At 64.6% G+C, this 56,278-nt stretch carries 49 protein-coding genes (2 of these 49 cut by a window edge); 27 read left to right on the forward strand and 22 right to left on the reverse strand.

All coding sequences use genetic code 11. The annotated features are described in order from the left end of the window. On the forward strand, positions 1-874 hold the 3' portion of the coding sequence (locus tag ACNFH5_RS14455) for a hypothetical protein (RefSeq protein WP_416746957.1). 419 nt of this gene lie to the left of the window's left edge; only the last 874 of its 1,293 coding nucleotides appear in the window; the start codon falls outside the window, past its left edge; its stop codon occupies positions 872-874. Between the two features lie 84 nt (positions 875-958). Here the strand turns inward: ACNFH5_RS14455 and xthA are convergent, their stop codons facing one another. After that, positions 959-1,771 carry an exodeoxyribonuclease III gene (gene xthA / locus ACNFH5_RS14460; RefSeq protein WP_416746959.1) on the reverse strand — a complete coding sequence of 271 codons (813 nt, stop codon included), beginning with the start codon at positions 1,769-1,771 and terminating at the stop codon, positions 959-961. A 129-nt stretch (positions 1,772-1,900) separates the two neighbouring features. On the opposite strand from xthA, the gene ACNFH5_RS14465 reads away from it, so the two are divergent. The 5 genes from ACNFH5_RS14465 to ACNFH5_RS14485 all read left to right on the forward strand — a co-directional run bounded on the left by ACNFH5_RS14465 (position 1,901) and on the right by ACNFH5_RS14485 (position 11,790). After that, entirely contained in the window at positions 1,901-2,548 is a 648-nt protein-coding gene (locus ACNFH5_RS14465; protein WP_416746961.1) for a GNAT family N-acetyltransferase, read from the forward strand. A gap of 80 nt (positions 2,549-2,628) precedes the next feature. Then, positions 2,629-4,356, forward strand: a complete 1,728-nt coding sequence (locus ACNFH5_RS14470; protein WP_416746963.1) for an autotransporter assembly complex protein TamA — start codon at positions 2,629-2,631, stop codon at positions 4,354-4,356. Between the two features lie 14 nt (positions 4,357-4,370). Beyond that, the gene (locus ACNFH5_RS14475; RefSeq protein ID WP_416747328.1) at positions 4,371-8,036 is read left to right on the forward strand and encodes a translocation/assembly module TamB domain-containing protein; all 3,666 of its coding nucleotides are present in this window, start codon (positions 4,371-4,373) and stop codon (positions 8,034-8,036) included. Positions 8,037-8,171: 135 nt separating this feature from the next. Further along, a complete protein-coding gene (mgtA, locus tag ACNFH5_RS14480; protein WP_416746965.1) occupies positions 8,172-10,889 on the forward strand; it encodes a magnesium-translocating P-type ATPase in 2,718 nt (905 codons plus the stop codon). Between the two features lie 100 nt (positions 10,890-10,989). Further along, positions 10,990-11,790 carry a substrate-binding periplasmic protein gene (locus ACNFH5_RS14485; protein WP_416746967.1) on the forward strand — a complete coding sequence of 267 codons (801 nt, stop codon included), beginning with the start codon at positions 10,990-10,992 and terminating at the stop codon, positions 11,788-11,790. Between the two features lie 12 nt (positions 11,791-11,802). Here ACNFH5_RS14485 and ACNFH5_RS14490 read toward each other — a convergent pair whose 3' ends face one another. Together ACNFH5_RS14490 and ACNFH5_RS14495 are read right to left on the reverse strand one after the other, a co-directional pair. Continuing rightward, positions 11,803-12,270 (reverse strand): thermonuclease family protein, encoded by a 468-nt coding sequence (locus tag ACNFH5_RS14490; RefSeq protein ID WP_416746969.1) that lies wholly within the window; start codon positions 12,268-12,270, stop codon positions 11,803-11,805. Between the two features lie 67 nt (positions 12,271-12,337). After that, the gene (locus tag ACNFH5_RS14495; RefSeq protein ID WP_416746971.1) at positions 12,338-13,330 is read right to left on the reverse strand and encodes an aldo/keto reductase; all 993 of its coding nucleotides are present in this window, start codon (positions 13,328-13,330) and stop codon (positions 12,338-12,340) included. A gap of 116 nt (positions 13,331-13,446) precedes the next feature. Between ACNFH5_RS14495 and ACNFH5_RS14500 the strand changes: the two genes are divergently transcribed. After that, positions 13,447-14,346 (forward strand): LysR substrate-binding domain-containing protein, encoded by a 900-nt coding sequence (locus tag ACNFH5_RS14500; RefSeq protein ID WP_416746973.1) that lies wholly within the window; start codon positions 13,447-13,449, stop codon positions 14,344-14,346. Positions 14,347-14,485: 139 nt separating this feature from the next. Beyond that, the gene (locus ACNFH5_RS14505) at positions 14,486-15,307 is read left to right on the forward strand and encodes an alpha/beta fold hydrolase (protein WP_416746975.1); all 822 of its coding nucleotides are present in this window, start codon (positions 14,486-14,488) and stop codon (positions 15,305-15,307) included. Positions 15,308-15,387: 80 nt separating this feature from the next. Here the strand turns inward: ACNFH5_RS14505 and ACNFH5_RS14510 are convergent, their stop codons facing one another. From ACNFH5_RS14510 to ACNFH5_RS14575, 14 genes are all read right to left on the reverse strand, one after another. Next, a complete protein-coding gene (locus ACNFH5_RS14510; protein WP_416746977.1) occupies positions 15,388-15,741 on the reverse strand; it encodes a VOC family protein in 354 nt (117 codons plus the stop codon). A gap of 38 nt (positions 15,742-15,779) precedes the next feature. Continuing rightward, positions 15,780-16,289, reverse strand: a complete 510-nt coding sequence (locus tag ACNFH5_RS14515; RefSeq protein ID WP_416746979.1) for a hypothetical protein — start codon at positions 16,287-16,289, stop codon at positions 15,780-15,782. A 135-nt stretch (positions 16,290-16,424) separates the two neighbouring features. After that, positions 16,425-17,069, reverse strand: coding sequence for a methionine ABC transporter permease (locus tag ACNFH5_RS14520; protein WP_416746981.1), 645 nt, complete (start codon positions 17,067-17,069; stop codon positions 16,425-16,427). Continuing rightward, entirely contained in the window at positions 17,062-18,123 is a 1,062-nt protein-coding gene (locus ACNFH5_RS14525) for a methionine ABC transporter ATP-binding protein (protein WP_416746983.1), read from the reverse strand. Before ACNFH5_RS14525 ends, ACNFH5_RS14520 begins: the two co-directional genes overlap by 8 nt. A gap of 213 nt (positions 18,124-18,336) precedes the next feature. After that, positions 18,337-19,134 (reverse strand): MetQ/NlpA family ABC transporter substrate-binding protein, encoded by a 798-nt coding sequence (locus ACNFH5_RS14530; protein ID WP_416746985.1) that lies wholly within the window; start codon positions 19,132-19,134, stop codon positions 18,337-18,339. Between the two features lie 24 nt (positions 19,135-19,158). Further along, positions 19,159-20,556 carry an LLM class flavin-dependent oxidoreductase gene (locus ACNFH5_RS14535; RefSeq protein WP_416746987.1) on the reverse strand — a complete coding sequence of 466 codons (1,398 nt, stop codon included), beginning with the start codon at positions 20,554-20,556 and terminating at the stop codon, positions 19,159-19,161. Between the two features lie 745 nt (positions 20,557-21,301). Next, entirely contained in the window at positions 21,302-22,519 is a 1,218-nt protein-coding gene (locus ACNFH5_RS14540; RefSeq protein WP_416746989.1) for an SfnB family sulfur acquisition oxidoreductase, read from the reverse strand. Between the two features lie 9 nt (positions 22,520-22,528). Next, the gene (locus tag ACNFH5_RS14545) at positions 22,529-23,764 is read right to left on the reverse strand and encodes an SfnB family sulfur acquisition oxidoreductase (protein WP_416746991.1); all 1,236 of its coding nucleotides are present in this window, start codon (positions 23,762-23,764) and stop codon (positions 22,529-22,531) included. Between the two features lie 157 nt (positions 23,765-23,921). Beyond that, a complete protein-coding gene (locus ACNFH5_RS14550) occupies positions 23,922-24,692 on the reverse strand; it encodes a MetQ/NlpA family ABC transporter substrate-binding protein (protein WP_416746993.1) in 771 nt (256 codons plus the stop codon). Between the two features lie 126 nt (positions 24,693-24,818). Next, positions 24,819-25,484, reverse strand: a complete 666-nt coding sequence (locus tag ACNFH5_RS14555) for a methionine ABC transporter permease (protein ID WP_081516688.1) — start codon at positions 25,482-25,484, stop codon at positions 24,819-24,821. After that, the gene (locus tag ACNFH5_RS14560; RefSeq protein ID WP_416746995.1) at positions 25,484-26,857 is read right to left on the reverse strand and encodes an LLM class flavin-dependent oxidoreductase; all 1,374 of its coding nucleotides are present in this window, start codon (positions 26,855-26,857) and stop codon (positions 25,484-25,486) included. The genes ACNFH5_RS14555 and ACNFH5_RS14560 overlap by 1 nt, the downstream gene beginning before the upstream one ends. Positions 26,858-26,866: 9 nt before the next feature. Then, entirely contained in the window at positions 26,867-28,090 is a 1,224-nt protein-coding gene (locus ACNFH5_RS14565; protein ID WP_416746997.1) for an SfnB family sulfur acquisition oxidoreductase, read from the reverse strand. A 354-nt stretch (positions 28,091-28,444) separates the two neighbouring features. Next, positions 28,445-28,912 carry a YbaK/EbsC family protein gene (locus ACNFH5_RS14570; RefSeq protein ID WP_416746999.1) on the reverse strand — a complete coding sequence of 156 codons (468 nt, stop codon included), beginning with the start codon at positions 28,910-28,912 and terminating at the stop codon, positions 28,445-28,447. A gap of 73 nt (positions 28,913-28,985) precedes the next feature. After that, entirely contained in the window at positions 28,986-29,636 is a 651-nt protein-coding gene (locus ACNFH5_RS14575; protein ID WP_416747001.1) for a hypothetical protein, read from the reverse strand. A gap of 248 nt (positions 29,637-29,884) precedes the next feature. Between ACNFH5_RS14575 and ACNFH5_RS14580 the strand changes: the two genes are divergently transcribed. Together ACNFH5_RS14580 and ACNFH5_RS14585 are read left to right on the forward strand one after the other, a co-directional pair. Beyond that, positions 29,885-30,310, forward strand: a complete 426-nt coding sequence (locus ACNFH5_RS14580) for a YciI family protein (RefSeq protein WP_416747003.1) — start codon at positions 29,885-29,887, stop codon at positions 30,308-30,310. A gap of 17 nt (positions 30,311-30,327) precedes the next feature. Next, positions 30,328-30,744 (forward strand): VOC family protein, encoded by a 417-nt coding sequence (locus ACNFH5_RS14585; RefSeq protein WP_416747005.1) that lies wholly within the window; start codon positions 30,328-30,330, stop codon positions 30,742-30,744. Positions 30,745-30,868: 124 nt separating this feature from the next. Here ACNFH5_RS14585 and ACNFH5_RS14590 read toward each other — a convergent pair whose 3' ends face one another. Then, positions 30,869-31,939, reverse strand: coding sequence for an AraC family transcriptional regulator ligand-binding domain-containing protein (locus ACNFH5_RS14590; protein WP_416747007.1), 1,071 nt, complete (start codon positions 31,937-31,939; stop codon positions 30,869-30,871). A 111-nt stretch (positions 31,940-32,050) separates the two neighbouring features. Here ACNFH5_RS14590 and ACNFH5_RS14595 point away from each other — a divergent pair, with 111 nt between their 5' ends. Both ACNFH5_RS14595 and ACNFH5_RS14600 read left to right on the forward strand, forming a co-directional pair. Beyond that, entirely contained in the window at positions 32,051-33,799 is a 1,749-nt protein-coding gene (locus tag ACNFH5_RS14595) for an amidohydrolase (RefSeq protein ID WP_416747008.1), read from the forward strand. Beyond that, entirely contained in the window at positions 33,796-34,713 is a 918-nt protein-coding gene (locus ACNFH5_RS14600) for a CobW family GTP-binding protein (protein WP_416747010.1), read from the forward strand. Before ACNFH5_RS14595 ends, ACNFH5_RS14600 begins: the two co-directional genes overlap by 4 nt. A 146-nt stretch (positions 34,714-34,859) precedes the next feature. Here the strand turns inward: ACNFH5_RS14600 and ACNFH5_RS14605 are convergent, their stop codons facing one another. Beyond that, on the reverse strand, positions 34,860-35,141 hold the full coding sequence (locus ACNFH5_RS14605; protein ID WP_088417293.1) for a pyrimidine/purine nucleoside phosphorylase: 282 nt from the start codon (positions 35,139-35,141) through the stop codon (positions 34,860-34,862). A 111-nt stretch (positions 35,142-35,252) separates the two neighbouring features. Then, the gene (locus ACNFH5_RS14610; protein ID WP_416747012.1) at positions 35,253-35,804 is read right to left on the reverse strand and encodes an exonuclease domain-containing protein; all 552 of its coding nucleotides are present in this window, start codon (positions 35,802-35,804) and stop codon (positions 35,253-35,255) included. A gap of 116 nt (positions 35,805-35,920) precedes the next feature. Between ACNFH5_RS14610 and ACNFH5_RS14615 the strand changes: the two genes are divergently transcribed. Then, the gene (locus ACNFH5_RS14615) at positions 35,921-36,799 is read left to right on the forward strand and encodes an NAD(P)-dependent oxidoreductase (protein ID WP_416747014.1); all 879 of its coding nucleotides are present in this window, start codon (positions 35,921-35,923) and stop codon (positions 36,797-36,799) included. A 66-nt stretch (positions 36,800-36,865) separates the two neighbouring features. Here ACNFH5_RS14615 and ACNFH5_RS14620 read toward each other — a convergent pair whose 3' ends face one another. Next, positions 36,866-37,207 carry a DMT family protein gene (locus tag ACNFH5_RS14620; protein ID WP_045208042.1) on the reverse strand — a complete coding sequence of 114 codons (342 nt, stop codon included), beginning with the start codon at positions 37,205-37,207 and terminating at the stop codon, positions 36,866-36,868. A 71-nt stretch (positions 37,208-37,278) separates the two neighbouring features. Here ACNFH5_RS14620 and ACNFH5_RS14625 point away from each other — a divergent pair, with 71 nt between their 5' ends. The 3 genes from ACNFH5_RS14625 to ACNFH5_RS14635 all read left to right on the forward strand — a co-directional run bounded on the left by ACNFH5_RS14625 (position 37,279) and on the right by ACNFH5_RS14635 (position 40,531). Further along, on the forward strand, positions 37,279-39,525 hold the full coding sequence (locus ACNFH5_RS14625) for an alpha-glucosidase (RefSeq protein ID WP_416747016.1): 2,247 nt from the start codon (positions 37,279-37,281) through the stop codon (positions 39,523-39,525). Between the two features lie 21 nt (positions 39,526-39,546). Continuing rightward, a complete protein-coding gene (locus ACNFH5_RS14630) occupies positions 39,547-39,801 on the forward strand; it encodes a YkgJ family cysteine cluster protein (protein ID WP_416747018.1) in 255 nt (84 codons plus the stop codon). 124 nt (positions 39,802-39,925) lie between these two features. Beyond that, a complete protein-coding gene (locus ACNFH5_RS14635; RefSeq protein WP_045208037.1) occupies positions 39,926-40,531 on the forward strand; it encodes an START domain-containing protein in 606 nt (201 codons plus the stop codon). A gap of 230 nt (positions 40,532-40,761) precedes the next feature. Here ACNFH5_RS14635 and gltA read toward each other — a convergent pair whose 3' ends face one another. After that, complete coding sequence (gltA, locus tag ACNFH5_RS14640) at positions 40,762-42,045, reverse strand: citrate synthase (RefSeq protein ID WP_045208034.1); 1,284 nt, start codon at positions 42,043-42,045, stop codon at positions 40,762-40,764. Positions 42,046-42,399: 354 nt separating this feature from the next. On the opposite strand from gltA, the gene sdhC reads away from it, so the two are divergent. The 11 genes from sdhC to ACNFH5_RS14695 all read left to right on the forward strand — a co-directional run. After that, a complete protein-coding gene (gene sdhC / locus ACNFH5_RS14645) occupies positions 42,400-42,786 on the forward strand; it encodes a succinate dehydrogenase, cytochrome b556 subunit (protein WP_162483999.1) in 387 nt (128 codons plus the stop codon). Beyond that, complete coding sequence (sdhD, locus tag ACNFH5_RS14650) at positions 42,780-43,148, forward strand: succinate dehydrogenase, hydrophobic membrane anchor protein (protein WP_024765472.1); 369 nt, start codon at positions 42,780-42,782, stop codon at positions 43,146-43,148. The genes sdhC and sdhD overlap by 7 nt, the downstream gene beginning before the upstream one ends. Positions 43,149-43,151: 3 nt before the next feature. Continuing rightward, the gene (gene sdhA, locus ACNFH5_RS14655; protein WP_054907941.1) at positions 43,152-44,924 is read left to right on the forward strand and encodes a succinate dehydrogenase flavoprotein subunit; all 1,773 of its coding nucleotides are present in this window, start codon (positions 43,152-43,154) and stop codon (positions 44,922-44,924) included. Between the two features lie 11 nt (positions 44,925-44,935). Further along, complete coding sequence (locus tag ACNFH5_RS14660; protein ID WP_024765470.1) at positions 44,936-45,643, forward strand: succinate dehydrogenase iron-sulfur subunit; 708 nt, start codon at positions 44,936-44,938, stop codon at positions 45,641-45,643. Between the two features lie 249 nt (positions 45,644-45,892). Next, positions 45,893-48,724 (forward strand): 2-oxoglutarate dehydrogenase E1 component, encoded by a 2,832-nt coding sequence (locus tag ACNFH5_RS14665; RefSeq protein ID WP_416747024.1) that lies wholly within the window; start codon positions 45,893-45,895, stop codon positions 48,722-48,724. A 42-nt stretch (positions 48,725-48,766) separates the two neighbouring features. Then, positions 48,767-49,996: a 2-oxoglutarate dehydrogenase complex dihydrolipoyllysine-residue succinyltransferase gene (gene odhB / locus ACNFH5_RS14670; RefSeq protein ID WP_045208023.1), complete on the forward strand. Its 1,230-nt coding sequence runs from the start codon at positions 48,767-48,769 to the stop codon at positions 49,994-49,996. Positions 49,997-50,077: 81 nt separating this feature from the next. Further along, on the forward strand, positions 50,078-51,514 hold the full coding sequence (lpdA, locus tag ACNFH5_RS14675; protein WP_416747026.1) for a dihydrolipoyl dehydrogenase: 1,437 nt from the start codon (positions 50,078-50,080) through the stop codon (positions 51,512-51,514). Positions 51,515-51,674: 160 nt separating this feature from the next. After that, complete coding sequence (gene sucC, locus ACNFH5_RS14680; RefSeq protein ID WP_015477516.1) at positions 51,675-52,841, forward strand: ADP-forming succinate--CoA ligase subunit beta; 1,167 nt, start codon at positions 51,675-51,677, stop codon at positions 52,839-52,841. Next, entirely contained in the window at positions 52,841-53,722 is an 882-nt protein-coding gene (gene sucD, locus ACNFH5_RS14685; protein WP_207883052.1) for a succinate--CoA ligase subunit alpha, read from the forward strand. The genes sucC and sucD overlap by 1 nt, the downstream gene beginning before the upstream one ends. Before the next feature lie 473 nt (positions 53,723-54,195). Beyond that, positions 54,196-55,509, forward strand: coding sequence for a branched-chain amino acid transport system II carrier protein (brnQ, locus tag ACNFH5_RS14690; RefSeq protein WP_416747029.1), 1,314 nt, complete (start codon positions 54,196-54,198; stop codon positions 55,507-55,509). A 217-nt stretch (positions 55,510-55,726) separates the two neighbouring features. Next, positions 55,727-56,278 carry the 5' portion of a DUF599 domain-containing protein gene (locus ACNFH5_RS14695; RefSeq protein WP_416747031.1) on the forward strand. The gene runs 210 nt beyond the window's last position, so only the first 552 of its 762 coding nucleotides appear in the window; it begins with the start codon at positions 55,727-55,729; its stop codon lies beyond the right edge, outside the window.

Below are 56,278 nucleotides of genomic sequence, written 5' to 3' on the forward strand. Positions count from 1 at the left end.
AGACCTGGCCGAGCTGGCATCGGCTTGTTCCAGCATGGGGTCTGCCGCTGAACAGTCCCATGAATGCGCCGGCGCGGAGCGCGAATTGAGCGAGCCCCCGGCTCCGCTGAGCGCCGAGGCAGTTCTGCCGCAGATCAACTCGGTCGGCGCCCTCGATGTGATGGCGTCGGGCTTCGCAGTGGCCGGCAGTGCAGACCAATCGCTTTCTCCCCAGTCTGAATATTCCCACGAGGAACTCTCCACCATGAACGCACAAGCTCAACTCCAGCCTTCCGGGACCTCCTTCCAGTCCCCCGCCATGGAGACCGATGGTGTGCTGCTCGACGTACAGTCCACCCTCGACTCGCTGGCTGGCATGGCTCAGGGCCTGTCGCAGCAGAAGCTGGAAAACGTGAAGATGCGTGAGGCGCTCGAGGAACGTCGCCTGGCTACCGTTGAGCGTGAGCGCCAACTGGTCGAACGCGAAGACCGTCTGGCCCAGCTGGAGCAGCGTCTGCAGGATGAGAAGTACGAAATCGAGCGAATTGCCGAACAGAATGCCGCCGTGCTTGCCGAGCGCAGCAGTGCGCTGCAATCCCTGGCTGAAACCGTGGATAGCCGTGACCGCGCCACCAACAAGCGCGCCGAGGTTCTGAATCAGGAGCAGCAGAACATCGAGCGCCAACTGAGCCAGGTACGCGCCCGCACCCAGGAGCTGGACGAGCGTGAAGTCGGCCTGCAGCGGCAGGGGGCCGAGTTGGCCGATCGCTTCAAGCAACTGCTCGACGCCAAGGAGCGCTTCGGTGTCATCGTCAGGGGCTTCAACGAGACCGTACGCTTCAACACCACCTACAGTGCGATCAGCCAGTCGGTTGCCACTGGCGACGAAGCCTGACATGGCGGCCTTCTGCTGTCGGTTCGACGGCAACGGAGACGAAAAGAAAGCCCGGCACAGGCCGGGCTTTTCCATTCGCAGGTGTTACTTGAGTTGCAACCAGATCGGCGCGTGATCCGAGGGCTTTTCCATACCGCGGATGTCGTAGTCCACGCCGGTTTCGGCGATGCGCCCGCGCAGGGCCTCGGAGGCGAGGATCACGTCGATGCGCAGACCGCGCTTGGGGGTGTCCTCGAAGCCGCGGCTGCGGTAGTCGAACCAGCTGAAACGGTCGTCAACGCTCGGGTTCTGCAGGCGGAAGCTATCCACCAGGCCCCAGCCCTTGAGGCGGGCGAGCCATTCGCGTTCTTCCGGCAGGAAGCTGCACTTGCCGGTCTTCAGCCAGCGCTTGCGGTTCTCCTCGCCGATGCCGATGTCGCAGTCTTCCGGGGAGATATTGATGTCGCCCATCACGATCAGTTGTTGGTCGGGCTGGAAACGGGTTTCCAGCAGGTCCTGCAGGTCGGCGTAGAAGCGTTGCTTGGCGGGGAACTTCACCGGATGGTCGCGGCTTTCACCTTGCGGGAAGTAGCCGTTCATCACGGTAATGAGCTGGCCTTCGGCGTCCTTGAAGGTACCCCAGATGAAGCGCCGCTGGGATTCCTCGCCGTCGTTGGGGAAGCCGCGCTGCAGCTCCAGCGGTTCCTGGCGGGACAGCAGGGCGACCCCGTAGTGGCCTTTCTGCCCGTGGTAGTGCACGTGGTAGCCGAGGGCTTCGATCTCCTCGCGGGGGAACTGCTCGTCGGCGACCTTGGTTTCCTGCAGGCCGATCACGTCCGGCTGGTGGCGCTCGATGATCGCCTGGAGCTGGTGGGGACGTGCGCGCAAACCGTTGATATTGAAGGAGACGATTTTCATCCTGGGCGCCCTGGCAAAAGCACGATGCTAGCCCAGGTTGGCCGACCCTGGCGACCCCGGCTAGGCGCTGCTAGGGTTTTGTGGCTGGACTCATAACCATAAGAAGAACTCACACGAAGAGGCGTCCGCATGCCTGATACCCTCGCCGAAGTCCGTCTGCTGGACGGCAACTACAGCCGTGAAGTCCGCTCGCTGCTGTACCACGCCTACCGACACGAACCCACTTTCGCCTACCTGTTCGAGTCCGACCGCACCGGATTTGACCAGCGCGTGCGTGCGACCGTCCGCGAGCTGGTCAACCAGCACTTCCTCGAGGAGCTGCCGGCGATCGGCCTGCTGATCGACGACCGCCTGGTGGGGGTGGCGTTGGTGGTTCCGCCGCAACGTCGCCTGGACGTCACCGAGAGCTGGTTCTGGCGCATGCGCATGCTGCTCACCACCGGGTTGGGTTGCACCCGGCGCTACCTGGACTACCACGCGGCCGTGCTCGGCTGCCTGCCACCCGGGCCTTATCACATCCTGCCGCTGATCGGCGTGCACCCTGAGTTCCAGGGCAAGCACCTGGGCGAACAGTTGCTGGACGCGCTGCATGCCTGGTGCGCCGAGGACGGCGGTTCCCAGGGGCTGGTGCTGGATACGGGCAATGCGCGCTACCTGGAGTTCTACCGACGCCACGGTTACGAGGAGCTGGGCGAGGTGGCGCTGGGGCCGATCCGCGAGCATGTGCTGTTCCATCCCACCCATGGGCACGAGGCGGTGAAAGCGTCTGCGGGATAGCCGGCGCTGTGAATCCTCAGACACCTCCTACGGATTGAAGGAAGGCAATACGGGGAAAACCCGTGCTAGCATTTCGCGCCATGAGAGTTGTCCAAGGATTGCTTGGGCTGCTGCTGGTAATGGCCTTCTGCTTGCAGAGGGCCCTGGCGGCCGAAGCCCATCTCGACGTTCGTATCACCCCCGCCAACGCTGCGCTCAAGGCCAATATCGAGGCCTACTTGGGCAGCCTTGGCGAGCGTGATCAGGCGGCCCTGCAAAGATTCCGGCGCAACGCCGTAGAGCAGGCGCAGAAGGCCGCCCAGGCTTTGGGTTACTACCAGGCGCGCATCCGCGGACGGGTGACCGATGACAAGGTGCCCACGCTGCGGATCAATGTCCGACCCGGTGAGCCTATTCACTTGCGCAACGTGACTGTGCGCGTCGAAGGTCCCGCCGCCAAGCTCAAGAGCTTTCGGGTTCCCGGCGGTGATGCCCTGAAACCGGGCGCACAGCTCAATCACGGCGCCTATGAGGACGCCAAGCGGCTGATCCAGAACCAGGCGTCGCGCTTCGGTTTCTTCCGTGGGCAATTCACCCAGCAGCAGTTGCGCGTCGATCCCGAGGCCGGCGTAGCGGACATCGAACTGGTATACGCCAGTGGGCCGCGCTACCGCTTGGGCAAGGTCGACTTCGCCGGCGACTTCCCCTTCGACGAGGACCTGCTGCAGCGCATGGTGCCGTTCAAGGAAGGCGCTGACTACGACTCCGAGCAGATCGCCGATCTCAACCAGGCCTTGCAGTCCAGCGGCTACTTCGACGGCGTGCGGGTCGATGCCGCGCCGACCAATGCCGATGCCGAGGTGGTCCCGGTGCACGTTCACCTGGAGGCGCGCAAGCCGCGCACCATGGGCCTCGGACTGGGCTTCTCGACTGACGTGGGCCCCCGCGCCCGGGCCACCTGGACCCGTCACTGGGTCAATCCGCAGGGCCACAGCCTGGGCTTCGAGGCGGAGGTCTCCGCGCCCCGGCAGAACGTCGGCGCCTGGTACGAGATTCCGCTGGACCCGCCGCTCACCGACAAGCTGCGCTTCACCAGCGGCTACCAGTACGAAGACCTGGTGGACACCGAGAGCAAGCTGCTGACCCTTGGCGGTGAGTGGCACCACAAGCTCGACAGCGGCTGGCAGCGGGTGGTCTCGCTGAACTGGCAGCGCGAAGAGTACAAGCTGGGCGACGATTCGGGCCTGAGCAGCTTCCTGATGCCGGGCATCGGCTACTCGATCCTCGAAGCCGACAACAAGATCGACCCCGGCAAGGGCTACCGCCTGCAGTTCGAGGTGAAAGGTGCCAAGGAAGGACTGCTGGCGGATGCCGACGTTGCCCACATCAATGCCATGGCCAAGGGCGTGACCAGTTTCTGGGGTGGGCAGCGCTTGCTCGGACGTATCCAGGTCGGCGGCATCGCCACCAACGACTACAGCGCGATCCCACCGTCGCTGCGCTTCTTCGCCGGCGGCGACCAGAGTGTGCGTGGTTATGACTACCAGACGCTGTCGCCGAAGAACTCCGATGGTGACCGCATCGGTGGCCGCTACATGGTCGCCGGCAGCGTCGAGTACCAGTACCCCATCGCCGAGCGCTGGCGTGTTGCGGCCTTCGTCGACCAGGGCAATTCGTTCAACTCGCTGGACTTCCCCTCGATCAAGACCGGCGTCGGTATCGGTATCCGCTGGATTTCCCCGGTCGGCCCGCTGCGCCTGGACCTCGCCGACGGCCTGGACGAGGACGGCGGCATCCGCCTGCACTTCTCCATGGGGCCTGAACTATGAGTCGCGCCGGCTGGATGCGCACCCTGCGCTGGAGCTTGGGTGGCCTACTCGGGCTGATCCTGCTGTTGGTGATCGCCGTCGCGGCATTGACCGGCACGCCCGCCGGCAGCCGAGCGGTGCTGAGTTGGGTGCCGGGCCTGAGCGTCGATGCATTCGATGGCCGCCTTGCCGGTGGCTTCAGCGCCAAGCGCCTGGAATGGACCGACGGCGCCAGCCACCTGGTGCTCGATCAGCCGCAGATCGACTGGTCGCCTGCCTGCCTGCTGCGCATGACCCTGTGCCTGCACAAGGTCGTGGCCAAAGAAGTGCTGTTGACCCTGCCGCCGAGCGAACCGAGCGAATCGTCCGGCCCCATCGAACTGCCCGACCTGAGCCTGCCGCTGTCGCTGGAGCTGGGTGACATCCGCATCGGCCGCTTCCTGCTCGATGGCCAGGAGCAGCTGCGCGACGCCGAGTTGGCGGCGCATTGGGACCATGAAGGCTTGCACATCGACTCGGTGAAACTCGCGCGCGATGGTCTGGACTTGTCGCTCAAGGGCTTGCTGAAACCGACCCAGGGCTGGCCGCTGGAGGCGGAGGGCACTCTTGGGCTGCCGGCGCCGGGTGAGAAGCCCTGGACCTTGCAACTGCAGGCCAAGGGCGAGCTGATGGGGCACCTCAAATTGCAGGCGCAGAGCAGTGGTTACCTGAACGGCAACCTGGACGGCGACCTGCAGCCGCTGGCCGAGAACCTGCCGGCCACTGCACTGGTGACCGCCGACGGCTTCAAGGCGGATGCCTCGCTGCCCGACACCCTGACGCTGAACCAGCTGCGCCTGAATGCCAGCGGCAACCTCAAGGATGGTTACCAACTGGCCGGTGCCGCCGTGCTGCCTGCCGAGGAAAGTCCGGTGGTGCTGACCCTGAGCGGACGCGTCGATGCAGAGGGCGCAGACATCGCCGCGCTCGACCTGAGCGCCGCCAAGGACCAGCGCGTGGCGCTGACCGGCCGCCTCGACTGGAAGGACGCCTTCGCCGCCAACGCCCAGCTCGACTGGCTGGACTTCCCCTGGCGTCGCCTGTACCCGGCCATCGACGAGCCTCCGGTGAGCGTGCATACCTTCAAGGCCGAAGTGAGCTATAGCGACGGTGCTTACCTGGGCAACTTCGACGGTGCCTTCAAGGGGCCGGCCGGCGACTTCACTTTGGCCAGCCCGGTGTCGGGCAACCTCGCGGAAGTCTTCCTGCCGTCGCTGAAACTGGTGGCAGGGCAGGGCAAGGCCGAAGGACACCTGAAGGTCGGTTTCGCCGATGCGGTGACCTGGGATGCCGCCCTTGATCTGGCCGATCTCGATCCGGCCTACTGGCTCGAAGAAATGCCCGGCCGACTCGGCGGGCCGCTGCGCAGCAAGGGCTCGCTCAAGGGCGAGACGCTGAACCTCGACGCCAACCTCGACCTTCAGGGCCGTCTGCGCGGCCAGCCGGCCACCTTCAAGGCGAACGCCACGGCGGCGGGGCAGGCGTGGAAGGTCGATGGCCTGGCGTTGCAGCTGGGCGACAACCGCATCAGCGGGCAAGCTGCGCTGGACCAGCGGCTCTCCGGTCGGCTCGACATCGCCTTGAATCGCCTCGGCCAGTTGTGGCCGCAACTGTTCGGCCAGATCAGCGGCCGCCTTGATCTGGCTGGCACGTTGCAGGCACCGCAAGGGCAGCTGAAGCTCGACGGCCAGCGCGTCGTCTACGCCGACCAGGGCCTGCGCGCGCTGGATCTGACCGCCTCCCTGGATGGTGCCCAGCGTGGCCGGATAAACCTGACGGCCCAGGGGCTGCACAGCGGTGATACGGATTTCGGCGTGCTCAAACTGGACGGCAGCGGCGACCTCAAGCGCCAGCAGCTGGCGCTTAACCTGCAGGGCAAGCCGGTCGTGCTCGACCTCGGCCTGGACGGCGACTGGAACGGCAAGGATTGGCGCGGGCGCCTTGCCAGGGGGGAGATCCAGAGCGGTGGCCAGGACTGGCGCCTGCAACAGCCGGCGCGCCTGGAGCGCCTGGCGGACGGGCGCATCAACCTCGGCGCCCACTGCTGGGCTTCCGGACCCGCCAGCCTGTGCATGGAAGACCAGCGGTTGATGCCGGACCCGCGCCTGCGCATGCACCTGCGTGAGTTCCCGCTGGACAGCCTGGCTCGCTGGCTGCCCGAAGACTTCGCCTGGAAGGGCAAGCTCGACGGCGATGTGCAGCTCGATCTGCCCGCCAGCGGCCCCAACGGCTCCATCCTGATCAATGCCAACAACGGTACCCTGCGTATCAAGGAGCAGGAAGACTGGGTGGACTTCCCTTACCAGCGACTGCAACTGGAGAGCCGCCTGACGCCTCGTCGCATCGACACCAGCCTGCAGTTCCTCGGCGACAAACTCGGCAGCCTGCAGGCGCAGGTCCAGCTCGACCCGCGGCCGAAAGCCAAGCCGGTGAGCGGCACCTTCAGCCTCAACGGGCTGGACATTTCCGTGGCCCGGCCGTTCGCGCCCATGGTGGAAACCCTCAAGGGCCACCTCAATGGCAGCGGGCAGATTTCCGGTGGCCTGCTGGCGCCGCGGATAGACGGCGAACTGCGCCTGAACGACGGCGAAATCTCCGGCGGCGACCTGCCGACCCGTTTCGAGCAGTTGCAGGTCACCGCGCGTATCGCCGGCGAGCAGGTGGATCTGAGCGGTGACTGGAAGGCAGGAGAGAACGGCAATGGCAGCCTGTCCGGCCGCATCGCCTGGGCCAGCGGCCTGGATGTCGATGTGAAGCTGCGCGGCAGCCGCCTGCCGGTAACCGTCGAGCCTTACGCCAACCTCGAAGTCGAGCCGGATCTCACCGTGCAGATGGCGGGTGAAAGGCTCGCCGTTTCCGGTTCGGTGCAGGTGCCGCGTGGCGCCATCACCATCCGCCAGTTGCCGCCGTCCACGGTCAAGGTCTCCGACGACACCGTGATCGTCGGCGCGAAGCAGGAACCCAAAAGCGCCCTGGCGCTGAACATGGACATCGACGTCAAGGTCGGCAGTGACAAGCTGACCTTCAGTGGCTTCGGTCTGAATGCCGAGTTGGCCGGACAGGTGCACATCGGCGACAACATGGACACCCGTGGCGAGCTGCGCCTGAACAATGGCCGCTACCGTGCCTATGGCCAGAAGCTGACCATTCGCCGCGCCCGCCTGCTGTTCGCCGGGCCCATCGACCAACCGTTCCTCGATGTCGAGGCGGTCCGCAAGGTCGACGACGTGGTTGCCGGCCTTCGCCTGACCGGCAATGCCGAGCAGCCGCGCAGCGAGGTGTTCTCTGAGCCCGCCATGAGCCAGCAGCAGGCGCTGTCCTACCTGGTGCTGGGCCGGCCGATGTCCAGCGGCGAGGATAGCAACATGCTCGGTGAAGCCGCCTTGGCGCTCGGGCTCGCAGGCAGCGCACCGCTGACCGGCGAAGTGGCGCAGAAGCTGGGCATCCAGGACTTCCAGCTAGACACCGAGGGAACCGGCAACAGCACCAGCGTGGTCGCCAGCGGCCAGCTCTCCGACAAGCTCAGCCTGCGCTATGGGGTGGGCGTGTTCGAACCGGCCAACACCATCGCGCTGCGCTACCTGCTCAGCAAGAAGGTCTACCTGGAGGCTGCCAGCGGCCTGGCCAGCTCGCTGGACATCTTCTACAAACGCGATTTCTGAGTGCGATCGGCAGCGCTGACCCACGCTGCCGATTCGCTTCCCCTTGGCACTGCGCCAACCTTCATGGCCCCTTAAGGTAGCCAGCACAGACTGCCCCCGCCGCCGGACGATGTGGCGCACAAGGGGAGAGTCATCATGCGCCTGGACCTGATCAGGACCCACCTGCTCGAATTCATCAACAAGGGCTTCCCGGCCCGTCAGCTGCGCCGTCTGGCCGCACGCGACCTGTTGCGCGGCGCTGCCGCCGGAAGGCTGGCGCCCAATGCGCTGACCGCGGCCTTGCTGGAGTGGTCCGCACTGGAGCCGGCCTCGGTGCTGGATCGCCTGGAAAGCCGGCGCGACGGGTTGAACGAGACAGAGGCAGGCGAGCGTCGGCAGCGCGATGGGCTCAACGAGGTCGACCAGGACCGCCCCATCGGCGCCTGGATGCACCTGTGGTACTGCTACTGCAATCCTTTCAACCTGCTGCTCACCGTACTGGCGACCATTTCCTGGTTCACCGAGGACGTCGAGGCCGCCGTGGTGATCGGCAGCATGGTGGGTATTTCCACGCTGCTGCGTTTCATCCAGGAGAAGCGCTCCAACCGCGCCGCCGAGAAGCTCAAGGCAATGGTCAGCAACACCGCCACGGTGTTCCGCAGCGCCGAGGGCGACGGCTCCGCGCAGCGGGTGGAGGTGCCGATCCGTGAGCTGGTGCCGGGCGATGTGTTGTGGCTGTCAGCCGGCGACATGGTGCCGGCGGATGTACGTCTGCTCAGCGCCAAGGACCTGTTCGTCGGCCAGGCCGCGCTTACCGGCGAGTCCCTGCCGGTGGAGAAATTCGCCCAACTGCGCGACGCCCGCCAGGGCAACCCGCTGGAGCGTGACAGCCTGTGCTTCATGGGCACCACGGTGGTCAGCGGCTCCGCCCTGGCGGTGGTCATCGGCACCGGTACGCGCACCTACTTCGGCTCCCTTGCCGAGCGGGTGATTGCCAGCGATCCCACGCCGACAGCCTTTCAGACCGGTGTCAATCGCGTCAGCTGGCTGCTGATCCGCTTCATGCTGGTGATGGCGCCGGTAGTCCTGCTGATCAACGGTTTCACCAAGGGCGACTGGCTGGAGGCCGCGCTGTTCGCGCTGTCCATCGCGGTTGGGCTGACCCCGGAAATGCTCCCGATGATCGTCACCTCGACCCTGGCCAAGGGCGCGGTGGTACTCAGCCGGCGCAAGGTGATCGTCAAGCGCCTGGACGCCATCCAGAACTTCGGCGCCATGGACATCCTCTGCACCGACAAGACCGGCACGCTGACCCAGGACCGCATCGTTCTCGAGCGCCACACCGACGCCTTCGGCCAGGTGCAGGACCGCGTGCTGCAACTGGCCTTCCTCAACAGCCATTACCAGACCGGGCTGAAGAACCTGCTGGACGTCGCCGTGCTCGAACACGTCGAGCTGCGCCATGCGCTGAAGGTGGACAGTCGCTTCCGCAAGCTCGACGAGATTCCCTTCGATTTCGCGCGCCGACGGATGTCGGTTGTGGTCAGCGAACGCGAGGACAATCACCTGCTGATCTGCAAGGGTGCGCTGGAGGAGGTGCTGTCGGTCTGCGTCACCGTGGAAACCGCCGATGGCGTCGAGCCGCTCACCGGGGCGCGCCTGGAAAACATCCGCGCGGTCGCCGATGGGCTCAACCAGGAAGGTCTGCGGGTGGTCGCCGTGGCCACCCGCGAGCTGCCGCCCACCCGTGATACCTATGGCGTGGCCGACGAGAGCGAGTTGTGCCTGGCTGGCTACATCGCCTTCCTCGATCCGCCCAAGGAAACCACCGCGCCCGCGCTGCGGGCATTGGCCGAGAACGGCGTGGCCGTGAAGGTGCTGACCGGCGACAACGACCGGGTGAGTCTGAAGGTCTGCCGTGATGTGGGGCTGGTGGTCGAGGGCGTCCTCCTCGGACCGCAGCTGGACGAACTGGATGATGCCGCGCTGGGCGAAGTGGCCGAATGCACCACGCTGTTCGCCAAGCTCACCCCCAGCCACAAGGAGCGCCTGGTGCGCGTGCTGCGTGAGCGCGGCCACGTGGTCGGTTTCCTCGGGGACGGCATCAACGACGCCCCGGCGCTGCGCACGGCGGACATCGGTATCTCGGTGGATTCGGCGGTGGACATCGCCAAGGAAGCTGCCGACCTGATCCTCCTGGAGAAGAGCCTGATGGTCCTGGAGGAGGGCGTGATCGAAGGGCGCCGCACCTTCGCCAACATGCTCAAGTACATCCGCATGACGGCCAGCTCCAACTTCGGCAACGTGTTCAGCGTGCTGGTGGCCAGCGCCTTCATTCCCTTCCTGCCGATGCTGCCGCTGCAACTGCTGGTGCAGAACCTGCTCTACGACCTGTCGCAGATCGCCATTCCCTTCGACCATGTCGACGACGAACTGCTGCGCAAGCCGCAGCAATGGAACCCGGACGGGCTGGGGCGCTTCATGGTGTTCTTCGGGCCGATCAGCTCGATCTTCGACATCGCTACCTTCCTCGTGCTCTGGCATGTGTTCGGCGCCAACGCGCCGGAACACCAGACGCTGTTCCAGTCCGGCTGGTTCGTCGAGGGGCTGATCTCGCAACTGCTGGTGGTGCATATGATCCGCACCCGGCGCATTCCCTTCCTGCAGAGCCGCGCCGCCTGGCCGTTGCTGGGCATGACCCTGGTGATCATCGCGGTTGCGATCTTCCTGCCCATGGGGCCGCTGGCGCACTCCTTCCGCCTGCAGGCGCTGCCGCTGGGCTACTGGCCATGGCTGGTGGCGATTCTCCTGGGCTACATGGCGCTGACCCAGACGGTGAAGGGCTGGTTCGCCCGGCGCTATGGCTGGCAGTAGGGAAAGCGGAACCAACGTGCGAACCCGATCACCACTGGTCACGCGGGCATCGGGTTCAATACACTGAGGTATCCGTCTTCTCCTGCTGTGAGTCGTGAACTTGCCGTTGCAAGCCCTTCGCCTGCCGTTGCTCCTGCGTGTGCGCCTCAAATGCCTGGTCCTTCTGGGCCTGGCGCTGGCCAGCGTGCCGCTGGCCGCCTGCGAGAAGACCTTGCGCTGGGACGACGATCCACCCTTCAGCATGCAACTGCCGGACGGCAGCGTCGGCGGCCTTTACGTCGAGCTGAACCGTGCCGTACTGGAGCGCCTGGGATGCCAGGTGCGGATGGTCAAGTTGCCCTGGGCACGGGCGCTCAAGGAGCTCGAGTTGGGCCGCCTCGACGTACTGCCCGGCGCCTTCCGCAAGCCGGAGCGCGAGGTCTATGCCTGGTTCTCCGGGGCCGTATTGCCGCCTTCGCGGAACATCCTCTTCGTCCGTCATGGGTTGCCCCAGCGTGACAGCCTGCAGCAACTCTCTGACCTGCCCGGCAGCGGCTTCCGCCTCGGCGCGCAGATCGACGTGTCCTACGGCGAACCCTACCGCCAACTGATGGCCGACCCGGACTTCGCCGCGCGGGTGTTCTTCAACCCCAGCCGCAGCAACCTCTGGCACATGGTCGATAGAGGTCGCATCGACGGCATCATCGCCGACGAACACAGTGGCCAGTACGAACTGCAGCAGCTGGGGCTGGCCAAGCGCATCGAGCCCACGGGCGTAGTGGTGTCAGCGGAGTCGGCGGAAGTCGCGTTCAGCAAACGCACCCAGGATGAGGAGTTCGTTCGCCGCTACGCGCAGGTACTCAGGCTGCTGATCGACGCGGGCGAAGACCGGCGCATCCTGCAGCACTACGTCAGTCACTGACGGCTCTTGAGCTCAGGGCTTGCGCCAGAGATTGGTGCGGCGTGCCTTGGCCTCGTGTTCCTCGAACTGGTATTGGCCAACTTCCTCGGGCGTCTGCGCGTCGCTTTGCCGCCAGCGCGCGAGGCCGATACTCAGCTGCGCGCGGCCAATGTCCAGGGTGTGACCGCAGTTCGGGCATTCCGCCGGGGTGACCCACACTGCAGCGCGCAGGCTGCCGTCGGGTAGCTGCTCGGCGTGCTTGAGGGTGGCGCTCTTGCCCAGCGCGAGTTGCACCAGGGCCGCACGGGAACGCTGGCCGAAGGGTTGTTCCAGTTCCGGGGCGGTGATGCCGCGCAGGTGAATAGTGGTGTCGCTGCCATTCGCGCGCTGGCAGGTCAGCTGGTCGCCGCTGAACACGGCCGTCACCTGGCATTCCTCATCCGCGTGGGCGGCGAGGGGAAGGAAGGAAAGTACGAACAGTGCGGCGGGAACGAATCGCATGGAGCCTCCGGTGGACCCCGTCAGCATAACCGCTGCGAGCATCCATCGGAGCCCCGTTGCAGAGCTTTTACTGGATCAGCGCCATCACCTGTTCGCTGTAGCGCCCGCCAGCGGCTGCCCCGGCCGGGAAGATCGCGTCCAGCTCCAGCAGTTCAGCCTGTGTCAGCGCCAGGTCCACGGCGGCGACATTTTCCTCCAGGTACTTGCGCTGCTTGGTGCCGGGGATCGGCACCAGGTGCTCGCCCTGGGCCAGCACCCAGGCCAGTGCCAGTTGCGAGGGCTTGACCCCGCGAGCAGCGGCCAGCTCGGCGACCTTGTCCACCAGTTGCAGGTTCTTTGAGAAGTTCTCGCCAGTGAAGCGCGGGCTGGAGCGGCGGTAGTCGTCCGGCGCGAAATCCTCGGGGCTCTTCAGCGCACCGGTGAGGAAGCCGCGACCGAGCGGGCTGTAGGGGACGAAACCAACACCCAGGCGTTGGCAGGCGGCCAGTACGCCACTTTCCTCTGGGTCGCGGGTCCACAGCGAGTACTCGCTCTGCAGCGCGGTGATCGGGTGGACCTTGTGCGCGCGCTCCAGTGTTTCTGCCGAGGCTTCGCTCAGGCCGAGGAAGCGTACCTTGCCGGCTTTCACCAGTTCGGCCATGGCGCCGACGGTTTCCTCGATCGGCACCTTGGGGTCGACGCGGTGCTGGTAGTAGAGGTCGATGTGGTCGGTGCCCAGGCGCTTCAGGCTGCCTTCCACGGCCTGGCGGATGTACGCCGGGCTGCCATTGGCGCCGCGTACCTGCGGTTGGTCCGGGGTGCGCACGATGCCGAACTTGGTGGCGAGGAAGACCTGCTCGCGCTTGCCTTTCAGGGCGCGGCCGAGCAGTTCCTCGTTAGTGTGTGGGCCATAGATGTCGGCGGTGTCGAGCAGAGTAATGCCCAGCTCCAGCGCGCGGTGCAGGGTGGCGATGGATTCGGCCTCATCGCTGCCGGTGGTGTAGAAGTCGGACATGCCCATGCAGCCGAGGCCGATGGCGGAGACGACGGGGCCTTGCGAGCCCAGGCGACGGGTCTTCATGCGGGATTCTCCGAGGTGAGGAAAGGGGCAGGGCCATTCTTGTTGTTTGTCAGTCATGGATAAACCGGCAGATTGCGGTTTAACTATTTGGCCTGGATGAATAATCGGAGTGCGCCATGGACCGCTTGCAGGCCATGCAGGTCTACACCCGCATCGTTGAACTCAAGGCCTTCGGCAAGGCGGCGGACAGCCTGCAGATGCCGCGCGCCAGCGTGACCCAGCTGATCCAGCAACTGGAGATGCACCTGGGCGTGCAACTGCTGCGCCGCACCACGCGGCAGGTCAGCGTCACCGCCGACGGCCAGGCCTACTACGAGCGCTGCGTGCGCCTGCTGGAGGACCTGGAGGAGGCGGAGAACTGCTTTTCCGACTCGCCCGACAACCCGCGCGGCAAGCTGCGTATCGATCTGCCCAGTTCGCTGGGGCGGCTGGTGGTGATCCCGGCGCTGCCGGAGTTCTGCCGGCGCTACCCGCAGATCGAGTTGGAACTGAGCCTGAATGACCGTCAGGTGGACCTGGTGCGCGAGGGCGTGGACTGCGTGCTGCGCGCAGGCGAATTGCCGGATTCCAGCCTGGTCGGTCGGCGCATCGCCGAGCTGGAGCAATTGACCTGCGTGAGCCGCGCCTACGTGCAGGAGTTTGGCTTGCCCGAGCATCCGGATCGGCTCGAAGGGCATCTCGCGGTCAATTACCAGTCGGCCTCCAGCGGACGCATCTTCGACCTGGAGTTCCGCTTCGACGGCCAACTGCGCACTCAGCGGCTGCCCAGCCGGATCTCGGTGAACAACGCCGACGCCTACATTGCCGCCTGCCGCGCCGGTTTCGGTGTGATCCAGGCACCGCGCTACCACCTGCGCGAAGGACTTGCCAGCGGTGAGCTGGTAGAAGTGCTGCGCGCCTGGCAGCCGCCACCGCTGCCGGTGAGCGTGCTGTACCCGGTACGCAGGCAGATGTCACGGCGCCTGCGGGTGTTCTCCGATTGGCTGGGCGGAGTGTTTGCGGCGGGCATCGGCTGAGCCGTCGCTCGTCGGAAAGCCGCCGGGAGCGGGTGCCGACGTCACCGTGCTGGCTATGCTAAAGGCCGCCGTAGAGCGGTCCGCAGTCGCTGAAGTTGCGGCGTTTCTTTTCAACCACTCCCTGAAGGAAACGACCTAAATGAGCTTCGTCAAAGCGAAAGATGGCACTGAGATCTTCTACAAGGATTGGGGCAGCGGGCAGCCGGTGGTGTTCTCCCACGGCTGGCCGCTCAACGCCGATGCCTGGGATGCGCAGATGCTGTTCCTGGTGCAGAAGGGCTACCGGGTCATCGCCCATGACCGGCGCGGCCACGGCCGCTCTGGCCAACCGGCCAAGGGCAATGACATGGACACCTATGCCGACGACCTGGCGGCGGTGATCGACGCGCTCGACCTCAAGGGCGCGACCCTGGTGGGGCACTCCACCGGAGGCGGCGAGGTGGCGCACTACATCGGCCGCCATGGCACCAAGCGCCTTTCCGGCGCGGTGCTGATCGGCGCGGTGCCGCCGCTGATGCTCAAGACTGCGGCCAACCCCGGTGGCTTGCCGATCGATGTGTTCGACGGCATTCGCAAGGGTGTGAAGGAAGACCGCTCACAGTTCTACAAGGACCTCGCGCTGCCGTTCTACGGGTACAACCGGCCGAATGCGAAGAAGTCCCAGGGCGTGATCGACAACTTCTGGCTGCAGGGCATGACCGGCGGGCACCTGGGGCACTACCTGTGCATCCATGAGTTCTCCGAGGTGGATTACACCGAAGACCTGAAGAAGATCGACGTACCGGCACTGATTCTCCACGGCGATGATGACCAGATCGTGCCCATCGGCGCCGCCGGCCAGCGCTCGGTGGAACTGGTGCAGAAGGGCGAGTTGAAGGTCTACAAGGGCGGCCCGCATGGCATGTGCACCACCCTGGCCGATCAGGTGAACGAGGATTTGCTGGCCTTCCTCAATCGCTGAAGCCATTCGCGATCAAACTCGCTCCTACAGGTGCCAGGGTGCTCTTCCTGTAGGAGCGAGCTTGCTCGCGAACCCTCTGCTCAATGAACGTGCTGCAACACGTTCACCAGCGTTCCCCGCGGATCGCGCACGAAGAAGCGCCGCACGCCCCAGGGTTCCAGGGTCAGCGTGTAGGCGATCTCATGGCCGCCGGCCTGGGCACGCTCATACACCTCGTCGAGATTGTCCACCTCGATGGAAAGGTCTGGCACCGGCGCGCCGGAGCCCCCTTCGCTGGCAAGGCTCATCTGTGCCAGGGCGCTGTCACCGCTGGCGAGAGTGATCAGCCAGCCGTGGTCCATCACGATTTCCAGGTCGAACAGTTCGCGATAGAAACGTGCGACTTCGGCAGGCTTGCCGGTGGCGAGGTTGGCGACGATGCGGCGGACAGTCATGGCGGCGCTCCAAATGGGGACGCCGCCAGCATAGACCGTCAGTGTGCCGGACGCGCCGGTGGCATGCGGCGGCGGTGGATGCGGTAGAACTGGTAGAGCACGCCGATGACAAAGAGCAGCAGCGCGATCATCACCGCCGTCTGTACCGGTGGCGAATCCGGACCGTGGCCGATGGGGTTGGACGGCGGCAGGCGCGACAGGGATTCGTTGAGCGTGGGGATCATCATCAGGAAGAAGCTGAAGCTCATCGCTGCCGTTTCCAGGTATTCGCCCAGACCGCCCAGCGCGCCGATCCGTTGCGCATAGCTGCCCACCGCAATGGCGATGAGGCAGAGGATGCCGATGGCATGTCCGGCATTGAAGCCGCCGGTACTGGATAGACCGAAGGCGGTGAGCACCCCGAGGATCATGCCGTACACATACCAGCGCCCGACCGGGCTGCGCGGATCGATGCGCCCCGCCTGGTAGAAGGCCCAGATGCCCGCAACCAGCGGCACCAGGCTGATGGCGGTATGCACGATACCCAGGGTGGAAAGGGGATTGGCCATGACGAACGCCTCCGCAGTGGGCACAGGGACGCCACGCATCCACGAGCTGTGCCTGGGCACGGAGGGGCGGGTGTGTTGTCAGGTTAGACGCAACCCGTGTGGGCGCGGGGCCTGGCCGGATTCAGCCGACGAACGTCACAGGCGCTTGTTGAGCCAGCGCGCCAGACGGTCGCCACCGAACTGGATCAGGGTCACCAGCGCTACCAGCAGGATGATCACGGTAAGCATTACCTGGGTGTCGAAGCGCTGGTAGCCGTAGCGGTAGGCCAGGTCGCCCAGGCCACCGGCACCGATGGCGCCAGCCATGGCCGAGGAGTTGATCATGGTCACCAGGGTGATGGTAAAGCCGGCGACGATGCCCGGCCGCGCCTCGGGCAGCAGCACGTTCCAGATGATGTGCCGGGGCTGGCAGCCCATCGCCTGCGCGGCCTCGATCAGGCCGTGGTCGACCTCGCGCAGGCTGACCTCGGCGATGCGTGCGAAGAACGGCTTGGCGGCGATGGTCAGCGGCACCACCGCCGCCCACACGCCATAGCTGGTGCCGACGATCAGGCGGGTGAAGGGAATCAGCGCGACCATCAGGATCAGGAACGGAATCGAGCGCAGCACATTGACCACGCTGCCCAGGCCCTGGTTGACCAGGCGCGCCTGGAAAATTCCGCCGGGGCCGGTGGTGACCAGTACCAGGGCCAGCGGAATGCCCACCAGCAGGACGATGGCCGAGGATGCGCCGATCATCAGCAGCGTATCGAGCAGACCTTGCAGCAGGCGATCAGGCATGGGTGAGCACCTCCAGGCGATCGGCAACGTCGCGGGCACGTTCGAGCAGTTGCGGGGCGCTGCTGGCTGGGGTGGCGACGCTCAGCAGCAGACGGCCGAGGGCGCGGCCCTGGATACGCTCGATGCCGCCATGCAGCAGGCTGATGCGGCCGCCCAGGGCTTGGGCGATGGCCAGCAGGTCGGGCTCCTGCTCGCGCACGCCGGTGTAGTGCAGGTCGAGGATGACTTCGTTGTCCGAAGGGTGTTCCAGCCGTGCCAGCAGGTCCGGCGGCAGGTGTTGCTGCAGCGAGCCGAGCAGGGTGCGGCTGACTTCATGCTGCGGGTTGCCGAAGACTTCCCAGACGTCGCCTTGCTCAACGATGCGCCCGCGTTCGAGTACCACCACGCGGTCGCAGATTTCGCGGATCACCGCCATCTCGTGGGTGATCAGCACGATGGTCAGGCCCAGACGGCGGTTGATGTCGCGCAGCAGTGCGAGGATGGCCTGGGTGCTCTCCGGGTCCAGCGCCGAGGTGGCCTCGTCGCAGAGCAGGATTTCCGGCTGGTGCACCAGCGCGCGGGCGATGCCGACACGCTGCTTCTGCCCGCCGGAGAGTTGCGCCGGGTAGGCGTGGCGCTTGTCTTCCAGCCCCACGAGCTGCAGCAGTTCGTCGACCCGCTCGGCGATGCGCGCCTTCGGCACGCCAGCCACGCGCAGGGGCAGGGCGATGTTCTGCGCCACCGTCTTGGCCGACATCAGGTTGAAGTGCTGGAAGATCATGCCGACGCGACGGCGCAGGCCGACCAGTTGCTGGGCGTCGAAGGTGCCGATGTCCTCGCCGTCGATCAGCACCTGGCCGACGCTGGGGTTTTCCAGGCGGTTGAGGGTGCGGATCAGCGAGCTCTTGCCGGCGCCGCTGCGGCCGATGATGCCGAACACTTCGCCACGGCGGACGGAGAGTTCGATGTCGCTCAGCGCCTCCACCGGGCCGTGGTGGCCGGCGTAGGTCTTGCCCAGCCCGCGCAGGGCAATGTGCTGGGTGGCGAGTTCGAGATTGCGGTTGAAGCTGACCATGGTGGGGGCCTATTGTTTGAGTCTGGAGCAGGGCTGTTTCCCTCTCCCTAGCCCTCTCCCTGAAGGGAGAGGGGACTGGTTCGGTGTGTTCGGGAATCTCAGCTTTTGCCCGATATGCCGGCCTGGCGCGGGAAGCTTTTTGTAGGAGCGAGCTTGCTCGCGAACAAACCTCGCTGTGAGGCCTGGTTCGCGAGCAAGCTCGCTCCTACAGGGTCAATTCCAGCCCGGCTGGTAGAGCGAGCCGTGGGCCTTGTCCAGCGCGGCGCGGACCTGCGGTGAATGCTGGTAGAGATCGACGAACTGCTTGAGCTTGCCGTCCGGGTCCTTGTAGTCATCGCGGGTGACGAACTGGATGACGTACTCCTTGTTCTCGATACCGTCGAACAGCAGCGCGCTGTTCGGGTCGATCGTCCCGGCCAGGCGGATGTAGTGCGGGTAGCCCTGGGCGAGGTCGACGTCATCCAGCGCGCGCACCAGCTGCACGGCTTCCAGTTCGATGATCTGGATGTGCTTCGGGTTGGCCACGATATCGTCCAGCGTTGCCTTGTAGCCCACGCCATCCTTGAGCTTGAGCAGCCCGGCCTTCTGCAGCAGTTGCAAGCCGCGGCCGCCATTGATCGGGTCGTTGGCGATGGCAACCTTGGCGCCATCGGGCAGGTCGGCGATGGCCTTGAACTTGGCCGAGTACAGGCCGACGTTGTTGATAATCCCCGGCGCGAACGCCTTCAGGTGCAGGCCGCCCTCGCGGTTGGCGTTCTCCAGGAAGGGCGTGTGCTGGAAGTAGTTGGCGTCGATATCGCCGTGGTCGAGGGTGATGTTCGGCGCGTTCCAGTCGGTGAACTCCACCAGTTCGACTTTCAGGCCCTGCTGGGCGGCTTCCTTCACTGCCACTTCCAGCGGCGGTGCGAAGGCCGCGGTGGTGCCCAGGCGCAGGGTGTCGGCGGCCTGTGCGAGGCCGGCGGCGAGGAGGCTCAGCGAAAGGCCGAGGGAAAGCTTGAAGCGTGCATGCATGGCAACGAATCCTTTTTGATCTGCTTATAGAGAGAGGGCCGGAGTCGCTCCAGTGGCGGATTGCGCGCGGTAGCTCGCGCCGACATGCCGCGCGGGCAGCCGGGCGCGGCCGGCGCCGAAGAGTTTTTCCCGCAGGGTGCCGTCTGCGTAGGCGGTCTTGTAGGCGCCGCGGTTCTGCAATTCGGGCACCACCAACTCGATGAAATCGGCGTAGCTTTCCGGCTCCACGGTGCGGGTCAGGTTGAAGCCGTCCAGGCCTGCGTCGTTGATCCAGCCCAGCAGCTCATCGGCGACCTGCTGCGGGTTGCCCACCAGCGTGGTGTAGCGGCCGCCGAGGGCCAGTTGCTCCAGCAACTGGCGCACCGTGGCGTCGGTGCGGGCGACGGTCAGCGCCTTGGTGGCGGACTCGATGGCGTTGGTCTTCTCGTAGCGGATAGGCTCGTCCAGCGCATAGCGTGAAAAGTCGATGCCGGTGGTGCTGGCGAAGTGCGCAAGCCCGGCCTCGGCGCTGGCGAAACGGCGGTACTCGGCGAGCTTGTCGCGGGCCTCGGCCTCGGTCGGTGCGACGATGACGTTGATACCCATGAATACCTTGATGTCGTCCGCCCGGCGTCCGGCATCGACCGCTGCCTGGCGGATGCGATCCACCAGCACGCGGGTGGCTTCGCGGGTCTGCGCCGAGACGAAGACGCACTCGGCGTGGCGCGCGGCGAAGGCCAGCCCGCGATTGGACGCGCCGGCCTGGAACAGCAGCGGCGTGCGCTGGGGCGAGGGTTGGCTGAGGTGGTAGCCCTCGACGTCGAAGAACTCGCCGTGATGGCGGACCTTGTGCACCTTGCCCGGCTGCGCATAGAGACGGCGCTGGCGGTCGGCGAGCACCGCGTCGTCTTCCCAGCTGCCTTCCCAGAGCTTGTAGAGCACTTCCAGGTATTCATCGGCGCGGTCGTAGCGGCGGTCGTGGTCGATCTGCCGCTCCTGGCCCATGGCGCGGGCGGTGCTTTCCAGGTAGCCGGTGACGATGTTCCAGCCGACGCGGCCGTCGCTCAGGTGATCCAGTGTCGAGAGCCTGCGGGCGAACGGGTAGGGCGCCTCGTAGGTGAGGTTGGCGGTGACGCCGAAGCCCAGGTGCCGGGTAGCGCCGGCCATGGCCGAGACCAGCATCAGCGGATCATTCACCGGCAGCTGGATGGCTTCTTTCGCAGTGAGGTCGATGCCGTTCTGGTAGACGTCGTAGACACCAAGGATGTCGGCGAGGAACAGGCCGTCGAACAGACCCTTTTCCAGCAGGCGGGCGAGGTCGGTCCAGTGGCTGAGCTTGTTGAAGTCGGTGGAGCGGTCGCGTGGGTGGGTCCACAGACCGTGGTTGATGTGGCCGACGCAATTCATGCTGAAGGCGTTGAGGAGAATCTGCTTCTGGCTCATGGGAAATCCCTGCTGACGGTGCCCTTGTAGGAGCGAGATTGCTCGCGAACCGATGGATGCTCGGGCTGTTCGCGAGCAAGCTCGCTCCTACAAAAAACAGCTGCCATGGCGGATAACGCCGTAGGCGTTATGTGCCCTACATCGCTGGCCGGGTGCCTGTAGGAGCGAGCTCGCTCGCGAACCGATGGATGCTCGGGCTGCTCGCGAGCAAGCTCGCTCCTACAAAAAACAGCTGCCATGGCGGATAACGCCGTAGGCGTTATGCGCCCTACATCGCTGGCCGGGTGCCTGTAGGAGCGAGCTCGCTCGCGAACCGATGGATGCTCGGGCTGTTCGCGAGCAAGCTCGCTCCTACAAAAAACAGCTGCCATGGCGCATAACGCCGTAGTCGTTATGCGCCCTACGTCGCTGGCCGGGTGCCTGTAGAAGCGAGCTCGCTCGCGAACCGATGGATGCTCGGGCTGTTCGCGAGCAAGCTCGCTCCTACAAAAAACAGCTGCCATGGCGGATAACGCCGTAGGCGTTATGCGCCCTACATCGCTGGCCGGGTGCCTGTAGAAGCGAGCTCGCTCGCGAACCGATGGATGCTCGGGCTGTTCGCGAGCAAGCTCGCTCCTACGAAGAGCCGGCACGGTGCGAGGCAGAGCACTCCTGTAGGAGCGGACTTCGTCCGCGATGGGGCGCAGTGCCGGGGCTGATCGCGGGTGGAGTCCGCTCCTGCGACAAGCGTGTTCGGCACGACGCATCAGATCGTCCCCCGGCGTGGCGGCAGCTTGCCGTTGAGGTAGTAGTTGCCCACCGCGAAGTACTTCCAGCGCGCCGGGTCGTGCAGGGTGTGCACGCGGGCATTGCGCCAGTGGCGGTCCAGGCCCAGTTCGGCGAGGCTGGCGCGGCTGCCGCCCAGTTCGATCAGCTTGCTGCCGGCCAGCAGCGAGACCTCGGTGGTGATCGCCCGCGCCTCCGCTACCGCGATGGAGGCGGCAGCGACGCTCTCGGCGGTCGGTTCAGCGGTGGCGACGTCGAGGACTCGGCCGGAGCGATCCAGCAGCGCTTCGGCGGCATGCAGGCGGATCGCCAGGCGGCCCACCTCGTTGATCGCCAGCGGATCGTCGCTGGCCTTGTCGACGCCGGAATCGATCCACGGCCGTGCCTTCTCGCGCAGGAAGGTCAGCGTGTCTTCATAGGCGCCGCGAGCGATGCCGACATCGATGGCCGCGTGCAGAATCTGCGCATACGGGCCAACGGTGGTCGGGCGCTCGAAGGCAGCCTGGAACGAGACGATGTCGTCCTCACTGACCTGCGCGCCATCGAACACCACGCTGCCGCTGCCGGTGGTGCGCTGGCCGAAGCCGGACCAGTCGTCGATGATCTCGACGCCTGGAGTGTCGCGCGGGATGAAAGCGAACTGCTGCAGGCCATCGTCATCGATCACCAGTGTGGGAATGCGTTGCGCGTAGAGCGCGCCGGTGCAGTAGAACTTGCGGCCGTGAATGCGCAGTCGGCCGTCCTCGCGCTTGAGGCGCGTGGTGCGGTCATGGGCGGTACGGGTGCCGATCTCTGCCAGCGCGTTGCCGAAGCGCACGCCGGCCAGCACCTCGGCAAACAGGCGGGCTTTCTGCTCGTCGTTACCATTCACCCGCAACAGTTCGACAGCGTAGAAATGATTCTGCGGAATCTGCCCCAGCGAGCCGTCGGCGGCGGAGATGATGGCGATCACCCGCGCCACGGTCACGCGGGAGACGCCCGCACCGCCATACTCGCGCGGCACGGTGATGCCCCACAGGCCGGAGAGGCTGAAACGCTCCAGTTCGTCGATGGGCAAGCGCCGCTCGCGGTCACGGACGATAGCGCCCTCGCGGAAGTCGGCAGCCAGGGCGCGGGCGACGTCCAGGGCTTCGTCGTCGCTGCGGATGATGTGGACGGGGTTTGCCAGTTCTGGTTTGGTCAATACGAGACTGTTCATCGGCGCTCCTCAGATCCAGGAATGACGCGCGGGGCGGGCGCCGTTGAGGTGGTAGGCACCGACTGCCTGGACCTTCCAGCGCACCGGGTCGTGCAGGGTGTGCACGCGGGCGTTGCGCCAATGGCGGTCGAGGTTGAATTCGGCGAGGGTGGCGCGGCTGCCGGCCAGCTCGAAGAGCTTTTCGCTGGCGGCCAGGCTGATCTCGGTGGTCAGCACCTTGGCCTCGGCCACGGCGATGGAGGCGCGGGCGGCGGAGTCGTCGTCGATGGGCCGCGCGCTGACTTCGTCGAGCACGTGGCCGGCACGCTCCAGCAGCGCTTCTGCGGCGTGCAGTTCGACTTGCAGGCGGCCGATCTCTAAGAGGGTGAAGGGCTCTTCGCTGGCGTGCTCGACGTTGGCATCGATGAACGGACGGGTGCGCGTGCGGATGAAGTCGATGGCATCTTCCAGGGCGTTCGCCGCGATGCCCGCATCGATGGCGGCCTGGATCAGTTGCGAAACGGCACCCTGAATGTTGGGCACGTCGGCCAGGCGACCGTTGTGGATCACCAAGGAGCCTGCGACGGGGACATTGTCCAGCAGCACGGTGCCGCTGGCGGTGGTGCGCTGACCGAAGCCGGACCAGTCGTCCACAATGCGCAGACCTTCCACGCCGCGCTCAACGAAGCCCATGACTGCGCGACCTTCCTCGTCGATAGCCTTCACCGCGACCCAGTGGGCGAACAGCGCGCCGGTGGAATAGAACTTCTCGCCGCTGACGCGGAAGTGTTCGCCGTTGCGAACCAGACGTGCCTTGAGTTCGAGGGTGTTTCTGGTATTACGCTCGGGCCCGGCATTGCCGATGCGCCGGCCGTTGAGCACGCCGCCGAATAGCACGCGCTTCTGCGCGTCGTTGGCGACGTTGTCGATCACGTTGAGCAGGCCGAACTGGTTCTGCGGAATCTGCCCCAGTGCCGGGTCGGCGGCGCAGATTACGCGAAAGACTTCGGCCACGGTGGCGTAGGAGACCTGCGCACCGCCGTACTCGCGGGGGATGCTGATGCCGCCCAGGCCCAGGGCGGTGAAATGTTCCAGCTCGCGCCAGGGCAGCGCGCGCTCGCGGTCGCGGGCGGCGGCGCCGGGTTTCGCCAGGCGGGCCACTTCGTGGGCGGCTTCGATGGCCTGGGCGTCGTTGTCGATGCGGCGCGCCGGGAGTTGCCGGGGCGCCTGGTCACGAAGGTCCTTGGGTGCGGATTCGTTGGTCATGCATTGCCTTCTTGTGGCTGAAGTTACGACGTGGGTGGTCCCTCACCGCACGGGCTTTTCGTAGGACCGAGGGGGGCGCCTCAGCCCTTGCTCGCGAACGAACCCCGCTGCGGGGCGAAAGGTTCGCGAGCAAGCTCGCTCCTACAGGGGGCGGCGCTTAGAACGCCGGCGCAATCTCGCCCTTGTAGCGGGTCAGGATGAACTGGCGGACTTCCGGCGAATTCAGCACCTTGGCCAGCTTCTGGATGCCCGGGTCCTGGATGTTGTCCGGGCGGGCGACGAGGAACTCGGCGTAGAGGTCCTTGCCCTTCTCCACGATCAGCGCGCTCTTGGTGTCGATGCCGGCTTCCAGCGCGTAGTTGGCGAAGATGAAGGCCAGGTCCACCTGCTTCACCGCGCGGGCCAGCAGGGCGCCTTCCAGCTCACGGATCTTCAGGTGCTTGGGGTTATCGGTGATGTCGTGCTGGGTGGACTGCGGATTGCTCGGGTCCTTGAGCTTGATCAGGCCGCTCTCGGCCAGCAGCACCAGGGCGCGGCCGGTGTTCACCGGGTCGTTGGGGATGGCCACGCTGGCGCCATCGGGCAGCTCGGCGAGGGACTTGTACTTGGTGGAGTAGGCACCGAACGGCTCGATGTGGATGCCCACCACCGGCACCAGGTCGGTGTGGCGGGTCTTGTTGAAGTCATCGAGGAACGGACGGTACTGGTAGTAGTTGGCGTCGAGGTTCTTCTGCGCGAGTTGCAGGTTGGGCTGGATGAAGTCGGTGAAGACCTTGATGTCCAGGTCGACGCCTTCCTTGGCCAGTTCCGGTTTGACGAATTCGAGGATCTCGGCGTGGGGCACCGGGGTGGCGCCGACAACGAGTTTCTCCCCCGCTTGAGCGGAGAAGGCGACGACGGCCGCCAGAATGGCGATGGCCTTTTTCATGGGTGTTGCTCCTGGGCAGTAGTGGGTGGGCCGTCGTGGTGTGGACGTGGGGCCTTGATGGCAGCGGGCCCGGCTGCCGGCGGGTGGATCGGGATGCCGCTCCCGGATGGGGAGTGGGCGGGGAATTCAGCGCCGGGTGTAGCGCACTACAAGCCGGTCGCCGCTCATCTGCAGGGCCTGCACCAGCAGGATCAGCAGGGCGACGGTGATGATCATCACGTCGGTCTGGAAGCGCTGGTAACCGAAGCGGATGGCCAGGTCGCCGAGGCCGCCGCCGCCGATCACGCCGGACATCGCGGTGTAGTCCACGAGCACGATGGCGGTGACGGTCACGGCGGCGATCAGCCCGGTGCGCGCTTCCGGCAGCAGGGTGTGCCAGATGATCTGCCAGGTGCTGGCGCCCATCGCCTGGGTGGCTTCGACCAGGCCGCGGTCGACTTCGCGCAGGGCGGTTTCCACCAGGCGGGCGAAGAACGGCGTGCAGCCCACCACCAGCGGCGGGATGGCGCCGGCGACGCCCAGCGAGGTGCCGGTGATCAGCGTGGTCACTGGTATCAGCACGATCAGCAGGATGATGAATGGCAGCGAGCGCAGCATGTTGACCACCACCGAGAGCGCGCGGTACAGGCCTGGCCTGGCATGCAGTTGGCGCTTGCCGGTGAGGTACAGCAGCACGCCCAGCGGCAGGCCCAGCAGCACGGTGAAGGCGAGCGCGCCGCCGAGCATGGCCAGGGTGTCCAGGCAGGCCTGGGCGAGGTCGTGCCAGTCGAGGTTGCGGAACCAGCCGTCCATCATTCGCGGCCCCTGCGTAGCTTGGCAGCGCGGTGCGAGGCGCCGAGGCGGTCGCCCTGGCCGAACAGCTTGTTGCGTAGCGTGCCCTGTTCGTACTCGCGCTTGAACAGGCCGCGTGCCTGCAGTTCCGGCACCAGCAGGTCGACGATGTCGACGAAGGTCTCCGGGGCCACCAGGCTGGAGAGGTTGAAGCCGTCCACGTCGGTTTCCTCGACCCAGGCCTGCAGCTGGTCTGCCACAGTCTGCGGCGAGCCCACCAGCAGCGGGCCGTCACCACCCAGGGCGCAGTAGTCGGCTATCTCGGCCGCAGTCCACTGGCGCTGTGGGTCGGCAGCGCTGAATGCGTCCACCGCGGACTGGATGGCGTCACTCTGTACGTGGCGCAACACCTGGTCCGGTGCGTACTCGCCGAAGTCGATGCCGGTCCAGCCGGAGACCAGTGCCAGCGCGCCTTCGCGGTCGCTGTACTGGCGGTAGTCTTCGAGCTTGGCCAGCGCTTGGGCGTCGGTCGGCGCGACGATCACCGTGAGTTGGTTCAGAACCAGCACGTCGCTGGCCTGGCGGCCGGCTTCCACGGCCAGGCGGCGAAGGTCGGCCACCTGGTCGCGGAGAATGTTCTTCGTCGGCGCAGCGACGAACACGCACTCGGCATTGCCGGCGGCGAAGGCCTTGCCGCGACTCGACGCACCAGCCTGGTACAGCACCGGGGTGCGCTGCGGCGACGGCTGGCTGAGGTGGAAGCCGGGTACCTCGAAATGCTCACCTTTGTGCTCGATGGGGTGCACCTTGCGCGGGTCGGCGTAGACGCCGCTGGCACGGTCGGCGACCACCGCGTCATCGTCCCAGCTGGCTTCCCAGAGCTTGTAGCAGACCTCCAGGTACTCCTCGGCCAGGGCGTAGCGCTGCTGGTGGTTGAGCTGCTGCTTCAGCCCCAGGTTGCGCGCGCCGCTATTGAGGTAGGAGGTGACGATGTTCCAGCCGGCGCGGCCACGGGTCAGGTGGTCCAGAGTGGAGATACGCCGGGCGAAGGGAAACGGGTGCTCGAAGGACACCGAGGCGGTGATGCCGAAACCCAGGTGCTCGGTGGCTGCGGCCATGGCCGGGACGATCTGCAGCGGGTCGTTGGCCGGCACCTGCGCGCCAGCGGACAGCGCGGCGTCGGCGTTGCCGTGGTAGACGTCGTAGACGCCCAGCACATCGGCGAGGAACAGGCCGTCGATCTTGCCGCGCTCGAGGGTTTTCGCCAGTTCGATCCAGTAGTGGATGTCGGTGTAGCGCGCCGCCTGCTGGTCGCGCGGGTGGCGCCAGAGGCCGGGCGAGAGGTGGCCGACACAGTTCATGGCGAAGGCGTTGAGACGGATCTGCTTGCTCATCGCGCGTCCTCAGTTCCAGTCGTGGCGCAGCGGGCGCTTGTCATTGAGCAGCCAGTTGCCGACCAGGTGGTACTTCCAGCGCACCGGGTCGTGCAGGGTGTGCACGCGGGCGTTGCGCCAGTGGCGGTCGAAGCCGTGGCGGGCGAGGGTGGAGCGGGTGCCGCCCAGTTCGAACAGCTTGTTGGTAGCGTCGATGGCGACTTCGGTGGTCAGCACCTTGGCCTTGGCCACGGCGACCGACGCGCGAGCGACATTGTCTTCGTCGGGCGCCGGGCGGGCGGCGTCCATCACCTTGCCGGCGCGCTCCAGCAGGGCGTCGGCGGCTTCGATGCGGATGCCTAACTCACCGACCTGGATGATGGTCAGCGGGTCTTCGCTGGCCTTCTCCACGCCGGCGTCGATCCACGGGCGCGCCTGCTCGCGGACGAAGGCGATGGTGTCGCGAAGCGCAGCGCGGGCGATGCCGGCGTCAATGGCGGCGGTGGTGATCTGGGCGAACGGGCCGGCCAGGGTCGGCACGTCGTAGGAGCGGTGCGTGGGGAATACGTTGAACGCCGGCACGCGCAGGCCTTCCACCAGCACGGTGCCGCTGGAGGTGGTGCGCTGGCCGATGCTGGCCCAGTCGTCGACGATCACCAGCCCCGGCGTACCGCGCGGGACGAAGGCCAGCTGGGCGTTGTTCTGCTCATCCAGGCCGAGTACGCCGATCCAGTGGGCGTAGAGCGAGCCGGTGCAGTAGCCCTTGCGGCCATCGATGACCACATTGTCGCCGTCGTGGCGCAAGCGGGTCTGGATATCCTGGACGTTCTTGCCGCCGGTTTCCGAGAGGGCGTTGGCGAAGCGGTTGCCCTTGAGTGCGAGGTTGAAGAAGAAGCGCTTCTGCTCGTCGCTGCCCTGCAGGCGGATGTCTTCCAGCAGGCAGTAGTGGTTCTGCGGAATCTGCCCCAGCGATGGGTCGGCGGCGGAGACAATGGCGATCACTTCGGCGAGGGTGGCGTAGGACACCTCGGCGCCGCCGAACTCGCGCGGCACGGTGATGCCCCACAGGCCGCTGTTGGAGTAGACCTCGACGACCTCGGGCGGGACTTCGCGATTGCGGTCGCGCTCCGCGGCGCCTTCGAGCAGGAAGGCGGCGACCTTGTGGGCGACTTCGATGGCCTCGGCGTCGGAGGCGATTACCTGGGCGTTCGGCTCACGGACGTCGTAGTGGGCGGATTCGGGGAGTTGGGACATGGCAGTACAGCGACCTCGGGGCAGATGAATCGGCCCGGTGTTCGGGCCTGTCTGTTCAGGTCATTGCACAAGCTGTGCCGGAAATTTAAATCCTTTTAAATCAATGGCTTGATAGTTTTGCCCAACAGTTGCGGCGCTGGGCAAACAGCAAAGTGTTGGCTGGGTGTTGCTGTAGCAACAGTGTTGGAGCAGGGCCGTAATCGACAGGTCATGGATGGTCCGGCGGGTTCGCGAGCAAGCGCGCTCCTACGAAGAGCGCGCCATGGCTGACTTGTTGGAGCAAGCTTGCTCGCGAACCACACGGTTCGGCGGTTTTTGCAGACAGACTTTGTTCCCGCAGGTGACCCGGCGATCTCAGGCCTGCTCCTGACAAACATCGATCCAGTCCGCCGCCACCAGCTCCGCCATGCGCTGCGGCCCGATCCTCACTGCACTGTGCACCGCGCCGGCCGCTGGCAGCACTTCGTCGAAAGCCTGCAGCGACACATCGCAATACACCGGCAGCGGTGTCGCCAGGCCGAACGGACAGACGCCGCCCACCGGATGACCGGTCAGCGCCACCACGTCCTCGGCGCCGAGCATCTTGGCCTTGCCGCCGAAGGCTTCCTTGAGCTTGCGGTTGTCCAGTCGCGCGTCGCCACGCGCCACCACCAGTACGGTGCGCTCGCCGACGCGCAGGGACAGCGTCTTGGCGATGCGGCCCGGCTCGACGCCGTGGGCCTCGGCGGCCAGGGCGACAGTGGCGGTGCTGGTTTCCAGCTCGATGATGGCGATGTCGGGGGCCTTTTCGGCGAAGAAGGCGCGAACTGATTCCAGGCTCATGGGGGAATGCTCCGTATCGTGCGAAAAGGCCTGAATCTAGGGAGCCCGGCCTCGTCTGTCCAGACCGGAAGGGCTAGCGGCCGTGGATGAGCAGGGTCTCGATGTCGGGCACGTGCAGCGCCTGTTCCGCGTTGACCAGCGCCAGTCGCGCGGCAAACACGCGCAATTCCCGATCGGCGGCATGCACGGCGCGAGTCAGCTCGCTCAGTGGCACTGTGACCGAATGCAGCGGTGGTGGCGGGGCGAAGACTTCGCCTGGCCCGTTGAAGTCGAAACTGGCGGACTGGTTCTGCTGGCTGATATCCGGCGAAGGGTGGCCGCTGTACAGGTAGGCGCCTTTGCCGCCGGCGATGCGCTTCCAGCTTTGCAGATCGCCCAGGTCGCTGCAGCACTGCGGGAACAGAACGTCGAGGTTGCCCACCCGCAGCACATAGCCGCCGGGTAGGGGGGGAACCTGTTGCCAGTCCGCCGAGCCCGTCAGCCCTTCGTCGCAGTGCAGCCGGATCAGCCGGGCGATGTCCGCATCACTCAGGTCGGCAATGCGATGGAACGCACTGCCCGGCAGGTAGGGCCTGAGGCGCGGGCTGAAGCCGTTGGCCCGCAGGTTGCGCTCATGGTATGCCCGCCAGCTTGCCACGTGCTCCCAGTACGGCCCCCCGGATGGCAGCGGAACGGAGTCGACCAGGTAGAACAGTTCGATGACGGGAATGAGCTGGACCTGCATGGGGGCGCCCGGAGATTGCTGAGCGGCACGTTCTAAAGATGCTGGCCTCGTCCGTCCATAGCGAAATTTCCGATATCGCCGGCCCTCCGTGTCCCGACCACCTATGCTCAAAGCCCCCGTAACCCCGCTCGGAATTTTTTTTCGTGGCCTGTCGATCTGCGGTCACGCCCATCGACTACTAGTCAGGAACCGGTAGCCACCGGCCGCCACGCTGGCAATTACAAGAGAATGACAAGAGGAGAAAGACCATGCGTTTCATGGTGATCGTCAAAGCCACCGCCGACTCCGAAGCCGGTGTGATGCCCAAGCAAGAGCTGCTCGCCGCCATGGGGGCCTACAACGAGGAGTTGGTGAAGGCCGGTGTGATGCTGGCCGGCGAGGGGCTGCATCCCAGCGTGAGGGGCGCGCGGGTGCGCTTCGATGGCGCGTCGCGGCAGGTGATCGACGGCCCGTTCGCCGAGACCAAGGAGCTGATCGCCGGCTTCTGGATTATGCAGACCGCGTCGCTGCAGGAGTGCATTGACTGGGTCAAGCGCTCCCCCAACCCGTTCGACGGCGAGTCCGAGATCGAGATCCGGCAGATTTTCGAGGCCGAGGACTTTGGCGCCGAATTCACCCCTGAACTGCGCGAACAGGAAGACCGCCTGCGCGCCGAAATCGCCAGCAAATCCTGAGCCTGGAGGATACCGCCATGTTGATGAATGCCTACCTGGTCTTCGACGGCAACTGCGAAGAAGCCTTCCGTTACTACGCCGAGGTGCTGCGTGCCGAGCTGCCGGCGCTGATGCGCTTCTCCGACGCACCGGGCTGCGAGGACATGCCCGAGGCGCTGAAGAACCGCGTCATCCATGTCCGCCTGGAAGTGGACGGTCACGTGCTGATGGGCTCGGACGCCTCTCCGCAATGCGGCCAGTACGAAGGGGTGAAGGGCGTGTCGATCACCCTTAATGTCGACAGCAAGGCCGAGGCCCGGCGCCTGTTCGATGCGCTGGGCAAGGGCGGCAAGATCACCATGCCGCTGGAGCAGACCTTCTGGGCCGAATTGTTCGGCGCCGTGGAAGATCGCTTCGGGGTGCCGTGGATGATCAATTGCGAGAAGGAAGCCTGATCGCCGCACCGATCCTGCACGATCAAAATGCCCCTCTCCCTAACCCTCTCCCTGAAGGGAGAGGGGACCGATCGGCACAGGTTGAAACATCACTGTCAGCCGGTGCGGACGGCTCCCTCTCCCTTCAGGGAGAGGGTGGGGGGAGAGGGCGTTCATTCGAGCTTCCACGACTGGCACGAAACCGCTCCGGCGTCGTCCCGGTGAAGCGCTGGAAAGCCCGGTGAAAGCTGGTGACATGCTCATAACCGAGCAGGAAGGCTATCTCCTGCAAGGCCATCCGGCTGGCCAGCAGATAGCGCTGGGCCAGCGCCATCCGAACTTCCAGCACGATTCCCTTGAAGGTCAGCCCGTGGTCGCGCAGCCGGCGTTGCAGTGTATGCGGCGGCAGGCGCAGCCAGGCGGCGGTCTGCTCCAGGTCCGGCAGTGGGATGCGCGCATTCTGCAGCAGGTAGTAGCGCACATCGTCCGGCAGCGCCTGGCCGCGTTCGAAGCTGGCCAGGGTCGCCGCGCCCTGCGCCTGGCACAGCCGGCTTACCGATGGGTTGGCGGTGGAGAAGGGCTGGTCATGGAATGCCTTCGGCATCCACAGCTCAGCCTGCCCGGCATTGAAGTGGCAGGGGCCGGGGAAGAGTTCGCCATACAAGGCCGCATGAGTGGGGGGCGGGTAGGGCAGGCGCAACTGCATGCCGGTGCAGTGCTCAAGGTCCGGCAGGCGCTGACACAGCCAGCGCCAGGTGCTGCTCAGCCATTCCTCGCAGAGGGCGATGCGTTCCACCTCGCCGAAGGGCGGCAACTGCAGCGTCAGGCGGATGTGCTCGCCGACTTCCTCGCGGTGGGTGTGGATCGGATGCGGCATCAGGCTCGACGGCTGGCCGAGGGAGATGTCCCAGGAGCGCCGCAGGTTGGCCGCGCTGATCAGCGCGTAGCCGATCACCCCCAGGTCATAGAGGTTGTAGCGCTGGCCCAGGCGCAGGAAGAAGTCACTCGGGCCGAGCAGCCCGGCGGCCTGCTGCAGCAGGCGGTAGTAACGCGCGAAGTTCATCTCGGCGGCCGCCGCTTCACCGCTCACTGGCAGGCCGAGCCCTCCTAGCAGGGGCGCCAGAGCCGGCAATGCGGTGCGGGCACGCCACTCGTCGAGGAAGTGGCGGAACAGCTGTCGAGCGGCGTAATCGATGTCGAAGGAAGCGGTGGGCATTCGCGCTTTCAACCTGTCGTCTAATGCTAGCGAGTTGTTATCTTCTGCTAGTCAATGACTGAAAGTCGAGCCCTATACTGCCGCCACGGACAAGAACAACAAGGGCTTCCCATGACCGCTCCGGATCGCTTCCGCTCCTCCAATTCCCCCACCGGCCGCTTCGCGGAGCTGCTGCTGCACAATGGCCGTTTCTATACCCTCGACCCTGCCCAGCCCTGGGCCGAGTCCGTGGCCATCCGCGATGGCCGGCTGCTGGCGGTGGGCAAGCGCGAGGACATGGAGCACCTGATCGGCCCGGATACCCTGGTACGCGACCTCGAAGGCGCGTTCTGCATGCCCGGCCTGCACGACATGCATACCCATCCGGACCTGGCGCTGAACCCGCGCTATGCCGACGACCTCGATGTCGGCATCGAGGACCCGACCCCGGAGCAACTGGCCAAGGCGATCCGCGACTATGCCGACACCCACCCCGGTGATGGCTGGGTCTACGGCCAGTACTGGGTACGCTACACCTTCCGCGAGGCCGGGCTGAAGCCGGGCCGCGAGTGGCTCGATTCGGTGATGCCAGACCGGCCCGTGGCGCTGCTCGATCGCATGTGGGGCACCATGATGGTCAACTCCCGTGCCTTGCAACTGGCCGGTATCGACGCCAGCACCGCCGACCCACGCAACGGTTACCTGGAGCGCGACGAGCTGACCGGCGAGCCCAATGGCCTGCTGATCGACGGTGCCTACGCGCTGATCCACGCCGCCATGCCGCCGACCCCGGCCAAGGTGCTGCGCCAGTCCTACCGCGAAGGGGTGCACTTCCAGAGCTCGCGCGGCGTCACTGCGGCCAAGTACCTGCACGTCTGCGAGAACCGCCTGGACGCCCTCAAGTACCTCGACGACGCCGGGCAACTGACCCTGCGCGTGGAAGCGGCGATCAGTTGGCAGGACGACATCTTCCCGGTGCGTCGCCGCTGGGAGCTGCTGGCTGGCGAACGCCACTATTACCGTAGTGCGCGGCTGTCGGCGAATGCGGTGAAATTCCACTTCGACGGTACCGTCGAGCCGCGTTCCTCCTTCCTTATTACGCCCTGGCCGGGCGAGGACGCCTGGCGTGGCAAACTCAACCTGACGCCCGAGCACATCACCGACATGGTGGTGGACATGGACCGTCGCGGTATCCGCGTCATTGCCCACTGCACCGGCGATGCGGCGTCCGATGTGTTCCTCGACGCGGTGGCCGAAGCGCGTCGGCGCAACGGCTTCAGCGGCGTACGCCACCAGTGTGCGCACAGCACCATCCTGCATCCGGGCAACCTCAAGCGCTTCCGCGAACTGGACGTGATCGCCGAGTTCTCCCCGGCAGCCTGGTACCCGACACCTTTCGCCAGCGGCGCGCGTTCGGGCTACGGCACGGACCGCCTGAAGCGTATCTATGACTTCAAGGGCGTGCTGGCCGCCGGCGGCATTGCAGTATTCGGCACCGACTGGCCGGTGGCGTCCATCGACCCCTGGCTGGCGCTGGAAACCCTGGTGACCCGGCAGAACCCCTGGAACGACGACCCGGCCTGCTTTGGCGAGCCGATCAGCCTGGAGCAGGCAATCCGCGTGGCGACGCTCAATGGCGCTTACGCCATGGGCCTGGAGCAGCTCACCGGCAGCCTGGAGGTGGGCAAGTCGGCGGACTTCATCGTGCTCGATCGCAACCTCTTCGAGCAGCCGGCGCGCAACTTCATCCACCGCACCGAAGTGCAGCTGACCTTCGTCGAAGGCCACCCGGTGTACGACCGCCTCGGCCAGTTCAGCGATACCGCCCTGGCGGCAGTCTGGCAGGGTGAGCCGCCGCGCATCGAAGGCGTCAACGCATGAGCGCCGCGAGCATTCCGGTGACGGTGGTTGCCGGCTTCCTCGGCGCCGGCAAGACCACCCTGCTGCGCAACCTGCTGGAGCGCTGCGAGGGGCGGCGCCTGGCGGTGATCGTCAACGACTTCGGCGAACTGAACATCGACGCCGGCATGATCGCCGAGCAGACCGAGGCGGTGTACAGCCTGGAGAATGGCTGCATCTGCTGCAGCGTACAGGATGACCTGCTGGCACAACTGGAGCGCCTGGCGAACCTGCATCCGCCACTGGAACAGGTGGTGATCGAGTGCAGCGGGGTGTCCGACCCGCAGCGCATCGTGCAGACGCTGGGTTACCCGAAACTGCGCCGGCGCCTGCATCTGGACGCCGTTCTGACCGTCGTCGACGCTGCCCGCCGTGAACCGCTCGAAGGCGAGTACGCCCGGCTGGAACGCATGCAGGCGGCAGCGGCCGACCTGCTGCTGTTGAACAAGTGCGACCTGCTGGATGCCAACGAGCTTGCCGGCCAGCGCGAACGCTTCGGTCGCGGCGCGCGGGTGCTGGAAACCATCCAGGCGCAGATTCCCGATGAACTGTTGCTGGGTGAGCCGTCGCGCAAGTTGCGGCCCCATGGGCAGGAAGGCGTCGACCATGGCGAGCTGTTCGACAGTTGGAGCTGGCAGGGCGAGTCGAGCTTCGATGGCGCGCGGCTGAAGCACTGGCTGGAGACTTTGCCGCGCGGCTTGCTGCGCCTCAAGGGGCTGATTCGACTGGCCGGGCAGGACGAGACGGCCTGGCTGCAGTTCGTAGGCGGGCGCTATCAATTGCGCCCGGCGACGGCGACCGAGGCGGCGCAGGGCTCGCGGCTGGTGTTCATCGCCGAGAAGGATGCGGGGTTGCGTGCTGAGCTTGAGGCCGGGCTACGCGCTTGCTTTCTGTAGGAGCGAGCTTGCTCGCGAACATTTCCCCGGCTGCAGCGCCGTTGGGCGGTTCGCGAGCAAGCTCGCTCCTGCAGGTCTGATCCGCCCCGGAGCGTGGGCAATAAAAAACCGGCCACCAGGGCCGGTTTTTCACGCAGCAGCCGAACTCAGCGGTATTCGCAGAGGTAGGCGGTGTCCTGGGCGACTTTCAGCTGGAACTTGCTGTTGGCCGGCACGGTGAAGTTGCTGCCGCCTTCGAAGGTTTCCCAGTTGTCGCTGCCGGGCAGCTTGACGGTCAGCGCGCCGGCGACGACGTGCATCACCTCCAGCTGGCTGGTGCCGAATTCGTATTCGCCGGGAGCCATCACGCCGATGGTGGCCGGGCCTGCGGTCATGTCGAAGGCGATGGATTTGACGGTGCCGTCGAAGTACTCGTTGACCTTGAACATGGGCTTCTCCTGCTAGAGGGGTGAAAAAGGGCTCGCCAGTATGCCCAAGGCCGCAGGCCCCGTCACTAGAGCGGCGCAGACGACCGTACGGTCAGCGAATGATGGACGGTTTCAGCCGGCGACGGGCAGGGTCAGTGGCAGCAGTCGGGCGGTGTTGCGAGCGTCTTCCAGGGCGCGGTGAGGCTGCCCCTGGAAGTGCAGGCCGGCCAGGTGCAGCGCGGCGTTCAGGCCCACCGGGCGCTTGAGCTGGCGGGCCTGGGCGAAACGCTGCTTGAGGTTGACGTGGGGAACGCAGGAAAGGTGGCTGTCCAGGTGCTGGCGGCGCCACTCCAGTTCCAGTTGATGGCGGTCATAGTCGCCCCAGCTGGTCCAGCCGGCCAGGCGCGGGCTGTGTTGGGCGAGCCAGCGCTCGAATTGTGGCCAGACCTCGTGCAGCGGTGCGGCTGCATCGACATTGGCCTGGGTAATGTGGGTGAGTTCGCGGCAGAAGCTGGTCAGCAGCGGGCGTCGCTGCGGGCGGACGAAACGTTGGAAATGGTCCAGCTCGCGGCCGTCGGCCTCGGCCACCAGGCTCGCGCCGATCTCGATGATCTCCATTTCTTCGACCGGCCAGCCACCTTCCTCGGTGGTGGCTTCCAGGTCGATCACCAGCCAGTGGGGCATAGTCGGTGCTCGTGGTTGGGTTCGAAAGTTGGGTTCGAATCGAGTATGGAAGGCGTTTGCGGGACCGGCAAACCGCTGTGCTAGGCTGAGCGCCTTCTTCGGACAAGGGGACTGCGATGGCGAAAATGGCATTCATCGGCCTGGGCGTAATGGGATACCCCATGGCCGGACATCTGGCGCGCGAAGGGCATGAGGTGTGTGTCTACAACCGCACCGCGAGCCGCGCCGTTCAGTGGGTCAAGCAGTTTGGCGGTCGCTCGGCCGATACCCCGCGGGAGGCCGCACAATGGGCGGACTTCGTGATGTGCTGTGTCGGCAATGACGACGACCTGCGCAGCGTGGTGCTGGGCGAGGACGGCGCGTTGGCCGGCATGCAGCCCGGCGCCGTGCTGGTGGACCACACCACCGCTTCGGCCGAAGTGGCGCGAGAGCTGGCGGTGGCAGCCGCCGAGCGCGAGCTGGGCTTCCTCGATGCGCCGGTCTCCGGCGGCCAGGCGGGCGCCGAGAATGGCGCGCTGACGGTGATGGTCGGCGGTGATGCGGACCTCTACGCCCGCGCCGAACCGGTGATCGCCACTTATTCGCGCATGGTGCGACGCATGGGGCCGGTGGGCAGCGGCCAACTGACCAAGATGGTCAACCAGATCTGTGTTGGTGGCTTGCTGCAAGGGCTGTCGGAGGCGCTGCACTTCGCCCAGAGCGCCGGCCTCGACGGCATGGCCGCGATGGAAGTGATCAGCAAGGGCGCCGCGCAATCCTGGCAGTTGGAAAATCGCCACCAGAGCATGCTGGAAGGTCGTTTCGACTTCGGCTTTGCCGTGGACTGGATGCGCAAGGACCTGGGGATCGTCCTCGACGAAGCACGCCGCAATGGCGCGCAGCTGCCGGTCACGGCGCTGGTGGACCAGTTCTACGCTGAGGTGCAGGCCGCTGGCGGCGGGCGCTGGGACACCTCCAGTCTGATCACCCGTCTTCAGGGCGCGTCCGAGTCCTGATCCCCATTCATTCCCGCAGGTGGCGCCATCGGTCGCAGAGATCGTCGTGCGCCGCTCCTGTTCGCCTCAGGCGCGGAAGATAAAGTACACCGCGCCCAGCAGGCACAAGCCGGCCCACAGATAGTCGAGCTTCAGTGGCTGCTGCATGAAGTACACGCTGAACGGCACGAAGACCGCCAGCGTGATGACCTCCTGCATGATCTTCAGTTGCCCCACCGACATCACCGTGTAGCCGATGCGGTTGGCCGGCACCTGCAGCAAATACTCGAACAGTGCGATGCCCCAGCTGACCAGCGCCGCGATGATCCACGGCTTGCTGCTCAGGGTTTTCAGGTGGCCGTACCAGGCGAAGGTCATGAACAGGTTGGAGAGCGACAGAAGAAACGCGGTTTGCAGCCAGACCGGCATGGCAGCGGCTCCAGTGGGGGACTGCGCCTGAGCCTACTGGATGCGCGACGCGACAGCCAAGGGGCGGGGATTTGATCAGGTTGGTATTGCGGGGAACGGCAGCGGTGCTGCTGGGGTTGCTGGTATTGGGCGGCTGGAAAGGTTGGCAGTGGTGGCAGCAGCGGCCGGTATGGGCACAGCTGACGGTGGCTCCGGCCATGGCGCCTGGGCAGAGTTGGCGTCTGGGTGACTATCGCCTGGAGTGGGACGGCGCCTCCTTCACCCTGCGCGCGGGCGAGCATCCTGCGCAGACGCTGTGGCAGACCCATGGTGGATTTCTGGCCGCCGGCATCGGTCGCGTCGCGGCTGAAGAGCATCGCGGCGCGATGTTCGTCCACGAACACCGCGAGTTGCTGTGCCGCCAGCAACAGTTGGCTGCCGTGCGTGCTGAAGCGGACAGGTTGCTGATCTCCGGTACGCTCAGCTGTGCCGATGGCCGGCAGGCGCCTTATACCGTTGCGCTGCGCGCTGATGGCGAACGTGGCGTAGTGATGGACGTGAGCCTGGGCGACCCGGCGCTGAACCGTCTCTATCTGGCGTGGGCGCGGGAGGAAGACGAGCAGTTTCATGGGTTCGGTGAGCAGTTCACCCGTTTCGATCTGAGCGGGCGCCGTCTGCCGATCCTGGTGCAGGAACAGGGTGTGGGGCGGGGGCTGCAGCCGATCACGCTGGCCGCCGACCTGACGAGCCGCGCCGGTGGCGACTGGTGGACCACCTACGCGCCAGTACCTTTCTATCTCACTTCGCGCTTGCACGGCTTCTTCAGCGAGGCAGCGGAGTACCAGGTCTTCGACCTTCGCGACGACCAGCGGGTGGCGCTGGAGGTACATGCCGGCAAGCTCCAGGCCCACTTCTATAAAGGCAGCAGCCCCAAAGCCCTGATCGAGGCGCACACCTCGGTGGTCGGACGTATGCCGCCGCTGCCGGCCTGGACCCAGCAGGGCGCGATCCTCGGGCTGCAAGGCGGTACTGAGCGTGTACGTGGCATCGTCCAGCAACTGGAGCAGGCGAGGGTGCCGTTGGCCGGTGTCTGGGTGCAGGATTGGGTCGGCCAGCGCACCACCAGCTTCGGCAAGCAGCTGTGGTGGAACTGGGTGCTGGATGGCGCGCGCTATCCGGGCTGGTCGGCGTTCAATACTGAACTGCGGGCCAAGGGCATTCGCAGCCTGGCCTATGTGAATCCCTTCCTGGTGGACACGACGGAGAAAGGCGGGACGACCCGCAATCTCTACCGCGAGGCAGTGGAACACGGCTATCTGACCCTGGATCAACAGGGACAGCCGTTGCTGTTGCAGAACACCAGCTTCAGCGCAGGGCTGGTCGACCTGAGCAATCCCCAGGCGGCTGACTGGCTGCGTGGGGTGATGCGTGAGGAAATGCTCGGCGCCGGCTTCTCCGGCTGGATGGCTGACTTCGGCGAGGCGCTGCCTTACGACGCGAAGCTGGCATCCGGCGAATCAGCTGCGGCGCTGCACAATCGCTATCCGGAGCTGTGGGCGAAGCTCAATCGGCAACTGGTGGACGAGGAGGGCGCCGGCGACCTGTTGTTCTTCATGCGTTCGGCATACAGCCGAAGCCCCGGCCTGACCACCAGCCTATGGCTGGGCGACCAACTGGTGACCTGGGATGCCGACGATGGCCTGCACAGCGCGCTACTGGGGTTGCTGTCCGGCGGCGTATCCGGTTTCAGCCTGAATCACAGCGACACCGGCGGTTACACCACTATCAGTAGCCCGATCAGGAACTACCATCGAAGCGAGGAACTGCTGCTGCGCTGGATGGAGTTCTCCGCGTTCACCAGTCTGCTGCGGACCCACGAGGGCAATCGTCCGGACGACAATGTGCAAGCCTACAGTACGCCCGCCACGGTCGCGCAGTTGCAGCGCTTCGCCATGGTGTTCCGTGAGCTGGCTCCGTACCGTCAGCGCCTGATGGACGAGGCGGCGCAGCATGGCTGGCCGCTGGTGCGTCCGCTGTGGCTGGAATTCCCCGCTGATCCGGCCAGCTTGGCGGAAACCCCGACGAGCTATATGCTCGGCGACCAATTTCTGGTGGCCCCGGTGCTGGAGCCTGGCGTGCAGCGTCTGAACGTGGCGTTGCCCGAGGGTCGCTGGGTTCACCTGTGGAGCGGCAGCACTTTCGAGGTGGCTGCTGGCGAGGCGGTCGAAGTTCCCACGCCGATTGGTGAGCCAGCAGTGTTCTACCGCGCTGGTTCTGCCGACGGCGAACGCCTGGTGGCGGCGCTGCGCGAACAGGGGCTGCTGCGCTCCAATCCTTGAAGTCGAGTAGAGAGTTCATCCATGCAATGCCGTATCGGCTGTGGCGCCTGTTGCATCGCGCCATCGATTTCCTCGCCCATCCCCGGCATGCCCGACGGCAAACCGGCGGGCGTGCGCTGCGTGCAGCTGGATGAACGCAATCTGTGCAAACTATTCGGCGACTCGCGACGTCCAAAGGTCTGTGCGGCCTTCGATGCGGACGCCGACGCCTGCGGCAGCAGTAGCGAGCAGGCGTTGCAGATACTCACCGAGTGGGAACGCATCACCGCCGCCTGATGTGACTTGGAAGTCACGTTTTCGCGGTCCATACTGACGCCCCGACCCGCTCAAGACCGCGGATTGCGACGGGGCGGCGGCATTTGCTGCCCCCACAAGATCAAGAATAAAGAGAGGTAAGACGATGCGTGGTGTATTGCGTATGACCCTGCTGGCCACTGCCGTGATGGGCTTTGCCGGTGCTGCCCTGGCGGAAGACTGGAAGCTGGAGAAGGAAGAAGACGGAGTGAAGGTCTTCCTCAGCCCTGTGGCAGGCTCCAAGTACAAGGCCTACCGTGGCGTCGTCGACATCAAGGCCGATGTGGCCAAGATCAACGCCCTGCAGGAGGACGTGGCCGGTTCCTGCAAGTGGATCCACGCCTGTGCCGAAATGCGCCTGCTGAAAACCGAAGGCGACAATTCCTGGACCTACTCGAAGATCGACATGCCCTGGCCGGTGACCGGCCGCGACGTGGTGATCCATGTGACCACCGAAAAGACCGCTGACGGCGGCCTGATCCGCCACCTGAAGGCCGAGCCGACCTACATTCCGGAAGAGAAGGGCGAAATCCGCGTGCCGAAGCTGATCGGCGAGTGGAAGCTGGTCCCCAAGGGCGCCGGCGTGACCGAAGTGACTTACCAGGTGCAGACCGAGCCGGGTGGCAGCATTCCGTCGTGGCTGGCCAACAGCTTCGTGGTCGATGCGCCGATGAATACCCTGAAGGGCCTGCGCAGCGCCGCCGAGAAGTAAACGGCGCACTCGTTCCCCTCCATGAAAAAGCCGCCTTCGGGCGGCTTTTTCGTTCCTGTCGTGGCGCGTCGGTGAGGTTCTTCGTAGGAGCGAGCTTGCTCGCGAATCGCCTGACGCAGGTGTTGCAGAGGGCTGTTCGCGAGCAAGCTCGCTCCTACAGGAAGGCGAAGCATTGCCCGCGACAATAAAAAAGGCCGCCCGAAGGCGGCCTTTCTCTAACGCCGTAGCGCTTAGCGGGCCTTGAGGTCCACGAAGTCGCGCTGGGTGGCGCCGGTGTACAGCTGACGCGGGCGGCCAATCTTGTACGGACCGGAGAGCATTTCCTGCCAGTGCGAGATCCAGCCCACGGTACGTGCCAGGGCGAAGATCACGGTGAACATGCTGGTCGGAATGCCGATGGCCTTCAGGATGATGCCGGAATAGAAGTCCACGTTCGGGTAGAGGTTGCGCTCCACGAAGTACGGATCGTGGCGGGCGATTTCTTCCAGCTTCATCGCGAGTTCCAGTTGCGGGTCGTTGATGCCCAGCTCCTGGAGAACCTCGTCGCAGGTCTGTTTCATGACCTTGGCGCGCGGGTCGAAGTTCTTGTAGACGCGGTGGCCGAAGCCCATCAGCTTGAACGGATCGTTCTTGTCCTTGGCCTTGGCCACGAACTTCTCGATGTTCGATACGTCACCGATCTCGTCCAGCATGCGCAGAACAGCTTCGTTCGCACCGCCGTGAGCCGGTCCCCACAGGGCGGCGATGCCCGAGGCGATACAGGCGAACGGGTTGGCGCCCGAGGAGCCCGCCAGGCGCACGGTGGAGGTGGAGGCGTTCTGCTCGTGGTCGGCGTGCAGAATGAAGATGCGGTCCATGGCCTTGGCCAGCACAGGGCTGATCGGCTTGGTCTCGCACGGGGTGTTGAACATCATATGCAGGAAGTTTTCTGCATAGTTCAGGTCGTTGCGCGGGTACATCATCGGCTCGCCCTTGGAGTACTTGTACACCATGGCAGCGATGGTCGGCATCTTGGCGATCAGACGATGCGCCGAGACTTCCCGGTGCTTCGGATTATTGATGTCCAGGGAGTCGTGATAGAAGGCGGAGAGGGCACCGATAACGCCGCACATCACGGCCATCGGGTGCGCATCACGGCGGAAACCGTTGAAGAAGGTCTTCAGCTGCTCATGAACCATGGTGTGGTTCTTGATGGTGCCGACGAACTTTTCCTTCTGCTCGGCAGTGGGCAGTTCGCCGTTGAGCAGCAGGTAGCAGGTTTCCAGGTAGTCGGACTTCTCGGCGAGCTGTTCGATCGGGTAGCCGCGATGCAGCAGCACACCTTTATCACCATCGATGTAGGTGATCTTCGACTCGCAGGAGGCAGTGGACATGAAGCCGGGGTCGAAAGTGAAGTGACCCGTGGAGGTCAGGCCCCGCACGTCGACAACATCGGGACCCAGCGTGCCGGAGAGGACAGGCAGTTCGACGGGGGCAGCGCCCTCGATGATCAACTGCGCTTTTTTGTCAGCCATGATGGCCTCCTATTTATGCTTGAAATCATCTGTACGACCCCCCACGCAGGGCCCGCACCACTATAGAGAGATAAATCCGAATGTCAATTTGCACAATCGGAGAAGATTGGCTCCTCCAAGCCTCTGTTTTGGCGAAAAAAATTGCCTGTTTACGCCTTTTCGGGGGGTGCGGCAATTAGTCCTTAGGTGAAGGTCTTTCCGTTGTCATTAGGGGCCTAACTGTCTATACTCGGCGACCAGCCGCCAAGGGCCGTCCGGCCTCGCTTGATTGGTGGTTGTCACTCCCGAAGGTGATGGGTACCTGACAAGTGCACCTCCCGACAACTAGCCCTGATCCATAGAAGGGCTCTCAGTGTGAAAAAAGCCGTGAATAGCAAACGACCCGTAAACCTAGACCTAAGGACCATCCAACTCCCTATCACTGCTTACACGTCGATTCTCCACCGTATCTCTGGCGTCATTCTGTTCGTGGGCATCGCAGTGCTGCTGTTCGCACTGGATCGTTCCCTCGCATCGGAAGACAGCTTCGAGCAGGTGAAGGCGTGTCTGACCCATCCGTTGGTCAAGCTTGTGATTTGGGGCCTGCTGTCTGCGCTGCTGTACCACCTGGTAGCCGGTATTCGTCACCTCGTCATGGACGCAGGTATTGGCGAAACACTGGAAGGCGGTAAGCGTGGTTCGAAAATCGTCATCGCTGTCGCAGTGGTGCTGATCGTTCTGGCGGGGGTATGGGTATGGTAACTAACGTCACTAACTTGTCGCGTTCGGGTCTCTATGACTGGATGGTCCAGCGCGTCTCCGCGGTCGTTCTCGCGGCTTATGTTCTCTTCCTGCTGGGCTTCCTGATCGCTCACCCGGGCATCACCTACGCCGAGTGGCATGGTCTGTTCTCCCACAGCCTGATGAAGATCTTCAGCCTGTTGACGCTGGTTTCCCTGAGCGTGCACGCATGGGTCGGTATGTGGACCATCACCACCGACTACCTGACTCCGATGGCGCTGGGCAAGTCCGCGACCGTCGTGCGTTTCCTCGTCCAGGCGGTATGCGGCATGGCCATGTTCGCATTCTTCGTCTGGGGTGTGCAGATTCTCTGGGGTAACTGATCCATGGCTAGCATTCGTACTCTTTCCTTCGACGCCATCATCGTTGGTGGCGGCGGCGCCGGCATGCGTGCCGCACTGCAACTGGCCCAGGGTGGTCACAAGACTGCCGTGGTGACCAAGGTCTTCCCGACCCGTTCGCACACCGTATCCGCCCAGGGCGGCATCACCTGCGCCATCGCTTCGGCCGACCCGAACGACGATTGGCGCTGGCACATGTACGACACCGTCAAGGGCTCCGACTACATCGGTGACCAGGACGCTATCGAATACATGTGCTCCGTCGGCCCGGAAGCCGTGTTCGAACTGGAACACATGGGCCTGCCGTTCTCCCGTACCGAGCAGGGCCGCATCTACCAGCGTCCGTTCGGTGGCCAGTCCAAGGACTTCGGCAAGGGCGGCCAGGCTGCGCGTACTTGCGCCGCTGCCGACCGTACCGGTCACGCCCTGCTGCACACCCTCTATCAGGCCAACCTGAAGAACGGTACTTCCTTCCTTAATGAGTGGTACGCGGTCGATCTGGTGAAGAACCAGGACGGTCATGTGGTTGGCGTCATCGCCATCGACATTGAAACCGGCGACACCGTTTATATCCGCTCCAAAGCCGTGGTCCTGGCCACTGGCGGTGCCGGCCGTATCTACGCCTCCACCACCAACGCCCTGATCAATACCGGTGACGGCATCGGCATGGCCCTGCGCGCTGGCGTTCCGGTGCAGGACATCGAGATGTGGCAGTTCCACCCGACCGGCATCGCCGGCGCTGGCGTACTGGTCACCGAAGGTTGCCGCGGTGAGGGTGGCTACCTGATCAACGCCCATGGCGAGCGTTTCATGGAGCGTTACGCTCCGAACGCGAAGGACCTGGCCGGCCGCGACGTAGTCGCCCGCTCCATGGTTAAAGAAGTGATCGCCGGCAACGGCGTGGGCCCGAACAAGGACCACGTACTGCTGAAGCTCGACCACCTCGGCGAAGAAGTTCTGCACAGCCGCCTGCCTGGCATCTGCGAACTGTCCAAGACCTTCGCTCACGTCGACCCGGTTGTCGCTCCGATCCCGGTTATCCCGACCTGCCACTACATGATGGGCGGCGTTGCCACCAACATTCATGGCCAGGCGTTGACCACCGATGCCAATGGCAACGAGCAGATCATCGAAGGCCTGTTCGCCGTAGGCGAAGTGGCCTGCGTATCGGTACACGGCGCCAACCGCCTGGGCGGCAACTCGCTGCTCGACCTGGTTGTGTTCGGTCGTGCCACCGGTCTGCACCTGGAGAAGGCGCTCAAGGACGGTATCGAGCACCGCCAGGCTTCCGAGTCCGACCTGGAATCCGCTTTCAAGCGCCTGAACGGCGTGAACGAGCGCACCAGCGGCGAAGAAGTCGCTCCGCTCAAGCGCGAGCTGCAATCCTGCATGCAGAACTACTTCGGTGTGTTCCGTACCGGCGAGTACATGCAGAAAGGTATCGCTCAGCTGGCTGATCTGCGTGAGCGTATCGCTACCGTCAAGATCAACGACAAGAGCCAGGCATTCAACACGGCGCGTATCGAAGCGCTGGAACTGCAGAACCTCCTCGAAGTGGCCGAAGCCACTGCGATTGCGGCAGAAGCCCGCAAAGAGTCCCGCGGCGCGCATGCCCGTGAAGACTTCGAGGAGCGCGATGACGAGAACTGGCTGTGCCACACCCTGTACTTCCCGGGTGAGAAGCGTGTAGCCAAGCGTGCCGTCAACTTCGCGCCGAAAACTGTTCCGGCATTCGAACCCAAGGTTCGTACTTACTAAGGGTGCCCGCCATGTTGCAAGTGAGTGTTTACCGCTACAACCCTGAGAAGGACGCTGCACCCTACATGCAGGACTTCCAGGTCGATACCGACGGCAAGGACATCATGGTCCTGGACGTGCTGGCGCTGATCAAGGAACAGGACGAGGGCTTCTCCTATCGTCGTTCCTGCCGTGAAGGCGTGTGCGGTTCCGACGGTATGAACATCAACGGCAAGAACGGCCTGGCCTGCATCACCCCCCTGTCGGCCGCTGGCCTGAAGGGCGGCAAGCTGGTTCTGCGTCCGCTGCCGGGCCTGCCGGTCATCCGTGACCTGGTCGTCGATATGCGCATCTTCTACAAGCAGTACGAGAGCGTGAAGCCGTTCCTGCAGAACAAATATGCAGCTCCGGCCATCGAACGTCTGCAAAGCCCGGAAGAGCGCGAGAAGCTGGACGGTCTGTACGAGTGCATCCTGTGCGCCTGCTGCTCGACCTCCTGCCCGTCGTTCTGGTGGAACCCCGACAAGTTCCTGGGTCCCGCCGCGCTGCTGCAGGCCTATCGCTTCCTGGCCGACAGCCGTGACACCGAAACTCAGGCGCGCCTGGCGAGCCTGGATGACCCGTTCAGCGTCTTCCGCTGCCGCGGGATCATGAACTGCGTGAACGTCTGCCCGAAGGGTCTGAACCCCACCAAGGCAATCGGTCACATCCGTAACATGCTGCTGCAGAGCGGTACTTGATCTGCGGGCCTTGTGCCCAAAGATCATGAAAGAGCGACACCTGTGCCGCCGGAATATTGTCCGGCGGTACAGTCCTTAGGACCCAAGCCCACAAAGCGGGGGTCCTGTTTTGAAAACGTATATATGACCAGCAGGGGCATCCGGGCTGGTACCCGGACTATCTGCGGGAATCGGTGGCTTGAAGTCGCTGTGTTTGACTTCGCGCCAGAGGTTCCACAGGTGGAGTCCCCTTACCGAGGGTGACCAAGCATGCACGAAAGCGTAATGCAGCGGATGTGGAACAGTGCCCATCTATCCGGTGGAAACGCTGCCTACGTCGAAGAGCTCTACGAGCTCTACCTGCACGACCCGAACGCTGTGCCAGAAGAGTGGCGCACGTACTTCCAGAAGCTTCCTGCCGACGGCAATCCTGCCCCCGACGTTTCGCATTCCTCTATCCGTGATCATTTCGTACTCCTGGCCAAGAACCAGCGCCGCGCTGCGCCTGTTTCCGCTGGCAGCGTAAGCACCGAGCACGAGAAAAAGCAGGTTGAAGTCCTGCGTCTGATCCTGGCATACCGTCTGCGTGGACATCAGGCAGCATCGCTCGATCCGCTGGGTCTCTGGGTGCGTACCGCTCCCTCCGATCTGTCGCTCGAACACTACGGGCTCACCGCTGCAGACCTCGACACTACTTTCCGTACCGGTGAGCTCTACATCGGCAAGGAAGAAGCGACCCTGCGTGAAATCATCGATGCGCTGAAGCAGACCTACTGCAGCACCATCGGCGCCGAGTTCATGCACATCGTCGATTCCGAGCAGCGCCATTGGTTCGCCCAGCGCCTGGAAAGCGTCCGTGGCCGTCCGACGTACTCCGCCGACGCCCGCTCTCACCTGCTGGAGCGCCTGACCGCTGCAGAAGGCCTGGAGAAGTACCTGGGCACCAAGTACCCGGGCACCAAGCGCTTCGGCCTGGAAGGCGGCGAGAGCCTGATCCCGATGGTTGACGAGATCATCCAGCGCTCCGGCTCCTATGGTGTGAAGGAAATCGTCATCGGTATGGCCCACCGCGGCCGTCTGAACGTCCTGGTCAATACCCTGGGCAAGAACCCGCGCGAGCTGTTCGACGAGTTCGAAGGCAAGAAGCTGGTCGAGATGGGCTCGGGTGACGTGAAGTACCACCAGGGCTTCTCCTCCAACGTCATGACCAGCGGCGGCGAAGTGCACCTGGCCCTGGCGTTCAACCCCTCGCACCTGGAAATCGTTTCCCCGGTGGTCGAGGGCTCGGTACGCGCTCGCCAGGACCGTCGCAAGGACGGCAGCGGCGACAAGGTCGTGCCGATCTCCATCCACGGCGATGCTGCCTTCGCGGGGCAGGGCGTGGTCATGGAAACCTTCCAGATGTCGCAGACCCGTGCCTACAAGACGGGCGGCACCATCCACATCGTGATCAACAACCAGGTCGGATTCACCACCAGCCGTCAGGACGATGCTCGTTCCACCGAGTACGCGACCGACGTGGCGAAGATGATCCAGGCGCCGATCTTCCATGTGAATGGCGACGATCCGGAAGCGGTCCTGTTCGTGACCCAACTGGCCGTTGACTATCGCATGCAGTTCAAGCGTGACGTGGTCATCGACCTGGTCTGCTACCGCCGGCGCGGCCACAACGAGGCCGACGAGCCGAGCGGCACCCAGCCGCTGATGTACCAGCAGATCGCCAAGCAGCGCACCACCCGTGACCTGTATGCCGACGCGTTGATCGCAGCCGGCGTGCAGACCACCGAGCAGGCTCAGGAGAAGGTCGACGAATACCGCGACGCTCTCGACAACGGCCAGCACGTGGTGAAGAGCCTGGTGAAGGAGCCCAACAAGGAGCTCTTCGTCGACTGGCGTCCGTACGTGGGCCATGCCTGGACCGCGCGACACGACACCCGCTTCGACCTGAAGACCCTGCAGGACCTCTCCGCCAAGCTGCTGGAGACCCCGGACGGCTTCGTCATGCAGCGTCAGGTGCAGAAGATCTACGAAGACCGCGCGAAGATGGCTGCCGGCGGCATGCCCATCAACTGGGGCTTCGCCGAGAACCTGGCCTACGCCACCCTGCTGTTCGAAGGTCACCCGGTGCGCATGACCGGCCAGGACGTCGGCCGCGGCACCTTCTCGCACCGCCACGCGGCGCTGCACAACCAGAAGGACGACTCGGTCTACATTCCGCTGGCCAACCTGTTCGAAGGTCAGCCGCGCGTCAGCCTGTACGACTCCTACCTCTCGGAAGAAGCAGTACTGGCATTCGAATACGGCTACGCCACCACCATGCCGAACGCGCTGGTGACCTGGGAAGCCCAGTTCGGTGACTTCGCCAACGGTGCGCAGGTCGTGATCGACCAGTTCATCACCAGCGGCGAGACCAAATGGCAACGTCTGTGTGGTCTGACCATGCTGCTGCCGCACGGTTACGAAGGCCAGGGTCCGGAGCACTCCTCCGCGCGTCTGGAGCGTTACCTGCAGCTGTGCGCCGAGCAGAACATCCAGGTCTGCGTGCCGACTACCCCGGCCCAGGTCTACCACATGCTGCGCCGTCAGGTGATCCGTCCGCTGCGCAAGCCGCTGATCGTGATGACTCCGAAGTCGCTGCTGCGTCACAAGCTGGCCATCTCGACCCTGGAAGATCTGGCCGACGGTTCGTTCCAGACTGTGATCAACGAGATCGACAGCCTGGATCCGAAGAAAGTCGACCGCATCGTGCTGTGCAGCGGCAAGGTGTACTACGACCTGCTGGAGAAGCGTCGTGCCGAAGGTCTCGAGAACATCGCGATCGTTCGTATCGAACAGCTGTATCCGTTCCCGGAAGACGATCTGACCGAGGTGCTGTCGCAGTACAAGAACCTCAAGCACATCGTCTGGTGCCAGGAAGAGCCGATGAACCAGGGCGCCTGGTTCTGCTCGCAGCACCATATGCGTCGTGTCATCGCCGCGCACAAGAAAGGTCTCAACCTGGAATACGCGGGCCGCGAAGGCTCGGCAGCTCCGGCTTGCGGCTACGCTTCGATGCACGCCGAGCAGCAGGAAAAACTGCTGCAGGACGCCTTCACCGTTTAACGCCAACGCGCAGTTGATACCGAATTTAAGGAAACACACATAATGGCTATCGAAATCAAAGCCCCAACCTTCCCGGAATCGGTTGCCGACGGCACCGTCGCAACCTGGCACAAGAAGGTCGGTGAAGCCGTCAAGCGTGACGAGTTGATCGTCGACATCGAGACCGACAAGGTCGTGATCGAAGTACTGGCCGAGGCCGACGGCGTCCTGGCTGAGATCGTCAAGAACGAAGGCGACACTGTTCTCTCCAACGAACTGCTGGGCAAGCTGAGCGAAGGCGGTGCTGCCGCTGCCGCTCCGGCTGCTGCTTCGGCCCCGGCTGCCGCTCCGGCCGCTGCTGCCCCGGCTGCCGCCGCTGGCGACGACAACATCCTCTCGCCGGCCGCCCGCAAGCTGGCCGAAGAGAATGGCATCGACCCGAACAGCCTGGCCGGCACCGGCAAGGGTGGTCGTGTGACCAAGGAAGACGTCGTAGCCGCTGTTGAAGCCAAGAAGAACGCCCCGGCTGCCGCTCCGGCCGCCAAGGCTGCTGCTCCGGCTGCTGCCGCTCCCGTGTTTGCCGCTGGCGACCGCGTCGAGAAGCGCGTTCCGATGACCCGCCTGCGTGCCAAGGTTGCCGAGCGTCTGGTCGAAGCCCAGTCCTCCATGGCCATGCTGACTACCTTCAACGAAGTCAACATGAAGCCGATCATGGACCTGCGCAACAAGTACAAGGACCTGTTCGAGAAGAAGCACAACGGCGTTCGCCTGGGCTTCATGTCTTTCTTCGTCAAGGCCGCCACCGAAGCCCTGAAGCGCTTCCCGGGCGTCAACGCCTCGATCGACGGCAACGACATCGTCTACCACGGCTACCAGGACATCGGTGTGGCAGTTTCCAGCGACCGCGGTCTGGTCGTACCGGTTCTGCGTAACGCCGAGTTCATGAGCCTGGCCGAGATCGAGAACGGCATCGCCACCTTCGGCAAGAAAGCCAAAGACGGCAAGCTGTCCATCGAAGACATGACCGGTGGTACTTTCACCATTTCCAACGGTGGCGTATTTGGATCTCTCCTGTCGACTCCGATCGTCAACCCGCCGCAGACCGCCATCCTCGGCATGCACAAGATCCAGGAGCGCCCGATGGCCGTTAACGGTCAAGTGGTCATCCTGCCGATGATGTACCTGGCGCTGTCCTACGATCACCGCATGATCGATGGCAAGGAAGCGGTAAGCTTCCTGGTCACCATGAAGGATCTGCTGGAAGATCCGGCTCGCCTGCTGCTCGACGTCTGATACGTCAGTTCACACGACGGCCCCGTACTACACGACGGCCCCGCGAGGGGCCGTCCGCTTCACCGGAATAAGGATTGAGACATGAGCCAGAAATTCGACGTGGTTGTGATTGGTGCCGGCCCCGGCGGCTACGTAGCCGCCATCCGTGCCGCCCAACTCGGCCTGAAGACCGCTTGCATCGAGAAGTACATCGGTAAAGAGGGCAAGGTTGCCCTCGGCGGTACCTGCCTGAACGTAGGCTGCATTCCCTCCAAGGCACTGCTGGACAGCTCCTGGAAGTACAAGGAAGCCAAAGAGGGCTTCGAGGTCCACGGCATCTCCACCGGCGGCGTAAAGATGGACGTTCCGGCGATGGTTGCCCGCAAGGCCAACATCGTGAAGAACCTGACCGGCGGCATCGCCACCCTGTTCAAGGCCAATGGCGTGACTTCCTTCGAAGGCCACGGCAAGGTCCTGGCCAACAAGCAGGTCGAAGTGACCGGTCTGGACGGCAAGACCCAGGTTCTGGAAGCCGACAACATCATCATCGCGTCGGGCTCCAAGCCGGTTGAAATCCCGCCGGCTCCGCTGACCGAAGACGTGATCGTCGACTCCACCGGCGCTCTCGAATTCCAAAGCGTACCGAAGAAGCTGGGCGTGATCGGCGCTGGCGTCATCGGCCTGGAGCTGGGTTCGGTCTGGGCTCGCCTGGGCGCTGAAGTCACCGTTCTGGAAGCCCTGGACAAGTTCCTGCCGGCTGCCGACGAGCAGATCGCCAAGGAAGCCCTGAAGGTCCTGAGCAAGCAAGGTCTGAACATCCGCCTGGGCGCTCGCGTCACTGGTTCGGACGTGAAGAAGAAGCAAGTCACCGTGACCTTCACTGACGCCAACGGCGAGCAGAAGGAAACCTTCGACAAGCTGATCGTGGCCGTGGGCCGTCGCCCGGTAACCACCGACCTGCTGGCCGCAGACAGCGGCGTGACCCTGGACGAGCGTGGCTTCATCTACGTCGACGACCACTGCAAGACCAGCGTTCCGGGCGTCTACGCCATCGGTGACGTGGTCCGCGGCGCCATGCTGGCGCACAAGGCCTCGGAAGAGGGCGTGATGGTTGCCGAGCGCATCGCCGGCCACAAGGCCCAGATGAACTACGACCTGATTCCGTCGGTGATCTACACCCACCCGGAAATCGCATGGGTCGGCAAGACCGAGCAGCAACTGAAAGGCGAAGGCGTTGAAGTCAACGTTGGCACCTTCCCGTTCGCCGCCAGCGGCCGTGCCATGGCTGCCAACGACACCACCGGTCTGGTCAAGGTCATCGCCGATGCCAAGACCGACCGCGTACTGGGCGTCCACGTGATCGGCCCGAGCGCCGCCGAGCTGGTACAGCAAGGCGCGATCGGCATGGAATTCGGCACCAGTGCCGAAGACCTGGGCATGATGGTCTTCTCCCACCCGACTCTGTCCGAAGCGCTGCACGAAGCGGCCCTGGCAGTGAATGGCCACGCCATCCACATCGCCAACCGCAAGAAGCGCTAAGGAACGGGACCACGGCGGGGAGGGCGGCAGTCTTTTGCGAGGGGCTGCCTTCCACCCGCCGGATCGTTTCTCCCCCGAGGGGGGACTCGGTCACAGGTGGCGTGGCGCCACGAGCGCCGCGCCGAATGCGCAATACCCAAGACGAAAACGGTAGACAAGCATGAATCTCCACGAATATCAGGGTAAGCAGCTGTTCGCTGAGTACGGCCTGCCCGTATCCAAGGGCTTCGCCGTCGACACACCCGAAGAGGCCGCAGAAGCCTGTGAAAAAATCGGTGGTACCGAGTGGGTCGTTAAAGCCCAGGTACACGCTGGTGGCCGCGGTAAAGCGGGCGGTGTGAAGCTGGTCAAGAGCAAAGAGGACGCCAAGGCGTTCGCCGCCAACTGGCTGGGCAAGCGTCTGGTGACTTACCAGACTGACGCCAACGGCCAGCCGGTCAGCAAGATCCTGGTGGAATCCTGCACCGACATCGACAAGGAGCTGTACCTCGGCGCCGTTGTCGACCGTTCCAGCCGTCGCATCGTCTTCATGGCCTCCACTGAAGGTGGCGTGGACATCGAGAAAGTTGCGCACGAGACCCCTGAGAAGATCCTCAAGGCCACCATCGATCCGCTGGTTGGCGCTCAGCCCTACCAGGGCCGCGAGCTGGCTTTCCAGCTGGGCCTGAAAGGCGACCAGATCAAGCAGTTCACCCACATCTTCGTTGGCCTGGCCAAGCTGTTCCAGGACTACGACCTGGCGCTGCTGGAAGTGAACCCGCTGGTGATCAAGAAAGACGGCAACCTGCACTGCCTGGACGCCAAGATCAACATCGACTCCAACGCCATGTACCGTCAGCCCAAACTGCGCGCCATGCACGACCCGTCCCAGGACGACGCTCGTGAAGCCCATGCGCAGAAGTGGGAACTGAACTACGTCGCGCTGGAAGGCAACATCGGCTGCATGGTCAACGGCGCTGGCCTGGCCATGGGCACCATGGACATCGTCAACCTGCACGGCGGCAAGCCGGCCAACTTCCTTGACGTTGGCGGCGGTGCCACCAAAGAGCGCGTGACCGAAGCGTTCAAGATCATCCTGTCCGACAGCAACGTCGCTGCCGTTCTGGTGAACATCTTCGGCGGCATCGTTCGCTGCGACATGATTGCCGAAGGCATCATCGGCGCCGTGAAAGAAGTCGGCGTGAAAATCCCGGTTGTCGTTCGTCTGGAAGGCAACAACGCCGACCTCGGCGCCAAGGTCCTGGCCGAAAGCGGTCTGAACATCATCGCGGCGACCAGCCTGACCGACGCTGCCCAGCAAGTCGTCAAGGCCGCGGAGGGTAAGTAATGAGCGTCCTGATCAATAAAGACACCAAAGTCATCTGCCAGGGCTTCACCGGCTCGCAGGGTACCTTCCACTCCGAACAAGCCATCGCCTACGGCACCAAGATGGTTGGCGGCGTGACCCCCGGCAAGGGCGGCACCACCCACCTGGGCCTGCCGGTGTTCAACACCGTCAAGGAAGCCGTGGAAGCTACCGGCGCTGATGCTTCGGTCATCTACGTTCCGGCTCCGTTCTGCAAGGACTCGATCCTGGAAGCGGCCTTCGGCGGCATCAAGCTGATCGTCTGCATCACCGAAGGCATCCCGACCATCGACATGCTGGAAGCCAAGGTCAAGTGCGACGAACTGGGCGTACGCCTGATCGGCCCGAACTGCCCGGGCGTGATCACTCCCGGCGAGTGCAAGATCGGCATCATGCCGGGTCACATCCACCTGCCGGGCAAGGTAGGCATCGTGTCGCGTTCCGGCACCCTGACCTATGAAGCCGTGAAGCAGACCACCGACGCCGGCTTCGGCCAGTCCACCTGCGTGGGCATCGGTGGTGACCCGATCCCGGGCTCCAACTTCATCGACATCCTGAAGCTGTTCCAGGAAGACCCGAAAACCGAAGCCATCGTCATGATCGGCGAAATCGGTGGTTCGGCCGAAGAAGAAGCGGCTGCCTACATCAAGGCCAACGTGACCAAGCCGGTGGTGTCCTACATCGCTGGTGTAACCGCACCGCCCGGCAAGCGCATGGGCCACGCCGGCGCCATCATCTCCGGTGGCAAGGGCACTGCGGACGAGAAGTTCGCCGCCCTGCAGGACGCTGGTGTGAAAACCGTGCGTTCCCTGGCTGACATCGGCAAGGCCCTGGCCGAGCTGACCGGCTGGGCGGTCAAGTAAGCGCCTCGCTTATTTAACCGTTCATCAACAGAGGCCACCTTCGGGTGGCCTCTGTCGTTATGGCTGCGTCTACAAAGTGTCGTTCAGGCGACATCGCCGATCATTGCGCGGACGATCTGACGTATGTCAGTGCAGTTCATCGGAATAGATCGTTAGGCTAGCAACTATATGAAGCGTCGCGTTCCCCACAAGGGAAGGCTCGCTCACCGTCAAATCCTACCCGGAGGCGACGGCGATTCCTGACCGTCAAGGATGGCGGGATAACCAGAATGCAGGAGCAACCGGGCCACGAGCCCATGGAAAACCTCTGCTATCGGACTTCCAAGAACAAATCACCGTACCGATGACAGCAGCATCACAGGATGCCCAGGCGTGAGCCGGCCAATCCCGTCCGATGCGGCTTTGTCACGTCTGTACGGTCGAAGTGCCTTGGGAGACCACGAAACCGTTTCAGCACTGTGGTATTTCCCTTCATGAAAGTCTTGAAAGGCCAGGACATCCTGGCACTTGGTTTTATGACCTTCGCGCTGTTCGTCGGCGCGGGCAACATCATCTTCCCGCCGATCGTGGGTCTGCAGTCCGGGCCGCACGTATGGATGGCGGCGCTGGGCTTCCTGATCACCGCGGTCGGTCTGCCGGTGATCACCGTGGTGGCGCTGGCCAAGGTCGGTGGCGCGATGGACACCCTGAGCCACCCGATCGGCCGTGTCGCCGGTGGGCTGCTGGCGGCTGTCTGCTACCTGTCGGTCGGCCCGTTGTTCGCCACCCCGCGTACCGCCACCGTCTCCTTCGAAGTCGGCCTGGCGCCGTTGACCGGGGAGGGCGCGCTGCCGCTGTTCCTCTACAGCCTGGTGTACTTCATGATCGTGCTGGTGATCTCGCTGTATCCGGGCAAGCTGCTCGATACCGTCGGCCGCTTCCTCGCCCCACTGAAGATCATTGCGCTGGCCGCACTGGGCATCGCCGCCTTCATGCTGCCGGCTGGTCCCATTGGCGTCGCTGAGCCGGCGTACCAGAGCGCGGCGTTCTCCCAGGGCTTCGTCAATGGCTACCTGACCATGGACACCCTCGGCGCGCTGGTCTTCGGCATCGTCATCGTCAACGCCATCCGCTCCCGCGGCGTGCAGTCGCCGCGACTGATCACCCGCTACGCCATCATCGCCGGCCTGATCGCCGGCGTCGGCCTGGCGCTGGTGTACATCAGCCTGTTCCGCCTGGGCGCCGGCAGCCACGACATCGCCGCAGGTGCCGCCAATGGCGCCGCCGTCCTGCACGCCTACGTGCAGCATACCTTCGGTTCGTTGGGCAGTACCTTCCTCGCTGTGCTCATCGCGCTGGCGTGCCTGGTGACCGCTGTGGGCCTGACCTGCGCCTGCGCCGAGTACTTCTGCCGCATCCTGCCGCTGTCGTACCGCAGCCTGGTGGTCATCCTTGCCGGCTTCTCGCTGCTGGTGTCGAACCTGGGCCTGACCAAGCTCATCCAGTTCTCGATCCCGGTGCTGACCGCCATCTACCCGCCGTGCATCGTGCTTGTGGCGCTGAGCTTCTGCGCCAGCCTGTGGCGTTCGCAGACCCGTATCGTCGCCCCGGTGATGGTGATCTCCTTCGTCTTCGGCATCATCGACGCGCTCAAGGGCGCCAAGCTCGATGCCTGGATGCCGGCCTGGATGGAGCACTTGCCGCTGGCCGAACAGGGCCTCGCCTGGCTGATCCCCTCGGTCGCCATGCTGGCCGTGATGGTGGTGATCGACCGCCTGCTGGGCAAACCCCAGGAAGCGATGGCCTGATATCCCGCCGTCCATGAAAAAGGCCGCCCACAAGGCGGCCTTTTTTCATGCCTGCACCTGGTAGCAGCGAGCTTGCTCGCGAAGGGAGTCCCCGGAGACACCGGCGTGGGCGCGGTTCGCGAGCAAGCTCGCTCCTGCAGGGGGGCGCCGTGTCTTTCTCCGCATATCTGGCGTCTATCTGCCGCGTATTCCTTCAAAATTTCGCGCAAGGACAAACATGACCGACGTCGTCGATCTGTTCGACATCCAGTACTTCTGGAACCTGCTCGCCATGCTCTGGTTCCTCTTCTGCTGGATCGGCTACACCCGCTACGCCAAGACCAAAGCCCGTGACACCGCGTGCCTGGCCAGCGTGCTGCACCTCTATCGCCAGGACTGGATGCGCCGCGTGCTGCTGCGTGACAACCGCGTGGCGGACGCCAGTGTGATCGGCAACCTGGAGCGCAACGCGTCGTTCTTCGCCTCCAGCACCCTGATCATCCTCGCCGGTATCCTGACCCTCTTGGGCTCGGCGGAGCGCACGATTTCGGTTCTCGCGGACCTGCCTTTCGTTACGCCACCCACCCGTGGACTGTCAGAGCTCAAGCTGCTGTGCCTGGCGGTGGTATTCGTCTATGCCTTCTTCACCTTCAGCTGGTGCATGCGCCAGTACAACTTTGCGGCGGTGCTGATCGGCTCGGCGCCCATGGTGGGGGAGCGCAATGTCGGCGAGCTGGAGCGCAAATCCTTCGCCGAGCGTGCGGCGCGGGTGGTGTCGCTGGCGGCCCAC

Source organism: Pseudomonas sp. NY15435 (assembly GCF_048068295.1).
GTDB lineage: Bacteria > Pseudomonadota > Gammaproteobacteria > Pseudomonadales > Pseudomonadaceae > Pseudomonas.

Bases quoted from the DNA above. Each gene is read 5' to 3' on its own strand.
- ACNFH5_RS14565 (WP_416746997.1), bottom strand. From the start codon at position 28,090: ATGTCCCAACTCCCCGAATCCGCCCACTACGACGTCCGTGAGCCGAAC.
- ACNFH5_RS14540 (WP_416746989.1), bottom strand. From the start codon at position 22,519: ATGAACAGTCTCGTATTGACCAAACCAGAACTGGCAAACCCCGTCCAC.
- ACNFH5_RS14605 (WP_088417293.1), bottom strand. From the start codon at position 35,141: ATGTTCAAGGTCAACGAGTACTTCGACGGCACCGTCAAATCCATCGCC.
- ACNFH5_RS14585 (WP_416747005.1), top strand. From the start codon at position 30,328: ATGTTGATGAATGCCTACCTGGTCTTCGACGGCAACTGCGAAGAAGCC.
- ACNFH5_RS14520 (WP_416746981.1), bottom strand. From the start codon at position 17,069: ATGCCTGATCGCCTGCTGCAAGGTCTGCTCGATACGCTGCTGATGATC.
- ACNFH5_RS14550 (WP_416746993.1), bottom strand. From the start codon at position 24,692: ATGAAAAAGGCCATCGCCATTCTGGCGGCCGTCGTCGCCTTCTCCGCT.
- ACNFH5_RS14535 (WP_416746987.1), bottom strand. From the start codon at position 20,556: ATGAGCCAGAAGCAGATTCTCCTCAACGCCTTCAGCATGAATTGCGTC.
- ACNFH5_RS14545 (WP_416746991.1), bottom strand. From the start codon at position 23,764: ATGACCAACGAATCCGCACCCAAGGACCTTCGTGACCAGGCGCCCCGG.
- ACNFH5_RS14510 (WP_416746977.1), bottom strand. From the start codon at position 15,741: ATGACTGTCCGCCGCATCGTCGCCAACCTCGCCACCGGCAAGCCTGCC.
- mgtA (WP_416746965.1), top strand. From the start codon at position 8,172: ATGCGCCTGGACCTGATCAGGACCCACCTGCTCGAATTCATCAACAAG.
- ACNFH5_RS14610 (WP_416747012.1), bottom strand. From the start codon at position 35,804: ATGCCCCACTGGCTGGTGATCGACCTGGAAGCCACCACCGAGGAAGGT.
- ACNFH5_RS14560 (WP_416746995.1), bottom strand. From the start codon at position 26,857: ATGAGCAAGCAGATCCGTCTCAACGCCTTCGCCATGAACTGTGTCGGC.
- ACNFH5_RS14530 (WP_416746985.1), bottom strand. From the start codon at position 19,134: ATGCATGCACGCTTCAAGCTTTCCCTCGGCCTTTCGCTGAGCCTCCTC.
- ACNFH5_RS14500 (WP_416746973.1), top strand. From the start codon at position 13,447: ATGGACCGCTTGCAGGCCATGCAGGTCTACACCCGCATCGTTGAACTC.
- ACNFH5_RS14555 (WP_081516688.1), bottom strand. From the start codon at position 25,484: ATGGACGGCTGGTTCCGCAACCTCGACTGGCACGACCTCGCCCAGGCC.
- sdhD (WP_024765472.1), top strand. From the start codon at position 42,780: ATGGTAACTAACGTCACTAACTTGTCGCGTTCGGGTCTCTATGACTGG.
- odhB (WP_045208023.1), top strand. From the start codon at position 48,767: ATGGCTATCGAAATCAAAGCCCCAACCTTCCCGGAATCGGTTGCCGAC.
- ACNFH5_RS14660 (WP_024765470.1), top strand. From the start codon at position 44,936: ATGTTGCAAGTGAGTGTTTACCGCTACAACCCTGAGAAGGACGCTGCA.
- ACNFH5_RS14620 (WP_045208042.1), bottom strand. From the start codon at position 37,207: ATGCCGGTCTGGCTGCAAACCGCGTTTCTTCTGTCGCTCTCCAACCTG.
- ACNFH5_RS14475 (WP_416747328.1), top strand. From the start codon at position 4,371: ATGCGCACCCTGCGCTGGAGCTTGGGTGGCCTACTCGGGCTGATCCTG.
- ACNFH5_RS14570 (WP_416746999.1), bottom strand. From the start codon at position 28,912: ATGAGCCTGGAATCAGTTCGCGCCTTCTTCGCCGAAAAGGCCCCCGAC.
- ACNFH5_RS14515 (WP_416746979.1), bottom strand. From the start codon at position 16,289: ATGGCCAATCCCCTTTCCACCCTGGGTATCGTGCATACCGCCATCAGC.
- ACNFH5_RS14595 (WP_416747008.1), top strand. From the start codon at position 32,051: ATGACCGCTCCGGATCGCTTCCGCTCCTCCAATTCCCCCACCGGCCGC.
- gltA (WP_045208034.1), bottom strand. From the start codon at position 42,045: ATGGCTGACAAAAAAGCGCAGTTGATCATCGAGGGCGCTGCCCCCGTC.
- ACNFH5_RS14495 (WP_416746971.1), bottom strand. From the start codon at position 13,330: ATGAAGACCCGTCGCCTGGGCTCGCAAGGCCCCGTCGTCTCCGCCATC.
- ACNFH5_RS14580 (WP_416747003.1), top strand. From the start codon at position 29,885: ATGCGTTTCATGGTGATCGTCAAAGCCACCGCCGACTCCGAAGCCGGT.
- ACNFH5_RS14465 (WP_416746961.1), top strand. From the start codon at position 1,901: ATGCCTGATACCCTCGCCGAAGTCCGTCTGCTGGACGGCAACTACAGC.
- ACNFH5_RS14600 (WP_416747010.1), top strand. From the start codon at position 33,796: ATGAGCGCCGCGAGCATTCCGGTGACGGTGGTTGCCGGCTTCCTCGGC.
- sucC (WP_015477516.1), top strand. From the start codon at position 51,675: ATGAATCTCCACGAATATCAGGGTAAGCAGCTGTTCGCTGAGTACGGC.
- sucD (WP_207883052.1), top strand. From the start codon at position 52,841: ATGAGCGTCCTGATCAATAAAGACACCAAAGTCATCTGCCAGGGCTTC.
- xthA (WP_416746959.1), bottom strand. From the start codon at position 1,771: ATGAAAATCGTCTCCTTCAATATCAACGGTTTGCGCGCACGTCCCCAC.
- ACNFH5_RS14630 (WP_416747018.1), top strand. From the start codon at position 39,547: ATGCAATGCCGTATCGGCTGTGGCGCCTGTTGCATCGCGCCATCGATT.
- ACNFH5_RS14665 (WP_416747024.1), top strand. From the start codon at position 45,893: ATGCACGAAAGCGTAATGCAGCGGATGTGGAACAGTGCCCATCTATCC.
- ACNFH5_RS14615 (WP_416747014.1), top strand. From the start codon at position 35,921: ATGGCGAAAATGGCATTCATCGGCCTGGGCGTAATGGGATACCCCATG.
- ACNFH5_RS14635 (WP_045208037.1), top strand. From the start codon at position 39,926: ATGCGTGGTGTATTGCGTATGACCCTGCTGGCCACTGCCGTGATGGGC.
- ACNFH5_RS14590 (WP_416747007.1), bottom strand. From the start codon at position 31,939: ATGCCCACCGCTTCCTTCGACATCGATTACGCCGCTCGACAGCTGTTC.
- ACNFH5_RS14470 (WP_416746963.1), top strand. From the start codon at position 2,629: ATGAGAGTTGTCCAAGGATTGCTTGGGCTGCTGCTGGTAATGGCCTTC.
- lpdA (WP_416747026.1), top strand. From the start codon at position 50,078: ATGAGCCAGAAATTCGACGTGGTTGTGATTGGTGCCGGCCCCGGCGGC.
- ACNFH5_RS14505 (WP_416746975.1), top strand. From the start codon at position 14,486: ATGAGCTTCGTCAAAGCGAAAGATGGCACTGAGATCTTCTACAAGGAT.
- ACNFH5_RS14575 (WP_416747001.1), bottom strand. From the start codon at position 29,636: ATGCAGGTCCAGCTCATTCCCGTCATCGAACTGTTCTACCTGGTCGAC.
- brnQ (WP_416747029.1), top strand. From the start codon at position 54,196: ATGAAAGTCTTGAAAGGCCAGGACATCCTGGCACTTGGTTTTATGACC.
- ACNFH5_RS14525 (WP_416746983.1), bottom strand. From the start codon at position 18,123: ATGGTCAGCTTCAACCGCAATCTCGAACTCGCCACCCAGCACATTGCC.
- ACNFH5_RS14490 (WP_416746969.1), bottom strand. From the start codon at position 12,270: ATGCGATTCGTTCCCGCCGCACTGTTCGTACTTTCCTTCCTTCCCCTC.
- sdhA (WP_054907941.1), top strand. From the start codon at position 43,152: ATGGCTAGCATTCGTACTCTTTCCTTCGACGCCATCATCGTTGGTGGC.